This window comes from Actinomadura parmotrematis (assembly GCF_019458805.1).
Taxonomy (GTDB): Bacteria; Actinomycetota; Actinomycetes; order Streptosporangiales; family Streptosporangiaceae; genus Spirillospora; species Spirillospora parmotrematis.
Window position 1 is genome coordinate 104786 of the sequence record NZ_JAIBOA010000009.1, and the last position, 54609, is coordinate 159394.

Genomic DNA, 54609 nt, shown 5'->3' on the forward strand with positions numbered 1-54609 from the left:
CGCCCGGATGAACAGGATCGACAGGAGACGCGGCGTGGCCGACGAGACACCCCGGAACGAGCAGGCGACGCCCCCCGGCGACGGCGCGCGGCCCGTGCCCGACCCCGCGCCCGACCCCGCGCCCGATGTCGTCGAGGAGGGCCTGACCTCCGACGACGAGGCCGCGTCCGTCCCCGCGGGCGAGCCCGTGCCGGACGTGCCGGGCGCGGGCGGCGGCGCCCGCCCCGGCGACGTCGCCCCCGACGCCGTCGAGGACGCGGACGCCGCCGGGGACGCCGCCGTCCGCACCCGCGTGAAGGGCGCCAAGGGCGCCCGGGTGGCGCGGGCCCGCATCCCGAGCGCCCGCAACGCCCGCGCCCGCCTCGCGGACGCCAAGGCGGCGCGCAGCGAGGCCATCCGCGCCCGGCCGGGCGGGCCGGGCGCGCTCGTCCCCCGCCCCGCCGAGCCGGAGGAGCCCGCCGAGCCGGTGCCCGACCCCGCGCACGACGTGGAGCAGCGCAAGCTGGAGGCGGGCGCCGACCACCGCTTCCCGTTCGGCCGGCCCGGCCTGCCGCTCGGCCGCGCGCACCCGTTCGTGTTCGGCTTCACCGCCGCGCTCGGCGTCATCACCGCCTGGCTGCTGGTGAAGGCGGCGGTGAGCGCCAAGTCGGTGCTCATCATGATCGTGGTGGCGCTGTTCCTCGCGATCGGGCTGAACCCGGCGGTGGAGCGGCTGAAGCGGCTCGGCCTGTCGCGCGGCTGGGCGGTCGCCGCGGTGTTCTTCGGCGTGCTGCTGTTCCTCACCGGGTTCGTCGCGTCGCTGATCCCGCCGCTCGCCGAGCAGGTCGCCGACCTCAGCAAGAACCTGCCCGACTACATCAACCAGCTCCGCACCAACCCGCGGATCGCCCGCTGGGACCAGCACTACCACCTGCTCCAGCAGGCCCAGGACAAGATCAACGACTCGAAGTTCCAGCAGGACGCCGCCCGCTACGCCCTGGACGTCGGCAAGCAGGCCCTCACCGGCACCTTCCAGACGCTGACGGTGCTCATCCTGACGCTGTACTTCCTCGGCTCGCTGCCGCAGATCAAGACGTTCTTCTACCAGCTCGCGCCGCGCTCGCGGCGGGCCCGCGTCGCGCTGCTCGGCGACGAGATCCTGGAGCGCATCGGCGGCTACGTCGCCGGCCAGTTCACCATCGCGTTCATCGCCGGCGTCACCTCCTACATCTTCCTGGAAATCCTCGGCGTCCCCTACGCGCTGGCGCTCGCGCTCATCGTCGCGGTCACCGACCTCATCCCGCTGGTCGGCGCGACGATCGGCGCCGCCGTCGTCTGCCTGGTCGCCTTCCTCACCGGCACCGCCGAGGGCATCGCCGCGATCGTGTTCTACGTCGTCTACCAGCAGGTGGAGAACTACCTGGTCTACCCGCGCGTCATGAAGCGCACGGTGGACGTGCAGCCGGCGGTGACGGTCGTCGCGGCGCTGATCGGCGGCACCCTGCTCGGCGTGGTCGGCGCGCTGCTGGCCATCCCGACGGCCGCCGCGATCTCGCTGATCATCCGCGAGGTGCTGGTGCCCCGGCAGGAGTCGCTCTAGCGGCGCTCAGGCGGTCGGGCGGGAGACGGCGGCGGCGAACTCGGCCACCGCCTGGTTGAACAGGTCGGGCTGCTCGACCGCGCAGAGATGCCCGGCGCGCGGGATGACGAGCAGCTCGGCGTTCGGCAGCGCGTCGGTCATGGCGCGCGCGTCGTCCTCGCCCGCGAGCTCGTCCTCGGAGCCGACGACGACGAGCGCCGGCACCTTCAGCCCGCGCAGCGTGTCGAACGATTCCTCGCGCGCCGCCATCGCGCGCTGCGCCCACGCCGCCGCGCGCGCCGGGGTGGCCTGGACGAGGCCGCGCACGCGCCCGTAGACGAGGGCGCGCTGCCGGTAGGTGGTCGGGCCGACGAGGCCGGGCAGCACCTCGTCCACGAGGACGCGGACGGTGCCGTCGCGCTCCAGCCGGTCGGCCTGCGCGAGGCGCCGCTCCCGGACCTCGGCCGGGTCGGCGGCGGCCCTGGTGCCGGCGAGCACGAGGCCGCTGACGAGGTCGGGATGGCGGCGGCAGAGCGCCATCGCGACGTAGCCGCCCAGGGACAGGCCGCCGAGGACGGCGCGCGGCAGGCCGAGGCGGCGGAACAGCCGGGCGACGTCGTCGGCCATCGTCTCCACGGACGGCTCGCCCGCGCCGAGCACCGACCCGCCGAAGCCGCGCAGGTCCGGGGTGATCACGCGGAAGCGGCCGCCGAGGCCCTCCCGCTGGGCGAGCCACATCGCCGACGACAGCGGGAAGGCGTGCAGCAGCACGAGCGGCGTCCCGGCCCCGACGTCCCTGGCGTAGAGCTGCACGGTCATCGCGACACCGCCCTCCCCGATCCTCTTCCCGACGCCCGCCGGGAACCCGGCGGCTAGGTAATCGTCACCGGGAACGGGCGCGGCCAGTCGCGGATGGCCGTGATCGGACGAAGGTGTTTATTCGTCACCTTCGTCCCACTCGGTGGGCAGCGGCGCGGCGCCGGGCGCGACGCGGCGGACGATCGCGTCCAGCACGATCCGCACGTAGGGCTCCCCGACCCACAGGTGCTTGGCGCCCTCCACGGCGACGACCTCGGCCTGCGGGACGCGCCGGAACCGCTCGCGGGCCTCGGCGGGGCGCAGGTAGTCGTCGAACTCGGGGACGAGCGCGACGACGGGCCGCCCGTCGGCGCCCCAGGCGTCCAGGTCGGCGTCGGTGGCGCGGTGCAGCGGCGGGGACAGCAGGATCGCGCCCTCGACCAGCGGGTCCAGGCCCCACTTCAGGGCGAGCTCGGTGCCGAACGACCAGCCGAGCAGCCAGGGGTGCGGCAGGTCGTGGTACTCGGCGTACTCCAGGGCGGCGGCGACGTCGAGCTTCTCGTCCTCGCCGTGGCCGAACGCGCCGTCGCTCGTGCCGCGCGCCGAGGACGTGCCGCGGGTGTTGAACCGCAGCACCGCGACGTCGGCGAGGGCGGGCAGCCGGAACGACGCCTTGCGGAGCACGTGGCTGTCCATCATGCCCTCGGCGGTCGGCAGCGGGTGCAGGCAGAGGAGCGTCGCGACGGGCGGCCGCTCGGGCGGCAGCGCCAGCTCCCCGACGAGCTCCAGCCCGTCGGCGGTGGTCAGGGTGATGTCCTCGCGGCGGGCGGGCAGCACCGACGCCGCCCTGATCTCTGCCATCTGTGACCTCTCGCGTTCGTCAGTACCGGGGCGCGTTGCGGGACCGCTGGACGCGCGGCCCGCGCCGGCCGCGCGCGTTCCAGCACGGGCGGTGCCAGTGCCGCCGGTCCTCGCCGTCGCGGTCGTCGGCGCGCCAGGCGACGACGTGCGCGACGCCCGGCGGGATCTCCTGGTCGCAGCCGGGGCACCGGTAGGGCTTGGCCGCGTTGGCCCCCGCGACGGCCCGGACGATCCAGTCGCCGTCCGGCCCCGCCTCGGTCTCCTCGAACCGCGGGCCGCCGCCCCCGCCCGACGGGGGGCGGACGGTGCGGCGGTTCTTGCGGGGGCTCATGGCGACCAGACTATTGCGGCTCAGCGCAGGGTCCGCCCGGCGGTGCGGTGCTCCTCCAGCAGCGGCGCGGGCGCGTAGGCGGGCTCGCGCGTCTCGGCGTACAGGGCGTGCAGGGCGGCGACCGCGCGGTCGGCGCCGAGCCTGTCGAGGTCGGCGATCGGGCCGGTCGGGTAGCCACAGCCGAGCGTCATGGCGGCGTCGATGGAGTCGGCGTCCGCGTACCCGGCGTCCAGCATCGCCGCCGCGTCGTTCAGGTACGGGAAGCGCAGCGCGTCCACGATGTGCCCGGCGCGGTCGCGGCAGCGGACGGGGGTGAGGCCGAGGCCGGCGGCGAGCTCGGCCGCGCGGTCGGCGACGCCCTCGCCCGTCACGACGGACGCGGCGATCTCGACGAAGGCGCCGTCCGCCTCGGGCAGGTGGAACCCGACGACGTCGGCGGGACGGCCGGAGGCGACGGCGGCCGCGACGACCGGACCGGTCGTGGCGAGCACGGCGCCGGGCTTGGCCGCAGCGGCGGCGTCTGCGAGGGAGCCCTCGCCGAGCGCGATGATCAGGTCGGCGTCGCCGAGGCCGTCGCGGACGACCTCGCCGAGGGCGGCGGGCACCGCGCCCTCGCCGACCACCGCGACGACGGGGCGCGCGGGCGCGTCCCGCCCGGCGGCCTCGGCGGCGGGGGCGGCGTGGTCGTAGAAGCCGCGGCCGGTCTTGCGGCCGAGGAGCCCGGCGGTGACGAGCTCGCGCAGCACCGGCGCGGGGGCGTGGCGCCGGTCGCGGGTCTCGGCGTGGATCGCCTCCAGGACCTCCAGGCAGGTGTCCAGGCCGATCAGGTCCATCAGCGTGAACGGGCCCATCGGCAGGCCGCCGCCCGCCGTCATGGCGGTGTCGATGTCGTCGCGGGTGGCGTGCCCGGACTCCAGCATCCCGGCGGCCTGGTTGAGGTAGCCGAACAGCAGCCGGTTCGCGACGAACCCGGCCCGGTCGCCGATCACGACGGGCGTCTTGCCGAGGCCCTTCACCAGGGCGGCGACGCGGTCCACGGCGCCGTCCTCGGTGAGCACCGTGCCGATGACCTCGACGAGCTTCATCACGGGTGCGGGGTTGAAGAAGTGCACCCCGACGATCTTGGTGGGGCGGCCGGTGGCGACCGCGATGTCGGTCACCGACAGCGAGGAGGTGTTGGTGGCGAGCACCGCGTCGGCCCGGCAGACCCGGTCCAGCTCGGCGAACACGGCGCGCTTCAGGTCCAGCCGCTCGGGCACGGCCTCGATGACGAGGTCGCACTCGCCGAGCGCGGCGAAGTCGGTCGACAGCTCGACGCGGTCCAGGATCCCGCGCTGCGCGTCCGCGGTGAGCCGGCCGCGCTTCACCGCGCGCCCCGTCGACTTCTCCAGGTGCCCGCGGCCGCGCTCCAGCGCCGCCTCGTCGATCTCCACGCCGACCACGGGCAGCCCGCCGCGGGCCAGCACCTCGGCGATGCCCGCGCCCATGGTGCCGAGCCCGACGACGCCGACCTTGCTGAACGAATCGCCACTCATGCCCCGCAGTCTCCCAGGGGCGCGGGGCGGGTAGGACCCGGGGGTGCGCTTCGGAGTGTTCCTGCTCGCCGCCCGCTTCCCGGGCGAGGACGACGCCGCCGCCCTGCACCGGACCGTCGCCGCCGCGCTCGCCGCCGAGGAGGCCGGCTTCGACGACGTGTGGATCGCCGAGCACCACTTCATGACCTACGGCGTCGTGCCGTCGGCGGTGGCGCTCGCCGGGCACCTGCTCGGCCGCACGTCCCGGATCGCGGTCGGCACGGCCGTCAGCGTCCTGTCCACCCGGCACCCGGTCGCGCTCGCCGAGGAGGCGGCGCTGCTGGCGATCGTTTCGGGCGGCCGGTTCCGGCTCGGCGTGGGCCGCGGCGGCCCCTGGCGGGACCTGGAGGTGTTCGGGACCGGCCTGGACCGCTACGAGCACGGCTTCGCCGAGTCGCTGGACCTGCTGCTCGCCTGGCTGCGCTCCGAGCGGGTCGGCTGGGACGGCGGCCGGTTCGCCTTCCGGGAGGTCCCCGTCGTGCCGCGCGCCGCCGAGCCGCCGCCCGTCGTCGTCGCCTGCACCTCCCCCGCCACCGAGGAGATCGCGGCCGCGCGGGGCCTGCCGATGCTGCTCGGCATGCACGTCGGCGACGCGGCGAAGGCCGCCGCCGTCGCGCGCCACCGCGCCGCCTGCGGGCGCCCCGCGCCGCACGTCTCGGCGCACCTGGCGCAGGTCGGCGACAGCCGCGACGAGGCGGCCGCGCTGCTGCTGGAGGAGATGCCGCGCTGGCTCGGGCCGGGCCTCGACGGCTACGTCCCCGTGGACGGCCGCCCGCGCCCGGCGCGCGACCCGCGCGGCTACGTCCGCGAGCTCGTGGACCGGCACCCCGTCGGGTCGCCCGCCGACTGCGCGCGGACCCTCGCCGCCTCCGCCCGCCGCACCGGCGTCGGGCACGCCGTGCTGCTCGTCGAGGGGGCGGGGACGGCCGAGCGCACCCTCGCCAACATCCGGCGGCTCGGCGCCGAGGTGCTCCCCCGCCTGCGCGGCGGCCACCTCCCGCAATGACGGAAAGTAGTCACACGATCACGGGACGCGGCGTAGGGTCGGGGGCATGCGCGAAACCGATCTCGCATCCGCCGCACCCGACTTCACCGACCTGCTCGAATCGATCAAAGAGCTGATCGAGGAGTACGACCGGGCGATCCCCGCGGCGGGTGCCCCCTGCGAAACCGAGTCCTGAACCCGGCCGGCCCGGGGCCGCTCGTACAGGCGGACCCGGGCCGCGCCCTTCCCGGTCAGCAGTCGCGGACCGGTCAGCAGTCGCGCAGCTCGGGCGACTGGTTCAGGATCTGCTCGCGGGCGGTGACGAAGCGGCGGTAGTCCGCCGAGTCGCCGGACGGGAACACCGCCACCCGGTGGCAGTTCTGGAAGGCCAGCTTCACGCCGAAGTAGCGCTCCAGGCTGCCGCGCATCGCGTCGCTCGCCAGCACCCGCAGCAGCTGGCCGCGGGCCTGCTCGTCGGGCGGCGGGGTCAGGTTGTCGGCGAACGCGCCGCCGTCCACCTGCAACCGCGCCACCAGACCGCTGATCAGTTCCCAGGCGTACGGCAGCGAGGTGCGCACGCACTCCACGAACTCCGCGTCGCCGACCTCGCCCTTGCGGGCGCTTTCAAGAAGCTGGGGGGAGACGTCCAAGGACATGACTGGGCCCCTTTCACAGACAGTGATGAGTCACCCTCTCCCGTGACGCTAACCACCACCCGGTGGGATTTCCAGCCTTGACAGCGGGTTTGACGCCCCGGCTCCGGCGCTCGGCAGCACTAACCTGCGCCCCGGTGGGGAAGGGGACGTCCATGGCGGACGCAGTGGTGATCGGAAGCGGCCCGAACGGGCTGGTCGCGGCGAACGTGCTCGCGGACGCGGGCTGGGACGTGCAGGTGCTGGAGGCGCAGCCGGTGCCGGGCGGCGCCGTGCGCAGCGATCGGGGCGTCCACCCCGACTACGTCAGCGACGTGTGCAGCGCCTTCTATCCCCTGGGCGTGGCCTCGCCCGCGGTCCGCTCCCTCGGGCTGGAGGAGCACGGGCTGCGCTGGCGGCACGCCCCCGCCGTCATGGCCCACCCCCTGGACGACGGCCGCTGCGCGGTGCTGGAGCGCGACCCGGCCGCGACCGCGGCGGGCCTGGACGCGCTCGCCAAGGGCGACGGCGACGCCTGGCTGCGCCTCTACGGCCTCTGGAACGACCTCGGCGATGACCTGCTGGCCGCCCTGTTCTCCCCGTTCCCGCCCGCCCGCGCGGGCCTCTCCCTCGCCGCCAAGGCCCGCGCGGCGGGCCTGCTGCACTTCGCGCGCTTCGCGGTGCTGCCCGTGCGGCGCCTCGGCGAGGAGGAGTTCGCCGGCAAGGGCGCACCGCTGCTGTTCGCCGGATCGGCGCTGCACGCGGACTTCTTCCCTGAGTCAGCGGCCGGCGCGTTCTTCGGCTGGCTGCTGGCGATGCTGGGCCAGCAGTACGGCTGGCCCGTCCCCGAGGGCGGCGCCGGCGAGCTCGCGAACGCCCTCGTCCGGCGGCTGGAGAGCCGCGGCGGCACCGTCCGCTGCGACACCCCCGTCACCGAGGTCGTCGTCCGCGACGGCCGCGCCCTCGGCGTGCGCACCGCGTCCGGCGAGGCGATCCGCGCCACCCGCGCCGTCCTCGCCGACGTGTCCGCGCCCGCCCTGTACGGCGGCCTCGTCGGCTGGGAGCACCTGCCCGCCCGGCTCCGCGACGACCTGCGCCGCTTCCAGTGGGACTACGCCACCTTCAAGGTCGACTGGGCGCTGTCGGGTCCCATCCCCTGGGCGTCCCCGGGCGCCGCCCGCGCCGGCACCGTCCACCTCGCCGCCGACATGGACGCCCTCACCACCTTCAACGCCCAGATCGCCACCGGCCGCGTCCCGGGCGACCCGTTCTGCCTGCTCGGCCAGATGACCACCGCCGACCCGTCCCGCTCCCCCGCCGGCACCGAGTCGGTCTGGGCCTACACCCACGTCCCGCAGCGCGTCCGCGGCGACGCCGGGCCCGACGGCATCACCGGCGCCTGGGACGGGCGCGAGCGCGACGCGTTCGCCGCGCGCGTCGAGTCGGTCGTCGAGCGGTACGCGCCCGGCTTCCGCGACCGGATCGCCGCCCGCCGCATCCTCGCGCCCGGCGACCTCAACGGGCACGACGCCAACCTGCACAACGGCGCGCTGAACGGCGGCACCGCCGGGATCCACCAGCAGCTCGTGTTCCGGCCGGTGCCCGGCACCGGCCGCCCCGAGACGCCGGTCCGCGGCCTCTACCTGGCGTCGGCGTCGGCCCACCCGGGCGGCGGCGTGCACGGCGCGTGCGGCTCCAACGCCGCCCGCGCCGCGCTCCGCGCCGGCACCCCCCTCGGCCGCTACGTCCTCCGCCCCGGCCTCGCCGCCGCCCAGCGCTTCCTGCTGGGCGGCTAGGGGACGGGGATCTCCGCGCGGCGCTCGCCGGCCTTGTCCATGACGACCGAGCGCAGGTTCCGCAGCATCAGCCGGTTGCGGAGGTTCAGCAGCAGCTCGGCGTGCGGCCCGTGCAGGCCGGCGACGGCGCCGTACAGCGGGTGCTCGTCGACCACGACCACCGTCCCCTCACCCCACGGGATCAGCTGGAACGCCACCCGGACCTTGCCCAGGTAGCCCGCGCCGATCTCCAGCTCCAGCCGGTCGGGGCGCTCGTTGACGCGCACCACCGTCCGGTCGCTGTAGGACACCGGCCCGATCCCCGCGACGAAGCGGATCTCGCTGCCGACGGCGGGCCAGCCCGGGTCCTCATGGCGGATCTCCTTGGTGCCGACCACCCAGTCGGCGTAGCGCGCCCCGTCGGCGAGCGCCGCCCAGACGTCGTCGCGACCGGCGTCGATGTAGATGTGTCGTACGGCCATGGGGAGCGCCTACCCGCGGAACGGGCAGGTCAGTCGTCGCGCTCCGCCGACCGGGCCACGATCACCGCCGGGCGCCACTAGGCTCCTCCACCGTGCGTCTCGTTATCGCCCGGTGCAGCGTCGACTACGCCGGCAAGCTCACCGCCCACCTTCCGCTGGCGCCCCGCCTCATCCTGATCAAGTCGGACGGCAGCGTGAGCGTGCACGCCGACGACCGCGCCTACAAGCCGCTGAACTGGATGAACCCGCCGTGCACGCTCCGCGAGGAGCCGTTCGTCGAGCCCGACGAGGCCGGCGTCACCCAGCGCTGGACGGTCACCCACGGCAAGTCCGGCGAGCGCCTCATCCTCAACGTGCACGAGGTGCTGCACGACACCAGCCACGAGCTCGGCCTCGACCCCGGCCTCATCAAGGACGGCGTCGAGGCCCACCTCCAGGAGCTGCTCGCCGAGCACATCACCACCCTCGGCCCCGGCTACACGCTGGTCCGCCGCGAGTACCCGACCGCGATCGGCCCCGTCGACATCCTCTGCCGCGACGCCGGCGGCGCCACCGTCGCCGTCGAGATCAAGCGGCGCGGCGAGATCGACGGCGTCGAGCAGCTCACCCGCTACCTGGAGCTGCTGAACCGCGACTCCCTCATCGCCCCGGTCCGCGGCGTCTTCGCCGCCCAGGAGATCAGGCCCCAGGCCCGCGTTCTCGCCACCGACCGCGGCATCGACTGCGTCACCCTCGACTACGACGCCCTCCGCGGCATCGAGCACGAGGGAACGCTCTTCTGATCCGGTCCCCGCTCCCGGTCACCTGACGAGGTGCTGGGATCCCAGCCAGTCGCGGGCGGCGAAGGCGGGGGCCTCGCCGTCGACGTCGACCCGGGCGTTGGGGGCGAGGATGGCGCGGCGGCTGCGGAGATAGTCCCAGAAGTCCACGGTTCCTCCGGTGTCTCCGTACCACCGCGCCGCGCCCCCGCCGCACCTTCCGCACCGGGGTTTCGGCGCGCTCCGCGGGACGCCGGCGCAACGGCCCTGTTCGGGGCGGTGCGGGCCGGGAATGATGACGGCCATGACCTCTCGCGCGAGCGGCACCTTCGAGATCAAGTCCTGGGACGCCGGGACGCCCTTCCAGAACGAGGGCGGCGTCGAGCTGACCCGCGTCCAGGTGACCCGCGCCTTCCACGGCGACCTGGTCGGCAGCAGCACCGCCGAGCTGATCACCGTGCGCTCGCCGGCCGGGCCGGCGGCCTACGTCGGCGTGGAGACGGTGCGCGGCATCCTGCACGGCCGCGAGGGCACCTTCGTGCTCCAGCACAACGCCGGCAGCGACGACGGCGGCGACGACACCCAGTGGCTGGACCTGCTCGTCGTCCCCGCGACCGGCACCGGCGAGCTGGCCGGCGTCCGCGGCCGGTTCGAGCTCGGCACGGACGACGCCGGCGGGCACGCCTGGTCGCTGGAGTACACGCTCGGCTGACCGCCGGTCCCGACCGCGTAATCTGCTGCCATGGCCCCAGCCTCCCCCGCGCCCGCCGCCGGAACCGCCGCCGGGACCGGCACCCGCGAGCGCGTCATCGACGCCGCCGAGGAGTGCTTCGCCCGGTTCGGGGTCGCCAAGACGACGGTGGAGGACATCGCGGCGCGGGCGGGCCTGTCGCGCGCCACCGTCTACCGGGCCGTGACCGGCGGCCGCGACGAGCTGATCCTCGCCGTCGTGCTGCGCGACCTGCGCCGCTTCCTGGACCTGCTGGCGGCGCGCCTCGCGACCAGCCCGACGGTGCCGGACGCGATCGTGGAGGGCGTGGTCGACGCCGTCGCGTTCGTCCGCGAGGACCCGACGATCGCGCGGTTCCTCGTCCCCGAGGCCGCCGGGCACATGCAGGCGGCCGTGGCGGGCGCCGCCGAGCAGGTGCTCGGCCTCTGCGCCGACTACGTCCGGCCGCACTTCGCGATGGCGCAGCGGCACGGCCTGCTGCGCGCCGACATCGAGGTGGAGGGCGCGGTCGAGTTCCTGTTCCGGATGATCACCTCGCTGATCGCGCTGGAGCGCGACCGCCCCACCGACGATCTGCGCGCCTTCCTCCGCACCTACGTCGTGCCGGTGCTCGCGGCCGGCTGACGCGTTCCGCGCCGCCGAGACGGTAGCGTCAGGGTCGAGGCGGCACGCCGCGAGGCACGTCGGAGGGGTGGTCATGGGCACGGTGCACGACATGCGGGGGCGCTCGGCGGTCCGGCCGAGCCCGGTGTTCCTCGCGATCGTGGCCGTGACGGTGCTCACCGGCCTCATCGTCTGGCGCTACGGGACGATGGTGGGGACGCAATCGCGGATCGCGGTGTTCGCGTTCGTCATCGCGGGCTGGATCCTGACGCTCTGCCTGCACGAGTTCGGGCACGCCTACCTGGCCTACCGGTCGGGCGACCGGAGCGTCGCCACCCGCGGCTACCTCACGCTGAACCCGCTGAAGTACACCGACGGCATCCTGTCGTTCGCGATCCCGGTGCTGTTCATCCTGCTCGGCGGGATCGGCTTCCCGGGCGGCGCGGTGTGGATCGACCGGGGCGCGATCCACGGCCGGGTCCGGCACGCCCTGGTGTCGGCGGCGGGCCCGCTCGCGAACGTGCTGTTCGCCATCATGATCGCCGTCATCTTCAAGAACTTCGCCGACGAGCGGCACGGCATCTTCTGGGCCGCCGTCGCCTTCCTCGGCTTCCTCCAGGTGACCGCCGCGATCCTGAACCTGCTGCCGATCCCGGGTCTGGACGGCTTCGGCGTCGTGGAGCCGTTCCTGCCGCGCTCGACCGTGCGGACGCTCAACCAGTACGGCGGCTACGCCTTCCTGGTGCTGCTCGCCGCCCTCTGGCTGATCGAGCCGCTGAACCGGGCGTTCTTCGACCTGACCTACTGGGTCTGCGCCCGCCTCGGGCTCAGCGACCTGTGGATCCAGCTCGGCCGCGCCCTCTTTCTCTTCTGGCAGCGCTGACCGTTCCGCCCTCGCCCGCCAGGAGGGCGACGATGCGGTGGAGCTGGCCGGTGTAGTGCTCGCGGAACTCCGGTGACGCCGGGTCGAGGCCGAACAGCGACCGGACCGTCAGCGGCCGCGTCACCGGCGCCGACACCATCGCCATGAGCGCGAGCATCACCGCCGCCGGGTCCAGCCCGGCGGCGAGCTCGCCGGCCTCTTGGCGGCGGCGCAGGTCCGCGAGCCCCGTGTCCTCGTCGCCGGGGATCCCGGGCGGGGCGGCGGGCGCGGCCCCGGTCGGGACGGCGTCGAGGTTGCGGCGCAGTTCCAGGAGGGTGCCGCGCGGGTCGTCCAGCGACTGGTGGAGGTAGCGGACGGCGAGGTCGGGCAGCCGCACGTCCGGGGTGTTGAACTCGGCCTCGCGCTCGTACCAGCGGTCGAGGAGCGCCCGGTAGAGGCCCTCCTTGCCGCCGAAGTGGTAGCTGATGAGCTGCTTGTTCACTCCCGCGCGGTCGGCGATGTCCTGCACCCGGGCGCCGGCGAAGCCGCGGGCGGCGAACTCCTCCAGAGCGGCGTCGAGGAGCAGGCGGCAGGTGCGGTCGGAGTCCTGGCGGCGGGCGCGGGGCGTGCTCATGGCCCCACCCTAGCCGGAGTTCATCCATCCGGTTGACTTCATCCATCCGGATGGATGAACATGGGCGCATGTTCGTGATCACTGGAGCCACCGGCAACGTCGGCCGCCACCTCGTCGCCGAGCTGCTCACCCGCGGCCACCGGGTCCGCGCCGTCACCCGCGACCCCGCCGCCGCCCGCCTGCCGTCCGAGGCCGAGGCGGTCCCCTTCGACGCCCTGCCGCTGGACGGCGCGACGGCGCTGTTCGTCAACCCGGCCGCCTTCTGGGGCGGCCTCGGCGATCTGCTGGAGCGGGCGGTCGAGGAGCGCGTCCGGCGCGTCGTCCTGCTGTCGTCCTCGGCCGCCCTCGGCGGGGGCGGCCCGGGCAACCCGATCGGCGCCCACCACCTGGACCTGGAGGAGCGGGTCGCCGCGACCGGGCTGGAGTGGACGTTCGTCCGCCCCGGCGCGTTCGCGGCCAACACGCTCGGCTGGGCCGGGCAGATCCGCGCGGACGGCGTCGTGCGCGGCCCGTACGCCCGCGCCGCCATCGCCTCGATCCACGAGCGCGACATCGCGGCGGTCGCCGCGCGGGCGCTCGCGGACGACGACCTGGTCGGCGCGAAGCCGGTGCTGACGGGGCCGCGGGCGCTCACCCACGCCGAGCACGCGCGGCTGATCGGCGAGGCGATCGGGCGGCCGGTCCGCTACGAGGAGATCTCCCCGGGCGCGGCCCGCGCCGCGATGACGGCGGGACGCACGCCGCCCGCCATCGCCGACGCGCTGCTCCGCATGTTCGCCGCGCAGGTGGACGCGCCGGGCGAGACGTCCCCCGCCGTCGAGCAGATCGCCGGCCGCCCGGCCCGCCCGTTCGCCGCGTGGGCCGCCGACCACGCCGGCGACTTCCGCTGACCGCCGCGCGCCGCCCCGGCGCGCGCGCATCGCGAAGGCCCCGGACCGCCCGTCAGCGGTCCAGGGCCTTCATCTCTTCGGCCGCCCAGCGGAACCACTCGGCGCGCATGGCGTACATGCGGCGGCCGTACTCCATGACGAGGCGCCCGTAGACCGACAGGTCGTCGTCGCCCCAGTCGATGGCGCCCTCCAGGGCCGCCAGGTCGTCGCGCCGCCGGCCGAGCGCGGCGATCTGGGCCGCCATGAACTCCTGGGCCTTCGCCGGCTCGACGAGGCCGAGGAAGAAGACGCGCAGCAGGCTGTCGTCGCGGCGCACCGGCTTCACCGGCACGTCCACGATCCAGCGCAGCAGCTCGCCCCGCCCCTCCTCGGTGATCCCGTACGCCTTGCGGCCGCGCGGCCCCTCCTCGACGACCCGGATGAGGCCGGCCTCGGTCAGCTTGCCGAGCTCGCCGTAGAGCTGGCTCTGGGTGGCGGGCCACACGGTCGCGAGCGAGACCTCGAACAGCTTGAGCAGGTCGTATCCGCTGGCGCCGTCCTGTTCTGCGATCAGCCCCAGCAGGGCGTGGCGAAGGCTCATATCCCTGATCATACACGTCGGTGTTGACATGTCATTTGTGGAACGTATAACTTCAGACATGTCGAAACTGGAACGTCCCCCCGGACCGAGAGGCGGCCCCCATGGCCAAGCACTACGCACTGACCTTCCTGCCCTGGATCGCCCTCGCCGTCGTCTCCGGCGTCTCCGACGCGGCGGGCGCGCTCGCCGGGCTCGCCGCCGCGCTCGTCCTCCTCGCGGTCCGGCGGCGCGGCGGCCACCGTCCCGCCGCGCTGGTCCTGGAGTACTCCAGCGCCGTCTACATGGCGGTGCTGAGCGCCGTCGCGCTCGCCGCCCCGGACGCCGCCGCGCTCCGCTACGGCGCCTCGCTCGCGATCGGCTGGCTCGCCCTCACCGCCTGGGGCGGCCTCGCGATCGGCCGCCCGTTCACCGAGGGCATCGCGCGCCGGCGGGTCACCGCCGAGATCGCCGCGCGGCCGCTGTTCCGGCGCATCATGGTGACCGTGACGGCCGTCTGGGCGGCCGGGTTCACCGTCACCGCGCTCGCCCTCGCCGCCGTCCAGTACGCCGCGCCGCACCAGACCGCCCTGCTGATCGCCTGCAAGGTCGCCGGGTTCGCCCTCCCCGCCGCCTTCACCGCCCGCTACCCCGAGCACGCCCGCAAGCGGCACTTCGCCGCCAACGGCATTCCCGAGTCCGCCTACGCGCCCGCCCACTGACCTCCCGCCCCCGAGGAGCAGCGCCATGAGCACCGAGACCGCCGGCCCCTGGCTGACCGGCCACCACGCTCCCGTCCCCGACGAGATCGACGCCCACGGGCTGGACGTCACCGGCGCCCTCCCCGCCGAGCTGACCGGCCGCTACTTCCGCAACGGCCCGAACCCGCGCCCCGGCAGGCCGAGCGGCCACTGGTTCACCGGCCCCGGCATGCTGCACGGCCTGCGCCTCCGCGACGGGCGCGCCGAGTGGTACCGCAACCGCTGGGTGCGCACCGCCGAGCGGCCCTTCCTCCGCGGCGACCGCACCGTCGACCTCGCCGCCGTCCCCTCCAACACGCACGTGATCCCGCACGCCGGCCGCATCCTGTCGCTCGTCGAGGTCGGCCTGCCCTACGCGATCTCGCCGGAGCTGGAGACCCTCGGCCCCTGCGACTTCGGCGGCCGCCTGACCACGGCGATGACCGCGCACCCCAAGCGGGACCCGGTCACCGGCGAGCTGCTGTTCTTCGGCTGCGGCTTCACCGCCCCGTTCCTCACCTACCACCGGCTGTCGGCGGCCGGCGAGCTCGTGGAGAGCCGCGCGATCGACGTGCCGGGACCGACGATGACGCACGACTTCGCGATCACCGAGCACCACGTCGTCTGGCTGGACCTGCCGGTGGTGTTCGACCTGGACCTCGCCCTCGCCGGCCGCGGCATGCCCTACCGCTGGGACGACGGCCACGGCGCCCGGATCGGCGTGATGCCGCGCGCCGGCGGGCCCGTCCGCTGGTTCGACGTGGACCCCTGCTACGTCTTCCACACCGGCAACGCCTACGAGGACGCGGCCGGCCGCGTCGTCGTGGACGGCGCCCGCTACGGGCCCGCCGACTTCGCCGGCCAGTGGGCGCGGATCGGCGGCGCCGCCGGGGACGCCGCCACCGCCGCCGCGTCGACCGGCACCGCGCGCCTGCACCGCTGGACGCTCGATCCGGCCACCGGCCGCGCCGCCGAGGAGCCGCTGGACGACCGCGGCGTCGAGTTCCCCACCCACAACGACGACCGCACCGGCCGCCCGCACCGCTACCTCTACACCGTCACCGGGAGCGCCGTCGTCAAGTACGACCTCGCGGCGGGCACCTCGGACGCGCTCGACCTCGGCCCGGACCGCGCCCCCGGCGAGGCGGTGTTCGTCCCCGCCGCGACGGGCGGCGAGGACGCCGGCTGGCTGCTGTCGCTCGTGTCGGACCGGACCGGCGGGCCCGCGGAGCTGCTCGTGCTGGACGCCGGCGACCTGGCGCACCGGGCCACCGTGCACCTGCCGCGGCGCGTCCCGGCCGGATTTCACGGAAGCTGGATACCGGACGCCTAGCCGCAGGAGCGGATTAGAGTGATTTACTAGCCGGTAGCGCCCGCAAGTAGTCACTTACGCCCTTCCCGGAGGTCCTCATGACCGCGGTCACCGAAAGCCCCGCCATCTTCGAGTCGCTCAACCCGGCCACCGGTGAGGTGGTCGCCGAGCACCCCGTCCACGACGAGGCCGCGGTCGCCGAGGCCGTGGAGCGCGCCGCCGGGGCGGCCGCCTGGTGGCGCGCCCTCGGCTGGAAGGAGCGCCGCGTCCGGCTGCTCAACGTCAAGGGCTCGCTCACCCGGTCGCTCAACCGGATGGCCGAGCTCATCCACCAGGAGACCGGCAAGCCGCTGCAGGACGCCCAGCTCGAGACGATCATGGCGATCTCGCACCTGGACTGGGCCGCCCGCAACGCCGAGAAGGTGCTCGGCCCGCGCACCGTGTTCCCCGGCCTGATGTCGATCAACCAGAAGGCGGTGCTGGAGTACCAGCCGCTCGGCGTGGTCGGCGTCATCGGCCCGTGGAACTACCCGATCTTCACCCCGATGGGCTCGATCGCCTACGCCCTCGCGGCCGGCAACGCGGTCGTGTTCAAGCCCTCGGAGTTCACCCCCGGCGTCGGGCTGCTCATCGCCGAGATCGTCGCCGGCGTGGTGCCCGAGCAGCCGGTGCTGCAGGTCGTCACCGGCCTCGGCGAGACCGGCGCCGCGCTCGCGTCCTCCCCCGGCGTCGACAAGATCGCCTTCACCGGGTCGGCGCCGACCGCCCGCCGCGTCATGGCGGCCGCCGCGCGGAACCTCACCCCGATCGTCGCCGAGTGCGGCGGCAAGGACGTCTGCATCGTCGACGCGACCGCCGACCTCGACGCCGCCGCCGACGCCGCGCTCTGGGGCGCCATGTCCAACGCCGGCCAGACCTGCATCGGCGTCGAGCGCGTCTACGTCGTGGACTCGGCCTACGACGCCTTCCTCGGCAAGCTGACCGCCAAGGCCGGCGAGCTGCGGCCGGGCTTCGACCGGGAGGCCGCCTACGGCCCGATCACCATGCCGAAGCAGCTCGACATCATCGAGCGGCACATCAAGGACGCGCTCGACAAGGGCGGCAAGGCCGTCGTCGGCGGCCCCGAGTCGGTCCGCAAGCCCTACGTCGAGCCGGTCGTGCTGACCGACGTGCCCGAGGACTCGGCGGCCGTCCGCGAGGAGACCTTCGGCCCGACGATCACCGTGCACCGGGTCAGGGACCTGGACGAGGCCGTCGACAAGGCCAACCGGACGAGCTACGGCCTCGCCGGCACGATCTTCTCCAAGGACAAGGCCCGCGCGATGGACGCCGCCCGCCGCATCCGCTCGGGCATGACGTCCATCAACGCCTTCGCGGCGTTCGCGATGGTCGCCGCGCTGCCCTTCGGCGGCGTCGGCGAGTCCGGCTTCGGCCGCATCCACGGCGCCGACGGGCTGCGCGAGTTCGCCCGCCCGAAGGCCATCACGCGGCAGCGGTTCGCCTCGATGAACCTCACCTCCTTCGGCCGCAGCGAGAAGGAGATGGCGCGCGTCCTGCAGCTCGTCAACATGCTGCACGGCAAGCGTTACAAGCGCTGACGCCGCCGCGCCCCGGGCGCCCCCGGCCGCCCCGCGCGGCCGGGGGCGCCTTCATGATCACGATCGGGTAGGGTGCCGCGACGGCCGGGACGGACCCGGCCCCGCCGACCCTCCCGGAGCCCGCCCGCATGTCCCCCTACATCGACCGGCTCGCCGAGCGCCTGACCGCCGACGGCTGCGAGGTCGCCCACGAGACCGTGGGCGGCGTCCCCGCCACCGTCGGCTACCGCGCGAACTGGGTGGCGCTCTCCAGGATCCACCTGTTCGTGATGGCGACCCACCTCAACTTCGCCCTCGAAGAGGACATGGCGCGCTTCACCCACGCCGCCAAGGAGCTGGCGAAGCAGCGCAAGGGCGAGCTGCGGGGCCTGCAGTCCGGCGTGGCCGTCATCGCGGTGCTCGTCACCGAGGACGCCGAGGAGCGGGCCAAGGCGCTGGCCCGCCGCCCCTTCGCGCTGGAGCGCGCCGTGCTGGCGCAGCCCGCCCTGGTCAGCCTCGCCGAGCGGCGGGTGCACACCTTCCGCAAGCACCGCGCCCTCGGCGCCCTCCCGAACGCCTACCTGCGCCGCAAGAACCGCCTCTACCTCCCCGACCCCGAGTACCTGCCGGAACCGCGCTAGCCCCGGAGCCCCCCCGCCGGCCCTCCCGCCGTGCCCGCCGCCGTGCCCGCCGCCACGTCGCCCTACATCGACCGGCTCGCCGAGCGCATGTCCGCCGGCGGCTGCGAGGTCACCCGCGCGACGCTGGACGGCCTGCCCGTCACCCTGGGCCACCGGTCCGGCCTCATGCTCGCCGTCAAGATGCACATCCTGGTGGCGGCGGTCCGCCTCCCCCACGTCTACGAGCACGACGTGGCGCGCTTCACGTGGGCGGCCATGGAGGCGGCCAAGCGGCGCAAGGGCTCCCTCCTGGCCCCGACGGGGGTGGCCGTCCTCGCGGTCCTCGTCGTCGACGGCGCCGAGGAGGGTGCCAAGGCGCTCGCCCGGCGCACTCCCTCCGTCGACATCGCCGGAGACGCGCACCCCGTCGTCGTCAGCCAGGACGACCGGCAGGTGCACACCCCTCACCGCCGCCGCCTCGTCGGCGAGGCGACGAACGCCTACACGCGCCGCACGAAGCGCCGGTACCTGCCCGACCCCCGGGACTTTCCGGGACCGCTCTGACCCCGGCGGCCCGTCATGGCGGGGCCGGGGCGGGCGGGTCCGCGGGCAGCGGGCGCTTGGCCTGAGCGGGGATCGCCGGGATGTCGGGGTAGGGGCGCGGGTAGGGGGCGCCGAGGCCGAAGCGGGCCGCGAGGGCGTCGGCGAAGGCCGCGGCGATGCGGACCTCGCCGTTGGGGTTCGGGTGGGTGCCGTCCCAGGTGTGGTCGGCGGCGATGAACTCGGCGGCCGTCTCGGCGACGGTGACGGGCGTGTCCGGGCCGTCCAGCTCGGCGGCCACCCGCCGCAGGCGGGCGTTGCAGCCGGCCACGCGGGCCGCGAACTCCGGCTCCCGCCCCGCCTTGTGGGTGTCGAGGACGGTGCCGAGGACGATCCGCAGCGCGGGCGCGGCGCGGCGCGCGGCGGCGACGAAGGCGCGCAGGTTGGCCTCGAAGTCCGGCGGCTCGACGCCGTACCAGAACAGGTCGTTGATGCCGAGCAGGACGAGCAGGTAAGCGGGCCGGTGCGCGGCCACCTTCGCCTCGATGACGTCCTTCTCGGCCAGGTAGGGGCGGCCCCACTGGGCGTCGTGGTCGCGGTCGAACTCCGGATCGGCGTAGGTGGCGTCGTCGTCGCCGACCTCGGGCGTGCGGATGTCGTCCAGGGTGTCCTTGGGCCCGACCAGGTCGACGTCGGCGCCCTGCTGGCGCAGGTGCTTCCAGAACCGGTAGCGCCACGTCCAGTCGCCGCTGCTGCCGTGGCTGATCGAGTCTCCGACGATCATGATGGCGGTGGCGCCCTCGGGCGGCGTGCTCATGCGGTCGCTCCCCTCTCCAGGGTGTCGGTGGGCGGGCGCCCGGCGGGCCGGGGCCCGGGGCGGTGCCGGCCGGCGCCCGGCTCGTAGGCGCGCAGCACCCGCGCGGGCACCCCGCCGATCCGCACGATGACGTCCGGGCCGAGGTCCAGCCCGGGGACGAGCCCGGCCGCGAGCGTGACCTGCGCGCCGACGAGCGTGTGCGCGCCGATCGAGATCCACGGCTCCCCGTAGAGCGTCGCGGCCGGGAAGGCGATGCGGACCCCCTCGCCGAAGTGCGCGAAACGGTGCCGGCCGGGCGCCCGCGCGGTGACGGCGCCGTAGTCCTGGACACGCTCCCAGGCACCGTGGACGGCGCGCTGGACGGTCCGCCTGGCGGTCCGCCTGGCGGCCCGCTCGGCGCCCTGCCGGAACGCTGCGGAGAGCTGCATGTCAACCACGCTAGGTAGTCGAAGGGCGCTTCCGCATGGCCCGCCCCGCCAGTTCCTAATGCACCTCACGCCACCTAGGCCTCACCTAAGACGTCCTAGGCGGTCCTAAGCCGCCTCAGGCCGCGCGGATAAGGCTTCGTCCCGATGCGGCGACCGGGGCCTTAGGACGAATCTTGAGTCATCGGGTCGAACGGCCCGGACGAGATGAGGAGATTCAGATGATGCGCCCGGAGTTCAGCCAGCAGAGCATCGCCAAGGACCGCGCCCGCCGCCTCCGCGAAGAGGCCGAGCGCGCCCGCCGCGCCGCCAAGGCCCGCAAGCAGTGACCGCCCGCGGTCCACGCCCCGGCCACGACGCCCCCGCCGCCCGGCGGGGGCGTCTTCGTTTTCCCCACAACAGGCATATAAGACGCCATTAAAGGGACGCGGCCGGAAAGGCGCGGGCGATTTCGTGCACTGTCTGGGATGACGCGCGATCTGTCGGACCAGCGCTTATGCTTCTTGTGCCACTATCAGCGAGGAGGTCCGGTGCCCGAGTCCCTTTTGTCACTCGACATACCGCTCGGGCCTTTCCTGGGAAATACGGTGAAGGTGTATCCCGGGCAGGACGGCCGCGTCCACTCCGCCCGCACCTGCCCCGGCCTGCACGAGGACGACGCGCCGCCCGCGCTCGTCCCGCTGGACGCCGCGCTGATCGGCGCGATGTGCGAGAACTGCGCGAAATGGCACCACTGGGCGCGCCCCGACAGCGCCCTCGGGATCTTTCTCTGCGCGCTCACCGGAATGGGCCTGCTGTACGAGCTCGGCGCGCACCTGCCCGGTCCCTCCGACGCGGGCCCCGAGGCCGAGATCGCCGACTGCGAGACCGCCGACGCCGCCGCGCTCCTCGCCGAGGGCGACCGGCCCGCCGAGGACGACGAGAAGCGCTGGCAGTCCTTCAGCGACGCCCGCCGGCTGCGCGACGCCGCGTTCCGCGACTGGCTCCAGGCCGCGACCAGCCTGCACCGCGCGCTCGGCACCGTCGCCGCCTACCCGTGGCTGGAGCCGTGGGCCCGCGAGCGGCTCACGCTGAAGGCGGGCCACGTCGAGGCGCTGCGGACGCGCGCGGGCCGCCTCGTCCGGCCCGGCGCGCTGCTGGAGGCGGCCGCCGCGGGCCTGCTCGACGGCGACGGCTCGCCGCTCTGGGACCGCTGGCAGGACGCCGCGGCCGCCTCCTGGAGCGGCCTGGAGCGCCACGCCGGCCTCGGCCTGGAGGCGGGGGGCGCGCTGTTCCCCGACGCCGGCGTCACCGCCGAGTGGACCGAGCGCGTCCGGGCGCGGGTGGCCGCGCTGCGCACCCGGCCCGAGCGCCTGGTGCTCGCGGCGCTGCCCGCCGGGGACGGGCGCCGCAGCGACCTGCGCCGCACGCTGACCGAGGCCGAGCTGGGCGTGCTCGCCGCCTACACCGTGGAGGCCGACTGGGGCCGCCGCGTCATGCTGCTGCGCGTCCCGTACCTGGTCGCCGAGCACCTGCTCGGGCAGCGCTCGCACCTGGCCTGCACCCCCTACGCGGGCGACGACGCCGGCTTCGCGCCCGCGCTGCCGCCGCCCGGCGAGCGCGACGCGCCGCTGCCCGGCGTGTTCGACGACTCGCCCGTCGCGGCGCGGCGCCCCGTCACGAGCGCGCACCTGCGGGCGCTGCGCGAGGGCGCCGGGCACGACCAGCGCCGCGCCGACCAGCCGCAGGCCGACCAGCTGTACGTCGTGTTCTCCGCCGAGCACGGCGTGGAGGTCCTGCCGACCGCGGCGATCGAGGCGCGCTGCACCACCGGCTGGCAGGGCGTCCTCGTGGCGGGCGCCGCCGACCTCCCCGCCTCGCTGATCGCGCCCTGGGCCGAGCAGCCGCCGCAGCAGGACCTCGGCCCCGGCTGGCAGCTCGGCGCGGCGGCCGGCGAGCAGGAGCTGTTCGACGAGCGCAGCCTGCGCGCCCTCGCGCTCGCCCGCGGCGCCCGCGACCTGCGCGCCCTCGACGACGGCCGGGACGGCGCCGCGCGGGCCGTCCCGCCGCAGGTGTGGCGGGCGCTGCTCGCCCGCGACCGCATGGACCTGCGCCCGTTCGGCGGCGGCATCCCGCTCGGGCTGCTCGCCGACGTGCAGCTCTACACCTCCAACGCCGACCCGCAGGTCCCCGGCAAGGGCCACTCCCCCTACTGCGGGCACCAGCACGACCTGCGGCTCACCCGCGACGACCATCTGCTCACCGTGGCCGAGCTGCTGCGCCGCACCGACCTGGAGTGGTGCCGCAAGTGCGGCGGGTACGCCGTCCGGCGGCTCGCCGCCCCGCAGCTCGCCTACTACCGGGCGGCGCACCGCCTCTACACGATCGCCGAGGAGCTGCGCCGCGACCCGGGCCGCCGCCCGGCCGTCCTCGCCGCCGACCTCGCCTCGCTGGCGAGCTGGGAGCCGCACGCCCCCCACCGGTGGGAGGACCGCGACCGCCGCCAGTGGCTGGAGATCATCCGCGCGCTGGAGGCGCGCCTGGCGCAGCCCCGCCGCCGCTGACCGGCGCGGGCGCCCGCCTCAGCCGTCCGCCGCCGCGAGGGGCGTGTTCCCGCGGATGAGGTCGGCGGCGCGCTCGGCGATCGCGATGGTCGGCGCGTTGGTGTTGCCGCGCGGCACCGCCGGCATCACCGAGGCGTCCACCACCCGCAGCCCCTCGACGCCGCGGACCCGCAGGTCGGTGTCGCAGACCGCGCCGCCGCCGCCCATCGCGCACGTGCTCGTCGGGTGGAACAGCGTCGCGACCTGCGCGCGCACGTACGCGGTCAGCGCCTCGTCGTCGCCGGCCTGCTCGCCCGGCGCCCACTCGCCGCCGCTGAGCGCCGCGAGCGGCCCCGTCGCGGCGATCTCGCGGGCCTGCCGGACGCCGGCGAGCAGGATGTCCAGGTCGGCCTTGGCGGCCAGGTAGGCCGGGTCGATGAGCGGCTTGGCGTGCGGGCTCGCCGAGCGGAGCGTGAGCGCGCCCCGGCTCTCGATCGCGACGGCCGTCACGAACACCGACAGCAGCCGCTCGGACGGCTCGGTGAGGCCCTGGTCGTGGAACGCGGTCGGCAGCACGTGGTACTGCAGGTCGGGGGCGGGCAGCCCGTCGACGGTCCGCGCGAACCCGCCCGCCTCGGCCACGTTGGAGGCGAACGGGCCGCGCTGGAGCGCCTGGTAGAGGGCGAGGTTGCGGGCGCCCGCCAGCTCCCACAGGCTGCGATGGCGCGGCGTCGCGAACATGACGTTGACGTAGGGGTGGTCCTGGAGGCCCTGCCCGACGGGCGCGTCCACCAGCACGTCGAGGCCGTGCTCGCGCAGGTGGTCCGCGGGCCCGACGCCCGACAGCATCAGCAGCTGCGGGCTGTTGACCGAGCCGCCCGCGAGGATCACCTCGGCCCCGGCGCGCGCGACGAGCGGCTCGCCGCGCAGCTCGTAGCGGACGCCGGTCGCGCGGCCGTCCTCGATGAGGACGCCGGTGGCGAGGGCGTCGGTCACCACGGTGAGGTTCGGGCGGTCCAGCGCCGGCCGCAGGTAGCCGGCGGCGGTGGACCAGCGCCGCCCGCGCTTGTGGGTGACCTGGTAGAAGCCGACGCCGTCCTGCTCGGCGCCGTTGAAGTCGTTGTTGGCGGCGAGGCCGTAGGACTTCGCCGACTGCACCCAGGCGCGCGTCAGGGGGTGCTTGTAGCGGAGGTCCTCGACGCGGAGCGGGCCGCCCTCGCCGTGGAAGGGGGACGCGCCGCGCTGCTGGTCCTCGGCGCGGCGGAAGTAGGGCAGCAGGTCGGCGTAGCCCCAGCCGGCGCAGCCGTACGCGTCGCGCCAGGTGTCGTAGTCGTGCCGGTGCCCGCGAATGTAGATCATCGCGTTGGTGGACGAGCTGCCGCCGAGGGTGCGGCCGCGCGGCCAGTACACCCGGCGCCCGTCGGCGTGCTCCTGCGGCGTGGTGGTGTAGTCCCAGTCGAAGGGGCCCTTGATGAGCGAGGCGACCGCGGCCGGGATGTGGATCTCGGGGGCGTCGTCGGGCGGGCCGGCCTCCAGCAGCAGCACCCGCGTCGCGGGGTCCTCGCTCAGCCGGGCGGCGAGCACGCAGCCCGCGCTGCCCGCACCCACGATGATGTAGTCGTACACGGCCGCTCCCTAGGACGGGGCTGGTGGTGGACGGCACCCTACCGAACGAAGTTCTGAACGTGCCCGGCGCTAGGGTGGCGGGCATGGCGAAGGACAGGGACAACCCCGTCGTGCTGTCGCGGATCTACACGCGGACCGGCGACGACGGCACCACCGCGCTCGGCGACATGTCGCGCACCCGCAAGACCGACCCCCGGCTCGCGGCCTACGCCGACGTCGAGGAGGCCAACGCCGCCCTCGGCGCCGCGATCGCCCTCGGCGGCCTGGACGAGGCGGTCGCCGCCCCCCTCCGCCGCGTGCAGAACGAGCTGTTCGACGTCGGCGCCGACCTCTGCGCGCCCGTCGTGCCCGACCCCGAGTACCCGCCGCTCCGCGTCGAGCAGGGCTACATCGACCGGCTGGAGGCCGACTGCGACGCCTTCAACGCGACGCTGGCGCCGCTCCGCAGCTTCATCCTGCCCGGCGGGACGCCCGGCGCCGCGCTGCTGCACGTCGCGCGGACCGTCGTGCGCCGCGCCGAGCGGTCGGCCTGGGCCGCGATCGAGGAGCACGGCGACGCCGTCAACCCGCTGACGGCCGGCTACCTGAACCGGCTGTCGGACCTGGTCTTCATCCTCTGCCGCGTCGCCAACGCCGCGCACGGCGACGTCCTCTGGAAGCCCGGCGGCGACCGCTAGCGGCGCGGGGTGGGGCTAGCCCCACCCCGCGCGGCGGGGCCTCCTCCTGGCCCCGCACCGCCCGGCGCCGCCATCCTGGACCCATGACGGCATCACGGGCACTGGCCATCGGGACGCTCGCGGCGGCGGCCCTCGCGGCGGCGGGCTGCGCCGCCCAGTTCGGCACGCGGCACGGCACCGCCTCCTACACCGTCGCCGGCGCCGTCACCGCCGTCGTGCTGGACGGCGACCAGGACATCGAGATCACCGGCTCGGACGATCCCGGCGTGGCCGTCACCGAGCGGCTGTCCTGGTCCAACGGGCGCAACCGGCCGCGCCCCGAGCACCGGGTGAGCGGCGGGACGCTGCACCTGTCGGCGCGCTGCAAGGGCGCGGTGCTCGGCGGGTCCCGCTGCGGCGTCGCCTACCGCGTCCGGCTGCCGCGCGCGACGGCGCTCCGCGTCCAGGGCGGCGACGGCGACGTCACCGTCACCGGGATGGGCGGCGACCTGCGGCTGGCCTCGGGCAGCGGGGCGGTGCGCGCCCGCGACCTGCGCGCCCGCTCGCTCTACGCCACGGCCGGCGACGGCGACGTGCGCGTGTCGGGGCAGGCCACGGCCGCCGTGCTGCGCACCGGCAGCGGCTCGGTGGTGGCGAGCGCGCTGCGCGCCGGGACGGTCACCGCGCACGCGGGCGACGGCTCGCTGAACCTCTCCTTCGCCGCGCCGCCGGACGGCGTGGACGCCTCCACCGGCAGCGGCCAGGTGCGGATCGCGCTGCCGCAGGCCGCCTACCGGGTCGTCACGCACACCGGCAGCGGCCACGTCGACGTCGACCCGGCCGTCCACCGCGACACCGCGTCCGCCCGGACGATCGCCGTGCGCGCCGGGGACGGCTCGATCCGGATCGAGACCGCCTGACCCGCCCGCCCGTCCCCGGACGCGCGAGGGCCGCGCCCGCCGGAGCGGACGCGGCCCAGATGCCCGCACGGGTCAGCGCAGCAGGTGGCCGCCCTGGTAGGGCGACTGCCGCTTGGCGGCGCGGGCGGCCGCGGCGGCCCGCAGCGCCTCGCCGTTGACCGGCAGCGTCGACTTGGCGAACGTCTGCGTCGCGAACGCGATGCCGTCCACGTTGGTGTCCAGCAGCTTGTAGTCGACGTTCTTCACCGTGTCGCACGCCTGGTGGTAGCAGGGGTCGTAGGCGAGCCCCGCGGTGCCGCCGAAGAGCGCGGCCTCCTCGGCGGTCTTGATGCCCTCGGCGCCGGTGTCGATGCCGCCCGCCGGGATGCCGTTCTCGATGAACGGCCCGTAGTCGGAGCGGCCGTTGAACTCGCTCTCGGCCGTCGGCAGCTTGCGCGCGGCGTAGTAGTCCTTGAAGACCTTCTCGATCGCGCCCGAGCCCGCCGGCGGGTTCGTGCCGGCGCCGGAGGAGTCGTCACCGTCGTACACGCCGCGGATGCCGTTCGGCGAGCCGAGCATGTCGAAGTTCAGGTTCAGCGCGATCTTCGCCTTCTGCGCCGGGGTCAGCGAGGTGACGTAGTAGGTCGAGCCCACCAGGTCGATCTCCTCGGCGCCCCACCAGGCGAACCGGACCTTGTTCTTGATGTTCTTGGCGCCCAGCTTGCCGATCTTCTGGGCGATCGCCAGGATCGACGCCGAGCCGGTGCCGTTGTCGTTGATGCCGGGCCCGGCCGGGACGCTGTCCAGGTGGGCGCCGAGCAGCACGACGTTGTCGGCGCGGCCCGCCTTGGTCTCGGCGATGACGTTCTGGGTCTTGCGGCGCTCGTTGATCGTCTCGGTCTTGACGTGCAGGGTGAGCGTCCCGGCCTGCGAGGCGGCGACGAGCTGCCGGCCGAGCGCGTTCGGCGTGGAGATCGTCGGGACCTTGGTCGGCTTGCCGATGGTGGCGCCGGTGACCGGGCCCTCGACGTCGGGCCGGTTGTAGATGACGACGCCGACCGCGCCCGCGGCCTCGGCGTTGTCGGTCTTCACCGAGAAGTTGCAGTTGCCGCGCTGGACGAGGGCGATCGCGCCCTTCGGGAAGCCGGCGAAGTCCTCGGCCTCGCAGCCGGAGGTGCCGGTCTCGCCCGCCGCCGGCGGGTCGACCGCGACGGCGTTCGCGGTGACCTCGCCGCCCGCCGAGTACTCCATGGTGTTGTAGTCGGTGTCGACGGTGTAGGCCTTCTTCTCCGGCGCGACCTGGTCGAACGCGCCCGGCCCCTGCTGCCGGAAGAAGTCGAAGTCGAACGGCTGGACCGTCGGCTTGTAGCCGGCCTTCTTCAGCTGGCTGACGACGTACTTGGTGGAGATCTCGTAGCCGGGGGTGCCGGCGGCGCGGGTCCCGCCGTTGTAGGTGGCGATCTTCTGCAGGGCGTCCAGGTGGGTCCGGACGTCCTTCAGGGTGACCAGCTTGGCGAGGTCGGGCTTCGCCGCGGCCTGCGCCTGCGGGATCGTGCCGAGGGACGCGGTCAGCGCCACTGCGGCCCCGATGGCGAGCTTTCGCACGTTCGCTCCTGGGGGTGGAGGGAGGCGGATCGGTTGCTGATCATCACCCGGGCCGCAGACGTCCACAAGACCCCGTTACGTCCCGTCGCCGGATCGAGACCTGCGGTCACCCGGACCGCAACAGAACGCCCGGATCCGGTCGGGAGGTCTAGAGTGCAGCTGTCCCGACCGAGGAGCGTCATGAGCCAGCCCCCCGTGCCTCCGGGCCACTACGGGCCTCCCCCGCCGAATCCCTACCGCCCGCAGGGACACCCGCCGCAGCCGCCGCAGCACTACCCGCCGCAGCACCACCAGCCGCCGCCGCATTACGCACCTCAGCCGGGCCACCCGCCGCAGCAGTACTACCAGCAGCAGCCCCCGCCGCCGCCGGGCTACCCCCCGCAGCCCTATCCGCAGCAACAGCAGCCGTACCCGCAGCAACAGCCGTATCCGCCCCAGCAGCAGCAGGCCGCGGACCTGTACGCCGAGCCCGTCCTGGTCTACGACCAGCCGCAGCAGTTCTTCTCGGTCGAGGCCAACTACACGATCTGGTCACCCGACGGGCGGCCCGCCGCCTACGTCCGCGAGACGGGCGTGAGCGGCGCCCGCAAGGCGCTGCGCGTCATCGACCAGGGCAGCCAGAACCGCGCCGAGCGCAGGCTCACCATCATGCGGCCCGACGGCACGCCGCTGTTCCTGTTCTACAAGCCCTTCGGCATGGTCGGCACGCCCGTCATGCACGTCCTCACCCCGCAGAACCAGCCGATCGGCTACCTGCGCAAGCGCGCGCTGCGCGGGTGGGAGGTGCTGGACCCCTACCAGCGGCAGATGGGCTATTACGACATGTACGGCGGGCGCATCGCCGACGCCCAGCAGAACGTCCTCGCGTCGATGCGCCGCGCCGCGAACAGCGGCGGCGAGCTGCTGGCCCAGATGTTCACCGGCTCGGACCGCTACCTGCTCCAGCAGCACGCCCCGCTCGCCGAGCCCTGGCACACGCTCGTCCTGGCCTGCCCGCTCGCCTACGACACCGGCGTGTCCCAGAACCGCAGCCTCGGCGGCCTGTTCTTCTGACCCGTCCCTCAGCGGACGCGCTGACCGCCCAGGAACTCCGCCGGCGCCGGCGCGGCGGGGACGCGGCGGCGCTCCGCCGGGTCGTCGCCGTTCACCGGCAGCGTGGACTCCGCGAGCGTCCGGATCGCGTGGGCGACGCCGTCCACGTTGGTGTCCAGCAGCTCCGCGCGGACGTTCCCCACGGTGTCGCAGGCGCGGTGGTAGCAGGCGTCGTAGGGCTTCCCGGCCGTCCCGCCGAAGATCTGCGCCTCCTTGGCCGTCTTCAGCTTCTCGGCGCCGGTGTCCATGCCGCCCGCCGGGATGCCGGCCTCGATGAACGGCCCGTAGTCCGAGCGGCCGTCGAACTCCGACCGGGCGGTCGGCAGGCCCCGCGAGGCGAAGTAGTCGGTGAACACCTTCTGGATCGCGGCCGAGCCCGCGGGCGTCCCCTTCGCCGACCCGTCGTAGACGCCGCGGACGCCGTTCGGGGAGCCCAGCATGTCGAAGTTCAGGTCGAGCGCGATCCGCGCCTTCTGCTCGGGAGTCAGCGACTTCACGTAGTGGGACGAGCCGCGCAGGCCCTCCTCCTCGGCGTCCCACCAGGCGAACCGCACCTTGTTGCGGACCCCCAGCGGCCCGAGGCCGTCCAGGTCCTCGGCGATCGCGAGGAGCGCCGCCGCGCCGGTGCCGTTGTCGTTGATGCCCGGCCCCTCCGGGACGCTGTCCAGGTGCGCGCCCGCCACCACCACGTTGTCTTCCCGGCCGCCGGGGGTGTCGGCGATGACGTTGGCGCCGCGCCGCTTCGTGGTGGAGGTCGCCGTCCGGACGTGCAGGACGGCGCGCCCGCCGCGCGCCACCAGGCTCCGGCCGATCGCGAGGGTGGTGCCGACGACGGGCATCGCCACCGGCGTGACGAGCGAGCCCGCCACGAGCTTCTCGGGGGCGCCGGGCCGCTGGTAGATGACGGCCGCCGCGGCGCCCGCGGCGCGCGCGTTCGCGGCCTTCACCCCGAACGGGCAGGCGCCGCGCTGCATCACCGCGATCGTCCCCTTCGGGAACCGCGCGAAGTCGGACTTCTGGCAGCCGGACGTGCCGGCCGCGCCCTCGGCCGGGACGTCCACCGGCACCGCGCGCGCCGTCACGTTCCCCGAACCCGAGTAGAGGTAGGAGCTGAAATCTCTCCCGGCCTTGTAGGCCTTCTTCTTGCCGGGCGCCTTCCGCTCCAGGACGGGCTTGCGCTTCTGCTCCCAGAAGTCGAAGCCGAAGCGCTGGACGACGGGCTCGTACCCCGCCCGCCGCAGCCGCCCCACCACGTACTTGACGGACACCTCGCCGCCGGGGCTGCCCGACGCGCGGTTCCCGCCGTTGGCCCGGGCGATCGCCTCCAGGTTCTCCAGGTGCCGGCGGACGTCGCCGGGCGCCACCAGCCGGGCGCGGGCGGTCCGGGCGGACGCCGGGGCGGCGAGGACGAGCGCCGAGGCGGCCAGCACCGCGGCGCCGCCGAGCGCGGTCGCCCGCGAAACGGTCTTCGGCACAGAGAACTCCCAGGTCGGAGCGGGGGGACGTCCCGCATCCTCGCGCCCGGGAGAGATCGGCTCAAGGACCGTGGGCGCCGTGCCGCGCTCCCGCGCGGGAATCTTCCCGGCGCTCCGGGAGGGAACGGGCGGACCGCCGGGTCACTCGCCGTCCGGGGGGAGGTCCACCTCCACCGGGAACCCCGGCGGCGCGGCCTCCAGCCACGACAGGAACCCGGTGAGGGCCGCCGCGCTCATCGCCAGCTCCAGCCGGCGGTCGCCGTCGCGGACCTCCAGCACGGTGACGTCCGGGAGCAGCCCCTCGGCCTCGGCGGCCGCCGGCTCGCGGCGGCCGGACACGACGAGGCCCCGGCGGTGGATCACCTGCCGGGGCCTTCTGCGGAAGCCGAAGACGCGATGCCAGTTCAGCACGTCGCCCTTGTAGCGGCCGATGCCGAGCCGCCACGCGCCGGCCGCGCCGTCCGCGCCGAGCGGCCGCAGGCTGCACTCGACCGCGCCGCCGCCGCGCACGAACAGCCAGCGCCGGAGCGCCATCGCCGCGAACACCGCCGCGGCCAGCAGGACGACGGCGGCGAGCACCCCGCCCACGTCCAGTGCCAGGTGCTCGCCCACAGCGCGCCGGTCAGCCCTCGGCGCCCGCGGCGCGCAGCCGCGCCCGCGCCCGCCGCTCGGCGGTGCTGTCGTCGCCGGCCGACAGCGCGGCCTGCAGGGCCTCGCGGGCGTCCTCGACGTCCACCTCGGTGCCGAGCTCGGCCTGCTCGGCGAGCACCGACACCTCGTCGCCGGCGATCGAGAAGAACCCGCTGCCGACCGCCGCGGTGATCCAGTCGCCGCCGTCGGCGGGCTCGATCTTCACCACGCTGCCGTCGAGGAGGACGCCGAGCACGGGGGCGTGGCCCGGCAGGATGCCGAGCTGGCCCTCGATGGTCTGGGCGACCACCATCTTGGCCTCACCGGTCCAGATCTCGCGCTCCGGCGAGACCAGCCCGACCTTCAGGGTTGCCACGTTCACATCCTCCGATACTGGAGCGGACCGGCGGGCCGCCCCCGGGGAGGGGCCGGCCCGCCGGAGCGGGACTACTTCTCCAGCTCCTTGGCCTTCTTCTCGACGTCCTCGATGCCGCCGCACATGAAGAACGCCTGCTCGGGCAGGTGGTCGTACTTGCCCTCGGCGATGCCCTTGAACGAGGCGATCGTCTCGTCCAGCGGCACGGTGACACCGGGCTGGCCGGTGAACTGCTCGGCCACGTACATCGGGTGCGACAGGAAGCGCTCCACGCGCCGCGCCCGCTGGACGGTGACCTTGTCCTCCTCGGAGAGCTCGTCGATGCCGAGGATCGCGATGATGTCCTGCAGCTCCTTGTACTTCTGCAGGATGCGCTTCACCTCCTGCGCGACGCTGTAGTGCTCCTGGCCGAGGATCTGCGGGTCCATGATCTGGGAGGAGGAGTCCAGCGGGTCCACCGCCGGGAAGATGCCCTTCTCCGAGATCGCCCGCGACAGCACGGTCCGCGCGTCGAGGTGCGCGAACGTGGTGTGCGGCGCCGGGTCGGTGATGTCGTCCGCCGGGACGTAGATCGCCTGCATGGAGGTGATCGAGTGGCCGCGGGTCGAGGTGATGCGCTCCTGGAGGACGCCCATCTCGTCGGCCAGGGTGGGCTGGTAGCCCACCGCGGACGGCATGCGGCCGAGCAGCGTCGACACCTCGGAACCGGCCTGGGTGAAGCGGAAGATGTTGTCGATGAACAGCATCACGTCCTGCTTCTGGACGTCCCGGAAGTACTCCGCCATGGTCAGCGCCGACAGCGCGACCCGCAGGCGGGTGCCCGGCGGCTCGTCCATCTGGCCGAACACCAGGGCGGTGTCCTTGAGGACGTCCGCCTCGTCCATCTCCACCCAGAGGTCGTTGCCCTCGCGGGTGCGCTCGCCGACGCCGGCGAAGCAGGACGTGCCGCCGAAGTTGCGGGCGACGCGGCGGATCATCTCCTGGATGAGGACGGTCTTGCCCACGCCCGCGCCGCCGAACAGGCCGATCTTGCCGCCCTTGACGTACGGGGACAGCAGGTCGATGACCTTGATGCCGGTCTCCAGCATCTCGGTGCGCGACTCCAGCTGGTCGAACGGCGGCGCCGAGCGGTGGATGCCCCAGCGCTCGGTGACCTCCAGGGAGGCCGTCGGCACGTCCAGCGACTGGCCGAGGGCGTTCCACACGTGGCCCTTGGTGACGTCGCCGACCGGCACCGAGATCGGCGCGCCCGAGTCGGTCACCGCGGCGCCGCGGACCATGCCGTCCGTCGGCTGCATCGAGATGGCGCGGACCATGTTGTCGCCCAGGTGCTGGGCGACCTCCAGGGTCAGCGTCTTGGTCTCGTCGCCCAGCGTGACGTCCACGTTGAGCGCGTTGTAGATCTCCGGGATGCCCTCGGCGGGGAACTCCACGTCGACGACCGGGCCGATGACCCGGGCGACGCGCCCGGTGGCCGTCGCCGTCTCTACCTGAGCAGTCATACTCACTCCCCGCCAGAATCGGCGAGCGCGTCAGCGCCACCGACGATCTCGCTGATTTCCTGGGTGATCGCGGCCTGCCGCACCTGGTTCATCTGGCGCGTGTAGACCCCGATCAGGTCATTGGCATTGTCGGTCGCCGACTTCATCGCACGGCGCCGGGCGGCGTGCTCGGAGGCGGCCGACTGCAGCATCATGTGGAAGATGCGGCTCTCGATGTAGTTCGGCAGCAGCAGGTCGAGCGCCGCCTGCGCGGTCGGCTCGAACTCGTACGCCGGCAGGACGCCCTGGGCCTCCGACCGCTCCGCCTCGCTGATCTCCAGCGGGACGAGGCGGCGGACCTGGACGACCTGGCTCAGCATCGTCTGGAACTCGGTGTAGACCACGTGGATCTCACCGACGCCGCCCTGCTCGTCGGTCTTCAGGAAGTCCTCGGTCAGGCGGCGCCCGACCCGCTCCGCCGAGGCGAAGTCGGGGCGGTCGCTGAAGCCCTTCCACGAGTCGGCGAACTCGCGGTCGCGGAAGCTGTACCAGGTGACGGCCTTGTTGCCGACCAGGTACGGGACGGGCTCGCGGCCCTTCTCCCGCAGCCGCGCGATGAGCGCCTCGGCCTCGCGGATGACGTTGGCGTTGTAGCCGCCGCAGAACCCGCGGTCGCTGGTGATGACCAGGACCGCGGACCGCTTGTCCTCCGGCTGCTCGTTCAGCAGCGGGTGGTCGATGCCGACGTGGTGGCTGACCAGCGCGGTGAGGGCCGCGGTGATCTGGTCGGCGTACGGCTTGGACGCCGCGACCGCCTGCTGGGCCTTGACGATGCGCGAGGTCGCGATCATCTCCTGGGCGCGCGTGATCTTGGCGGTCGAGGCGACCGACCGGATCTGCTGCCGCAGTTGGCGGAGCTGGGCCATGGTCGTCAGTCCTTCTTGACGCGGGTGATCGTCTCCTGCTCGACCGCCTCGTCGTCGATCGCCTCGACCGACTCCTCACCCAGCAGGTTGCCCTCGGAGGTCTCGAAGCCCTTCTTGAACTCGGTGATCGAGTCCTTGAGGGTGGTGAGGCCGTCGTCGGACAGCTTGCCCGTCTCGCGGATGCCGGTGAGCACCGCCGAGTTGGTGCGGTCGAGGTGGTCGAGGAACTCGTTCTCGAAGCGGCGGATGTCCTCCACCGGGACGTCGTCGAGCTCGCCGGACGTGCCCGCCCAGACCGAGACGACCTCCTTCTCGACCGGGAACGGCGAGCCCTGCGGCTGCTTGAGCAGCTCGACGAGGCGGGCGCCGCGGTCCAGCTGGGCGCGCGAGGCGGCGTCCAGGTCGGAGGCGAAGGCCGCGAAGGCCTCCAGGTCGCGGTACTGCGACAGGGCGAGGCGGAGCGTGCCCGACACCGACTTCATGGCCTTGATCTGGGCCGAGCCGCCGACGCGGGACACCGAGATGCCGACGTTGATCGCCGGCCGGACGCCCTGGTTGAACAGGTCGGTCTCCAGGAAGCACTGGCCGTCGGTGATCGAGATGACGTTGGTCGGGATGAACGCCGACACGTCGTTGCCCTTGGTCTCGATGATCGGCAGGCCGGTCATCGAGCCCGCGCCGAGGTCGTCCGACAGCTTCGCGCAGCGCTCCAGCAGGCGCGAGTGCAGGTAGAACACGTCGCCGGGGTAGGCCTCGCGGCCCGGCGGGCGGCGCAGCAGCAGCGAGACCGCGCGGTAGGCGTCGGCCTGCTTCGACAGGTCGTCGAAGACGATCAGGACGTGCTTGCCCTGGTACATCCAGTGCTGGCCGATCGCCGACCCGGTGTAGGGGGCGATGTACTTGAAGCCGGCCGGCTCGGACGCCGGCGCCGCCACGATCGTGGTGTACTCCAGCGCGCCGGCCTCCTCGAGGCGGCGGCGCACGTTGGCGATCGTGGAGCCCTTCTGGCCGATCGCGACGTAGATGCAGCGGACCTGCTTCTTCTCGTCGCCCGACTCCCAGGCTTCCTTCTGGTTGATGATGGTGTCCAGGCAGACCGTGGACTTGCCGGTCTGCCGGTCACCGATGATCAGCTGCCGCTGGCCGCGGCCGATCGGCGTCATCGCGTCGATGGCCTTGATGCCGGTCTGCAGCGGCTCGCCGACCGACTGGCGCTGCACGACGGTCGGAGCCTGCAGCTCCAGCGCGCGGCGCTCGGTCGACTCGATCGGGCCCTTGCCGTCCAGGGGGTTGCCGAGGGCGTCGACCACGCGGCCGAGGAAGGCGTCGCCGACCGGCGCCGACAGGACCTCGCCGGTGCGGCGGACCTTCTGCCCTTCCTCGATCTTGCTGAAGTCCCCCAGGACAACGGCGCCGATCTCGCGGACGTCCAGGTTCAGAGCCAGGCCACGGGTGCCGTCCTCGAATTCGAGGAGTTCGTTGGCCATCGCGGAGGGCAGGCCCTCGATGTGCGCGATGCCGTCGCCGGAATCGACGACGGTGCCGACCTCTTCGCGCGCGGCGGCCTCGGGCTCGTACGACTGGACGAAGCGCTCCAGCGCGTTCCGGATCTCATCCGGACGGATCGTCAGCTCCGCCATGATTCCTCTCTTGCTCCCATTAGGGGTCCGCTCCGCAGCTTGGTTCAGCTTGCGAGCCGCCGGCGGACCTCGTCCAGCCGCCCGGCGATGGTGCCGTCGATGATCTCGTCCCCGATCTGGATGGACAGGCCGCCCACCGTCTCGGGGTCGATCTCGATGTTCAGGTGTACTTGGTGGCCGTAGGCGCGTTCGAGCACCGCCGCCAGGCGGGTGCGCTGCTCGGCCGACAGGTCGGCCGGCGTGCGCACCAGCGCCACGAGGCGCTGCCGGCGCTGCGCGACGAGCCTGCCGTATTCGGCGAGGCCGCCTTCCAGGCTACGTCCTCGCGGGCGCAGCACCAGTTCGCTCACGAGCGTCTTCGCCGCCGGCGTGACCCGGCCGTCCAGCAGGGCGTCCAGGACGCCCTGCTTGCGGTCGGCGGGCAGCGCGGGTCCGGCGAGGGCGCCGCGCAGCTCCGGGGAGCCGTCGACGACGCGGGAGAACCGGAACAGCTCGTCCTCCAGGTCGTCGAGGTTCCCGGCCGCCTCGGCGCGGGCGGACTCGGCGGAGACCGCGAGGGTCTCCACCCCGTCCGACAGCTCCGACGGCTTGGACCAGCGCAGCCGGACGACGTCGGCGACCAGCTCGAGAGCGGCCGGCGAGACCTTGCCGTCCAGCAGCGCCCGCATGAGCCGCGCCTTGTCGGCGCCGTCGCGGGACGGGTCGGCCAGGGCGCGGCGCAGGCCGTGCTCACGGTCGATCAGCTGCAGCACCGCGAACAGGTCGGCGCCGAGCGCGTCCAGGTCGGCCGACGGGAGGACCGCCTCCAGCCGCTCCTTGGACTCGGCCAGCGACGCCCTGCTCACCGCTCCGGTGACGGTCATGAGGTGATCTGCTCCTGGCTGCGGGCACGGCCCTCCAGCTCCTCCAGGAACCGGTCGACCACGCGGCTCTGCCGGGCGCTGTCGTCCAGGGACTCGCCGACGACGCGGCTCGCCAGGTCGACCGAGAGGGCGCCGATCTCGCCGCGCAGCGAGCTGACCGCCTGCTGGCGGTCGGCCTCGATCTGCGCGTGCGCCGCGTCGATGATGCGGCGGGCCTCGGCCTGCGCCTGCTCCTTCATCTCCGCGATGATCTGGGAACCCTGCTCGCGGGCCTCCTCGCGCATGCGGGACGCCTCGTGCCGGGCCTCGGCCAGCTTGGCCTGGTACTGCTCCAGGGTGGCCTTGGCCTCCTTCTGCGCCTCGGCCGCCCGCTCCAGGCCGCCCTCGATCTCGTTCGACCGCTCTTCCAGGGTCTGCTTGATCTTCGGGACGAAGAGCTTGCCGACCAGGAACAGCACGATGAAGAACGCGATCGAGCCGACGACCAGCTCGGCGTTGTCGGGAAGCAGCGGGTTGGAATCCTCTTCGGCCGCCAGGGTGGTGGCCAGGAGGTTGATCATGAGGGTTTCCGCCTTCCTGTCAGTGGTAGCAGGGGCGGTTTACTTGTGCACGAAGGGCACGACGAAACCGATGAGGGCGAGCGCCTCGGTGAGCGCGAAGCCCAGCAGCATGTTCTGGCGGATGACGTTGGTCAGCTCCGGCTGGCGGGCGATGGCCTGCACGCCCTGGCCGAAGATGATGCCCACGCCGATGCCCGGGCCGATGGCGGCCAGACCGTACGCGACGGCACCGAGGCTGCCGGAGACCGAGTCGGCGGCGGCGAGGACGTTGGCGGCTTCAGCGAGCATGTGCTCTTTCCTTTTCAGTCGACCGGCGGGGAGTTCCGCCCGCCGGCGGGCTTGGGTTGCGGGTGTTGGTACCGGTCAGTGGTCAGGGTGCAGGGCGCCGCCGATGTAGGAGGCGGCGAGCAGGGTGAAGATGAACGCCTGCAGGCTCTGCACGAAGATCTCGAACGCGGTCATGACGATCGTCATGAGGAAGCCGACGACGCCGACACCCGCTCCGAGGACGGTCAGCTTCTCCACCAGGAACCACCAGGCCACGGTGGAGAAGAAGGCGAGCAGGAGGTGCCCGGCGAACATGTTCGCGAACAGTCGCACGGCGTGCGTGAACGGTCGCAGGATGATGTTCGAGAGCAGCTCGATGGGGGCGAGGATGAGGTACAGGGGCTTGGGGAGGCCGGGGGGGAACATCATGTTCTTGAAGTAGCCGACCAGGCCCTGGTGCTTGACGCTGAGGAACAGCATGATCACGTACACCGTGATCGCCAGCACGATCGCGAAGGCGATGTGCGAGGGCGCCGGCAGCTGCAGCACCGGAATGACGCCGGACAGGTTCATGAACAGCACGAAGAAGAACGTGGCGAACAGGAAGCCCATCCACTTGTCGCCGTCCTTGCCGATCATCGGCCGGGCGATCTGGTCGCGCACGAACAGGTAGCCGACCTCGCCGATGTTCTGGATGCCCTTCGGCACCAGCTTCGGCGAGCGGAACGCGCGCCAGGCGAACAGGACGGTGACGAGGGCGGACAGCGCGACGATGAGGACCGGCTTGGTCAGCCAGTCCAGCCAGGACGGGCCGTCCGGGAACAGCGGTCCCCAGTCGAAGATGTGCAGGCCCGGTGCCTCGAACTCTTCTCCGCCCCCAGAGGCGAGGAGATGCGGCGCGCTCACGCGGCGGTCCCTTCGTCAGCGACTGTGCAGGCCAGTCGTCGGTACGTCGTGTGCGGGCCCGGGGGCCGCGGTTTATCGGAAAGGTCGGCGTAGGTCCGCCCCGCCGGCGCGCTCAGCGGCCGTAGCGGTGGTAGACCAGGAAGATCGCTAGAGCAAGGCCCACCAGGATCCCGATGGGGAACAGCGCCGAGGTGCCCAGCCAGTGGTCCAGGAGCCACCCGAGTCCGCCGTAGACCGCCATTCCGCTGAGAATGTAGCTGGGAATGGACCAGGCGGCGTTGGTGAATGCCTCGTGACTCGACGTCTCGTCGGCTCCGGGACCGGGCTCGGGCTCCTCCTCGCTCATCGCAGGACGGACCATAGCAGGCCACCTCCCCGATGGTCATATTGGAGTAGTCCAATTCCGCCATGCCTTTGCGGCCGCCGCGGCCGTCGCCTGATCCAGGCCCGACCCACGTGGGCCGGCCTGCTGGGGTCGGGCCCATCACGTGCTCCGGTCGGCTTCGGCCGTGGTGCCGGCGGCGGCGTCCGCCGTCCGGCCGTCCCGGTCCGTCCGCGCGGTGCGTTCCGGCTCGGCGGCGGGGTCGGCCGACACCTCGGCCGCGGGGGTGGCGGGTCGCTGCGGCTCGTCGATGTAGAGCTGCTTGGTCTTCACCGTGTGCCGGATCTCGGCGCCGATCCACACCAGGGTCAGCGCGATCACCGTGTAGGCGAAGGCGGCGGGGTTCCAGGCCGTGACGTCCTGGAAGGCGGCCACCAGCACCAGCATCACCAGCACCTTGGCGATGTAGCTGAACGCGGCGGCGGCGAACATCATCTGCGGCGAGATGCGGGAGGCGTAGCTCACCGCGACGACGCTGATGGAGAAGAACACGAGGACGACGACCGTGCCGATGGCGGCACCGAGCGCTCCCTTGGCCCCGCCGAGCAGCAGGGCGACCGCGATGGCGGCGATACCTGCGAGGCCCGAGGGGATCGCGGCGCCGCGGAGGATCCGGGCGTCGGAAGAGTGCATCAGGTGCTCCGGCTGGTCACGTTCAGTGGTCGGCTCTTGTTCGTGAAAGGTATCACAAGCGTCCGGAACGTCCGCAATTACCCTAGATGTAACGGGTTAACGCGGGTTTACCTCACGACCGTCACCTGTGTACCACGGACTGTAGCCCAGGTCAGGACTGCGTTTCGCGGAAAGGGCGGGGACGCGCGGTGTGTCCGGGACGCGCAGGACAAAGGTTACCGGCGAGTAGCCGTGCTCGGTACACCGGGGCCGGCCCGCGCCGGGCGGGGCGCCCGGACCTAGGCCGGCTGGTGCGGGCGCGGGGCTCCGCGCTCCTGCGCGGCCAGGGCGCGCCGGGCGGAGATCCGGGGCGCGGCGATCATCGCGAAGAGCCCGGCGACGGCCACCAGCCCGGTGACCGAGAGCACCAGCCATTGGTTCTTCACGCGCGCCAGGGAAACGACTCCGGCGGCCAGCAGGCCGACCCAGAAATACATGATGAGAACGGCCCGGCGCACCGAGTGGCCCAATTCCAGCAGCCGGTGGTGCAAATGCAGCTTGTCGGGCGCGAACGGCGACAGGCCCTGGTTGGTGCGCCGCCAGATGGCGAGCAGCATGTCGGTGAACGGCACCGCCGCGACCGCCGGTACCAGCAGCAACGGCAGCCAGAGCGGGAACAGCTTGTAGGTGCTGAGCGCGTTCGGGTCGAACTGGCCGGTGAGCATGATGGTGGACGCGCTCAGCAGCAGGCCGATGAGCATCGACCCGGTGTCGCCCATGAAGATGCGCGCCGGGTTGAAATTGTGCGGCAGGAATCCGGCGCACATTCCGACCAGGACCGCCGCGGCGAGCGTCGCGCCGCTCAGCGTCGTGAAACCGTAGGACTTCGACAGCAGATAGGCGTAGAAGAACAGCGCCGAGGCGGCGATGCCGACGACCCCGGCGGCGAGCCCGTCCAGCCCGTCGATGAAGTTCACCGCGTTGATGGTGGCGACCACGATCAGCACCGTCAGCGGGACGCCGTAGGTCGGCGGCAGCACCAGCGTCGTGCCGTCGAACAGCGGGACCTGGTAGAGCTGGATGCCCTGCATGATGAAGATGCCGGCCGCCGCGACCTGCCCCGCGAACTTGGTGAGCGGGTCGATCTCCCAGCGGTCGTCGGCGATGCCGACGAGCACGATCAGGCCGCCGGACAGCAGCAGCGCCTTGCCGACGCCGACGTCGCTCGTCGCGAGGACCTTCTTCATCTCCGGCAGGCCGGTGGCGACCACCAGCGCCGCGACCATCCCGCCGAACATCGCGAGGCCGCCGAGGCGCGGCGTCGGGATGGTGTGCACGTCGCGCTCGCGCGGCGCGGCCTGCGCGCCGAACCAGACCGCGAACGCCCGGACGGCCGGGGTGAGCAGGTAGGTGACGAGCGCGGCGACCAGGATCGTGAGCAGGTACTCGCGCACTCCCCGTGCCTCCCTCGCTGGATCCGCCCGCACCGCGGCCCCGGCGGGGACCTGTCCGAGATGGGACGCGGGACCGGGCCGAAATGTTCGCCCGGCGGTGTTGCGCCCAACTCTATTCCTCCCGCGGAGCGGCCGTCGCGCCATCGGCCCCCGGGGCGAGCGGGGACGCCGCCGCACACCGCGCGAGGACGGGCCGCGCCCGGCCTCCCCCGCGCACCGTATGGCCACCGTAACGAATCGACCACGCTGCGTATTTTCTCGGCGCGCGGCGTTTAGGCTACGCGGGTGTCCATCATCGGGCGCGGCCTGCTCGGGGGGACGCTGGTGGCCGCGCTGCTCACCGGCTGCGCGCGCGGCCCCGTCCTGTCGGAGTCGGTCTACCGGCTGCGCACCGACGCCACCCTGATGCTCACCGGCGGCGCCAGCCAGCTCGGCGAGCCCGGCGTCCGGCTCCCGCCCGTCACCGAGACCGTCAGCCGCTGCCCGAACGGCGAGGCGCGCCGCTCGCTGCGCGGCGAGGTCCCGCTCCGGCCGGCCGGCTCGCCCGCCCTGCTGGTCGTGCAGGCCACCGACGTCACCCTCGACATCATGAACGGGCGCGGCTACCGGCTGGCCGCGCCGCCCGAGGGCCAGGCCCGCCGCCGGGACTTCACCCTCACCCGCGACAGCCCCGCCCTCACCTTCGTCGTGCGGCTCCGCAGCGGCGGGCGGCACCCGATGCTGACCCTCGACGGCAGCACCCCGTGCCTCCCGGTGGACGGCTGAGCCGCCCGCGGTCCGTCACCGTACGTCGTCGAAGGGTCCACGGAGAGCACGAACGGTGACCGTTCTCGGACCCTTGGACGGAAATCACACCATCCGTGTCACCGGCCACTGCTACGTTGTCCGGGCAATTCGGGCACATAGCAATAAGGAGAACCTGTGCGGCGCATCGCCACCCTGGCCGTCACCACCGGCCTCGCCGTTTCCTGCATGGGCGTGCTCGCCACGTCCGCGGATGCCGCGACCGGTACCTGGAAGACCAAGAACGGCTACAGCTCGGTGTACGCGAGCGGCAAGTACAGCCGCTCCGCCTCCAAGGTCACCGTCACCGGCTCGATCTACGACCAGAAGAAGAACGGCTACGCCCCCGGCGTGCAGTTCATGGCCCGCGAGAAGGGCAAGAAGGACCACTACTCCTCGGTCATCGTGCTGGTGCAGTACGTGAACGGCGTCAAGCGCTACTACGACGCCAACTCCGGCGGCGGCTACGTCGGCACCCTGTTCACCTCCACCAACACCGACCGCCTGTACGTCCGCGAGTGCGGCTACAACATCAAGACCAAGAAGGCCGCCTGCGGCAGCAAGAGCGACTGGAAGCGCATCTACAAGGTCCGCTAGACCCCCCGCGCTCCCCAAAAGCGAAGAGGCCCCGCCGGTGCACCGGCGGGGCCTCTCCCCTTCTCCCGGGCCGCCCCGTCCTCCACCCGGGGGTGGAGGACGGCACCACCGGCGGGCGGGCCCCGGGTCCGTCCCCCGGCAGGACGCCCCCGGCGGAGCCGCACCGCTTCACTGGAGGCATGCCGAACGACGAGCCCGCTCCCGACGAGCCCGGTGACGCCTGGTGGCTGGCGCCCGCGCTCATCACCCTGGCCGCCAGGGGCGCGCACGCCGCCCTCGACGACGGCGGCTGGGGCGTCGCCGCCCGGTCCCTGCTGGTGCTGGCCGCGCTGTCGGTCCCGGTGGCCGCGGCGCTCGCCGTCCGCCGCCGCGCCTACGAGACGCTGGTGATGATGGGCCTCGGGCTCGTCCTCCTCGCCGCCCTGGCCTACGCCCGAGGCGACCTCCCCTGACCGGCGGTCAGCCGGGGCGGACCAGGCCGGTGTCGTAGGCGAGGATCGTCGCCTGCACGCGGTCGCGCAGGCCCAGCTTCGCGAACACGCTGTTGACGTGCGTCTTCACCGTCGCGGCGCCGATGCCGAGGGCGGCCGCCGCCTCCCCGTTGGTCAGCCCGCGCGCCACCAGGACCAGCACCTCGCGCTCGCGCGCGGTGAGCGGGGCGAGTCGCTCGTCGTCGGCTGGCGGAGGCAGCACGTCGCCGCGGGCGAACGCCTCCACCAGGCGGCGCGTCACCTCCGGCGCGAGCAGCGCCTCCCCCGCCGCCACCGTCCGGATGGCCTGGACGAGCTCCTCGGGGTCGCAGTCCTTCAGCAGGAACCCCGACGCCCCCGCGCGCAGCGCACCGTAGACGTACTCGTCGCGGTGGAAGGTGGTGAGCACCAGCACCCGCCCGGCGAAGCCGCCGGCGGTGAGGCGGCGGGTCGCCGCGAGGCCGTCCGCGCCGGGCATCCGGATGTCCATCACCACCACGTCGGGCGCCGTCTCGCCGGCCAGGCGCACCGCCTCCGCGCCGTCGCCGGCCGCGCCGACCACCGCCATGTCGGGCTCGGCCGCGATGATCGCGGTGAAGCCCGCCCGCACGACGCGCTGGTCGTCGGCCACCAGGACCCGGATCGTCATCGCCGCTCCTCCGCTGCGGTCTCCAGCGCGTCCAGCACCGTGCGGACGTCCGCGAGCGCGGCGCGCGCGTCCGCGCGGATCCGCTCCAGCGCCGCGCCCGCTCCGGCGGCGGGTCCGGCGAGCGCGGCCTCGGCGTCCCCGACGAGCCTCGCGGTGCGCTCCAGGACGCCGCCGCGCACCGCCACCGCCACGCGCCGCCGTTCGGCCAGCACCGCCTCCCCCGCGCGGACCGCCACCGTCTCCAGCGCGTCGCGCTCCCAACCCGCGCCGCGCTGTGCCGCTACCCGCCCCGCCGCCCAGCAGGCGAGCAGCGGCGGCACCGCGAACGCGCCGCCGATGGCGAAGCCGTACAGCAGCAGGCCCGCGAGTTCCGCAGGACCGCGCGCGGCCGTCGCGGGATCGGCCTGCAGCGCGGCGGCGAGCAGCGCCCCGGCCGGTGAAGCAGCGACGATCGCGCCCGGCGGGCGGGCGAGCGGGCCGCGCCCGTAGGCGGCGGCGGAGTAGACGGCGACCATCGTCACCGGGAACGCGGCCGCGTACAGCAGGAGCGCGGCGTCCGTGCTGCCTGCGGCGATCGCCGCGGGCACGTCCAGGACGGTCAGCAGGACGAGAACGGCCACGGGTGCCCGGCGGCGCCACCACAGCAGCGCGGCGCGCGGTACCGCCACGGCGGCGGCCGGCGGCAGCGCGCAGAGCACGACCGGCGCGGCGGCGAGCAGGTGCCCACGGTCCGGGACGCGGCGCCGCGCGGTCGGCAGCACCGCCGTGACGCGCCAGCCGTCCGGCGGCACCGGGCCCGCCTCCAGCGTCCCGCCGAGGGCCGCCGCGCGCTCGCGCATCCCGGCGATCCCGCGCCCGGCGCCGAGCGCGGGCACGGCGGTGCCGCCGGAAGCCGCCGGGCTGGTGACGCGGGCGCCCACCTCGCCCGGCCGGTAGTCGATCCCGATGCGCACCTCTCCGGCGCATCCGTAGCGCATCGCGTTGGTGAGGGCCTCCTGGACGATGCGGAACATCGCGGCGGTCGCCTCCGGCGGCAACCGCCGGACGCGTCCCGCCACCCGCAGCGTCACCGGGACGCCGAGCCGCGCCAGCCCGTCGCCGAGCGCCTCCAGCAGAGCCGGCAGGTCGCCGCCGGGCGGGGGCTCGCCGGCCTGGCGTTCCAAGGCGCGCAACGCTTCGCGTCCGGTGTCGGCGGCCGTGCGCAGCGCCTCGCGGGCGAGGTCGGGATCCCCCAGGCGGACGGCGGCCGAGGCGTGTACGACGACGGCGCTGAGATGGTGCCCGGCCACGTCGTGCAGGTCGCGGGCGAGGCGCTCGCGCTCGGCCGCGGCGGCGGCGCGGCGCTCGCGGGCGGCGTCCGCCAGCCGTCCGGCGAGCGCCCGGCGCGCCGCCCGGCGCCGCTGCCGCGCCGCGCCGAGGGCGACCGCCGACGCGTTCAGCAGGAAGGACGCCGCCTCTTCCAGCAGGTCGACCGGCCCGCCGGAGGACAGGGCGCGGGCCGCCGCGCCCGCCGCCGTCACCGCCAGCAGCCCGGTGACGGCGCACCTCGGGCCGCGCCAGGCCGCCAGCGAGTACAGGGCCACCGGGACGGGCGCCCCGCCGGCCGGCGTGTCCGCCGCGAGCCGGGGCGCGGCCAGCGCCAGACCCGCGTCACTGATGAGCGCGACCGCCGCCAGCACGGGGACGGGCGCGATACGGCGTCCCACCAGCGCCAGCGCCGACAGCGCGACGGCGGCCACCGCGACGGCCCAGCCGGCCCGGCCGAGCGGACGCCCCGCCGCGTCGGCGACCGCCCAGGTGCCGGCGAGCTGCGCGGCCGCCAGGCACACCGGCACGGCCGCGTCCGGCACGGCGGGCCACCGCCCGACAGCCTCCCCGGAGCACACGGTCGGATCGTACCGACCCGCGCCGGAACCGTCAGGCGGGAGACGCCGAGCGTCTCCCCGGCGGCGGTGCGCGCCCCCGTCCCCGTACTAGGCGCCCGGACAGGACGCCGGGCGCGCCGAGGTGGTGAGGCATGGCCCGGCGGGGTCGAGCACCGGCCGCAGCCGCTGCCAGACACGCTCCTGGCAGCCGTCGGTCCGCGCTACCCGCAGCGCCACCCGCCGTCCCCGCCAGGTCCCGGTGACGGTGGCCCGCTGCGGTCCGGCGACCACCTGGGTGCAGGCGGTACCGCGTCCCGGCCCGGCGAAGGGCGCGGGCAGCGCGCGCAGGCTGCTGCAGGCGGCCGCCGGGTCGGTGTGGAACCCGGTGTCTCGCCGACCGCAGTCCAGGGTCCAGCGGACTCGCGGCAGGCCGGGGCGGAGGTGATCGACGGTGATGTCCAGGCGGCCGGCGGCGCGCGGGGCCGCCGCGAGGACGGGCGCGGCCGCGGCGGCTCGGCCGGCGGCGGTGGCGGGGGCCGGGTCGGGGACGGCGACCGACCCGGCGGCGACGAGCAGCGGGACCAGGGCCAGGCGGCGGGCGGTGGACATGCGATCAGCTCTCCTCGTTCCGTGAGCGCCGGTAGGCGCGCAGCAGGCTGCCCAGCGCGGACATCTCGGCCTGGAGGGCGTCCCGGCCGGACCGCGTGATGTTGACCCAGGTACGCGGGCGGCGGCCCGCGTACCCCTTGCTGATCTCGACGAGCCCGCCCTCGGCGAGCACCGCCAGGTGCCGCGACAGGTTCCCGGCGGTGAGGCCGAGTGCCTCGCGCAGGAAGGAGAACTCCACGTCCCGCGCCTCGGCGGTGATGGTGAGGATGCCGAGCCGGTGCCGCTGGTGGACCGCGTCGTCCAGGGCGCCGATCGCGGTGCCGACGCGCGCCGGCTCGTCCCCACCGGGCCGCTCGCTCACCACCGCGCACCGCGCCGCTCCCGCACCAGCGCGGCCGCGCCGCCGGCCAGCAGCGCGAGCGACGGCGGCGCCACCGTGGCGGCCACTCCGAGCAGCCACGGATCGGAGGTCGCGGGCAGCCCGGCGTCGTACAGCAGGTTCTCCGGATGTGCGAGCAGCGCCACCGCCGACAGCAGCGCGAACGCCGCGACGGACGCGCCGAGCAGCCGGCTCCGCTCGGCGCGGGCGAGCACGGCGAGGCCGACCGTGAGCGCGGGCAGCACCAGCGAGGCGCGCGGCCAGTCCCACACTCGCTGCATCGTCACCGACCAGTGCGCGGCGACCGCGAGTGCCAGGACGGCGGCGAGCGCGGTGAGGCCGACGGCGATGAAGGCCCGGGTCGGCGTCGCCGCCCCGGCCCGGCGGGCGTGCCACCGGTACCACAGCGCGCTCGCGAGGTATCCGACGACCGGTACCACCGCCCAGTACCGGCCGAGCGCGGCGCCGCCGTCCGGGCCGCCGCCGGCGAGTCCCGACAGGACGTCCCCGCCGCCCGCGGCGCCCGCGGGGCCGCCGCCGTGCCGGGCGGCCACCGCGGCCACCGGCAGCACGCCGGCCACCAAGGCGGCGAACACCAGGAGCGGGACGCCGAACGCCCGCCGCCGGGCGCGCGTCCGGCGGCGCAGCTCCCCGAGCTCCTCCAGCATCGCGGCGGCCTCGGCGCCGCGCTCGTCCTCGTTCATCGGATGCTCCCGTCCTCGCCCTGCCTTAAGGTTTGCATCACAAACTCGTTTGCACAAGAGAGAAGTCAGGATTCCCCGCCGAAGGACCCCAAGAACGGAAAAGGACCCTGGCCCGAGGGCCAGGGTCCTTTCACTCGTCCGCTACTCCTGCGGGCTGGTGTCCTTGCCGAGGTCCACCTTGGCGCCGGATGCCCCTGCGGCGGGGGGCTCGGGCCGCTCGGCGTCCGGGACCGCGTCCGGGACGGGGTCGCCGGCCGGGTCGTCCTCGTCGGTGAGGAGGACGCCGACGACGGCGCGGAGCTTGTCCTCGGGGACGGCGCCCGCGCGCAGCAGGCGCGGGATCGGACCGGTCAGGTCGATGATCGTGGAGGCGTCGCCGTGGCCGGCGGGGCCGCCGTCCAGGTACACCTGCACGGAGTCGCCGAGCATCTCCTCGGCCTCGGCCGCGGTGCGCGCCGCCGGCCGGCCCGACAGGTTCGCGCTGCTGACGGCGAGCGGGCCGGTCTCCTTCAGCAGCTCCACGGCGAGCTCGTGCATCGGCATCCGGACCGCGACGGTGCCCTTGGTCTCCCCGAGGTCCCACAGCAGGTTCTGGTTGGCCCTGCAGACGATCGTGAGCGCCCCCGGCCAGAACTCGTCGATGAGGTCCTGCCCGTAGGTCCCGAGGTCCTCCACGAGCGCCGTGGCGGCGCGCACGGACCCCACGAGGACGGGCGGCGGCATGTCCCGGCCGCGCCCCTTGGCGTCCAGGAGCGCCGCCACCGCGGGCGGGGTGAAGGCGTCGGCGCCGACCCCGTACACGGTGTCGGTCGGCAGCACGATCAGCTCGCCGCGGCGCACCGCCGAGGCGGCCTCGGCGATGCCGCGGCTCCGCTCCATCGGGTCCGAGCAGTCGTAGCGTCGGCTCACGGGAACGTCCTCCAGAGGGTCAGTCGGTGCCGAGGCGCGCGGTGACGAAGCGGTCCCGGTCGGTCAGGTCGCGGCGGTTGCGCACGTCCCGCCAGCCGTTCTCCTCGGCGAAGATCCAGTACACGCCGTTGCCCTGCAGATCGCTGTGCTCGACCGCGACGTACCCGCCGGGCCGCAGCAGCCGCCGGGCGGTGCGCTCGACCGCGCGGACGGCGTCCAGCCCGTCGTCGCCGCCGCCCCACAGCGCCGCCGCCGGGTCGTGGTCGCGGACGTCGCGCGGGACGTGCTCCCACTCGCTCATCGGGATGTAGGGCGGGTTGGACACCACCAGGTCGACCTGGCCGTCCAGCTCGGGCAGCGCGGACGCGAGGTCGGCCAGGTGCAGCCGCACCTGGCCGCGCTCGTCGAGGTCCTCGATGTTGCGGGCGGCGCGGGCGTGCGCGCCGGGGTCCTTCTCGACGGCGTGCACGCGCGCGCTCGGCGCCTCCTGCGCGATCGACAGCGCGATCGCGGCGGAGCCGGTGCCGAGGTCGGCGACGAGCGGCTCGCGCACGTCCATGCCGTGCAGCGTCTCCAGCGCCCAGCCGACCATCACCTCGGTCTCGGGCCGGGGCACGAACACCCCGGGCCCGACCTTCAGCTCCAGGTAGCGGAAGAACGCGCGGCCGGTGATGTGCTGCAGCGGCTCGCCCGCCTCGCGGCGCGCCACGTACTCCCAGAAGCGGGCGTCGAACGCGGCGTCGGGCACCTTGTGCAGCTCGGAGCGGCTCACGCCGTGCACGGCCGCGGCGAGCTCCTCGGCGTCGGCGCGGGGGGAGGGGGCACCGGCCTCGGCGAACCGCGCGGTGGCCCTGGCGACCTCGTCCAGCAGCAGGTTCATGATCCTTGGGCTTCGGCCAGTCGGCGTTGCAGGTCGGCGTCCACCAGGGCCTGGGTGACGTTGTGCAGGTCACCGTCCAGGACGTGGTCCAGGTTGTAGGCCTTGTAGCCCACCCGGTGGTCGCTGATCCGGTTCTCCGGATAGTTGTAGGTGCGCACCCGCTCGGACCGGTCGACGGTCCGGACCTGGCTCTTGCGCTCGGCGGACGCGGCCGCGTCCGCCTCCTCCTGCGCGATCGCCAGCAGCCGGGAGCGCAGGATGCGGAGGGCCTGCTCCTTGTTCTGGAGCTGGCTCTTCTCGTTCTGGCAGGACACCACCACGCCGGTCGGGACGTGGGTGATGCGCACCGCCGAGTCGGTCGTGTTGACGCTCTGCCCGCCCGGCCCCGACGACCGGTACACGTCGATGCGCAGGTCGTTCGGATCGATCTGGACGTCGACGTCCTCGGCCTCGGGGGTGACCAGGACGCCGACCGCGCTCGTGTGGATGCGGCCCTGCGACTCGGTCGCCGGCACCCGCTGCACGCGGTGCACGCCGCCCTCGAACTTCAGCCGCGTCCAGACGCCCTCCTCCTGGCCGCCCTTGGCCTTCACCGCGACGGTGACGTCCTTGTAGCCGCCGAGGTCGCTCGGGTGCGAGTCGATGATCTCGGTCTTCCAGCCCTCGCGCTCGGCGTAGCGCAGGTACATCCGGAGCAGGTCCCCGGCGAACAGGGCGGACTCCTCGCCGCCCTCGCCCGCCTTGATCTCCAGGATGGTGTCCTTGTCGTCGCTCGGGTCGCGGGGCACCAGCAGGTGTCTCAGCCGCTCCTCGAGCTCGCCCTTGCGCTTCTCCAGGTCGGCGGCCTCGGCGGCGAACGCCTCGTCCTCGCCGGCGAGCTCGCGGGCGGCGGCCAGGTCGTCCTCGGTGGCGCCGAGCTCGCGGTAGGCCTCGACGATCGGCCGCAGCTGCGCGTAGCGCCTGCCGAGCCGGCGGGCGAGCGCCTGGTCGGCGTGCACGGCGGGGTCGCCGAGGCGCCCCTCGATGTCGGCGTATTCGCTGATGAGCTCGTCGAGATTCACGGTGTGCGTCCTGGCCCGTCGTGGCCTAGCGGCCTACCTCTGAACGGCCCGGGGACCGAACGCCCCGGGCCGTCCCTGTCGCTGCGTGGGTGCGGCGGGCTACTTCTTCTTGCCGAAGCGCTGCTCGAAGCGCGCGACGCGGCCGCCGGTGTCCAGGATCTTCTGCTTGCCCGTGTAGAACGGGTGGCAGTTGGAGCAGACGTCGGCGTGGATCACGCCGTTCTCGGCGGTGCTGCGGGTCTCGAAGGTGCTGCCGCAGGTGCAGGTCACCGTGGTGACCTCGTACTTCGGGTGGATGTCGGCCTTCATGGGTGTTTCTCCTCGCTCGGGGCGGTCGCCGGGCGCTCCCGCTCGCACGGCGGCGCCGTGGAGGATGGGGGAGGCGTGAACCGGTACCGCAGCGGTTGCACACCAAGTGTGCCAGATACCCGAACGTGCCGAGGTCATCGGGCATTCCCGGGCGGCCTCAGCGGTGGCCCAGATACGCCAGGACGGCCATGACCCGGCGGTGCGCGCCCTCGCCGGGCTGCAGCCCGAGCTTGAGGAAGATGCCGGAGATGTGCTTCTCCACCGCCCCGTCGGTGACGACGAGCCGCTCGGCGATCGCGCCGTTCGTGAGGCCCTGCGCCATCAGCCCGAGCACCTCGCGCTCGCGCGGGGTGAGCTCGCCGAGCGGGTCGCCGCCGCGGCGCCGGCCGAGCAGCTGCCCGATCACCTCGGCGTCGATGACGGTGCCGCCGGCGGCGATGCGGCGGACCGCGTCGATGAACTCGGCGACGTCGGCGACGCGCTCCTTCAGCAGGTAGCCGACGCCCTCGGCGCCGCCGCCGATGAGGTCGGTGGCGTACCGCTCCTCCACGTACTGCGACAGCACCAGGATCGGCATGCCGGGGTTCTCCTCGCGGACCCGCAGCGCCGCGCGCAGCCCCTCGTCGGTGAACGACGGCGGCATCCGCACGTCCACGATGGCGAGGTCGGGCCGGTGCTCGGCGACGGCGCCGGGCAGCGCGGGGCCGTCCCCGACGGTGGCGGCGGTCTCGATGCCGGCGTCGGCGAGCAGCCGGACGAGGCCCTCGCGCAGCAGCACCGAGTCCTCGGCGATCACGACCCGCATGATCCCAGTATGGCGGTTCCGGACGGTCCCGCTATCACCAGCTGCACGGGAGGTCGGCGCGGACGATCGTCGGGCCGCCGGGCGGGCTGTCCACGATGACGATCCCGTCGATGGTGGCGGCCCGGTCGGCGAGGCCGGCGAGGCCGCCGCCGGGGCTCGCGGCGGCGCCGCCCACCCCGTTGTCGACGATCTCCACAACGATCCAGGGGCCGTCCTGGAACGCCCGCACGGACGCGCTGGTGGCGCGCGCGTACTTGGCGACGTTGGCGAGGGCCTCGGCGACGATGAAGTAGGCGATGCTCTCGACGGCGGCGGGCGGCCGGTCGGGCAGGTCCACGGCCACCTCGACGGGCACCGGCGCGCGGGCGGCGAGGCCCGACAGCGCCGGGTCCAGGCCGCGGTCGGTGAGGATCGCCGGGTAGATGCCGCGGGCCAGGTCGCGCAGCTCGGTGATCGCCTCCTTGGTGCCGGCGTGCGCCTGCTCGATCAGCGCGCGGGCGCCCTCGGGGTCGTCGTCGAGCTTGGCGCGGGCCCGCCCGATGTCCATGGCGACCGCGAGGAGCCGCTGCTGCGCGCCGTCGTGCAGGTCGCGCTCGATGCGGCGCCGCTCGAACTCGACGGCGTCCACGCCGCGGGCCCGGCTCGCCTGGAGGTGCGCCGTCCGCTCGCGCAGCTCGCGGTTCTCGGCCTGCGCCCGGCTCGTCCCGAGCAGCAGCCGCGCGTACAGGGCGTGCGCGGCGGCGAGCGACCGCGTCAGGTACAGCGCCCCGAGCAGCAGGAACAGCCCGACGACCGTCCCCGGCAGCGCGGTCAGCGGGTCGGCGGCCCACACCGACCCGAACCAGAAGTCGACCTCGACGCCGCCCCGCACGCCCGCGATCAGCGGCAGCCCGAGGAACGTCCCGGTGACGCCCCACGCCGCCACCATCGCGACGAGCTCGGCCATCGCGAGCGGGAGGAGCAGCAGCAGGTACAGCAGGTCCTTCCAGGTGGCGGGGTCGGCGCCCATCACCCGCAGCTTACGGAACGGGTTCCGGCCCGGCGGCAGCGCCCGGTAGGGGCTCGGGACGTCCACCCCGAACGCCAGCCCGATCATGCGGCGCTCCAGGACGGCGGCGAGCCGCCAGCCGACCATCATCAGCGCGAGCAGCGGGATGCCGATCCACACGATGACGGTCGCGGCCGAGAACGCCACGCCGACGACGAGGGCGACGAAGCACGCGAACCCGTAGGGCGCGTGCACGGCCATGAACAGCGCCGACCGCCACGTCGCCGCCGACCGCACCATCGGCAGCGGCCGCCACGACCCCCGCAGCACCGACCCCCGCAGGGACCGGCCCCGCCGCCCGACCACCTCGCCCACGCCTGCCTCCCGGACCGTCTCAGCCTACGTCCCCACCCTGCCGCCCCCGGCGCCCGCCCGCCATGCGGCCCCCCGCCCGCCCCCAGGTGGGGCTAGCCCCACCGTCCCCGCCGCAGGTGACCCCCCAGTCACCTCCCGTTGAGATGCGGCGTGTTGGCCTGCGGGAGCGCTCCCACAGGCCAACACGCCGCATCTCGACTTGCTGTGACCGGGGGGTCACCTGCCGGCGGGAGGACGCGGCGGGGCGGAAACGGCGCGGCCCCCGGCCCGGACGGAGGTCCGGGCCGGGGGCCGCGCCGCGTGCGGGCGCCTGCGCTCTAGCGGTCGTCGGAGACCGTGGTCTTCTGGACCTGCATCAGGAACTCGGCGTTGGACTTGGTCTCCTTCATCTTCTCGATGAGGAGCTCCAGCGCCTGCTGGGTGTCCAGGGCGTGCAGGACGCGGCGGAGCTGCCAGACGACGCGCAGCTCCTCGGGCGCCATGAGGATCTCCTCCTTGCGGGTGGAGGACTGGTCGACGTCCACCGCCGGGAAGATCCGCTTATCGGCCAGGGAGCGGTTCAGCTTGAGCTCCATGTTGCCGGTGCCCTTGAACTCCTCGAAGATGACCTCGTCCATGCGGGACCCGGTCTCCACCAGCGCGGTGGCGAGGATGGTCAGCGAGCCGCCGTTCTCGATGTTGCGGGCGGCGCCGAAGAACCGCTTCGGCGGGTACAGCGCCGTCGAGTCGACACCGCCGGACAGGATGCGCCCGGACGCCGGCGCCGCCAGGTTGTAGGCGCGGCCGAGGCGGGTGATCGAGTCGAGCAGCACGACGACGTCGTGGCCGAGCTCCACCAGCCGCTTGGCGCGCTCGATGGCGAGCTCGGCGACGGTGGTGTGGTCCTCGGCGGGCCGGTCAAAGGTCGAGTGGATGACCTCGCCCTTCACCGTCCGCTGCATGTCGGTGACCTCTTCCGGACGCTCGTCCACCAGGACGACCATCAGGTGGCACTCCGGGTTGTTCTTGGTGATCGCGTTGGCGATCGACTGGAGCACCATCGTCTTACCGGCCTTCGGCGGCGACACGATGAGGCCGCGCTGGCCCTTGCCGATCGGCGACACCAGGTCGATGATCCGCGTGGTCAGCACGGTCGCGTCGGTCTCCAGCCGCAGCCGCTCCTGCGGGTACAGCGGGGTGAGCTTGGAGAAGTCGACGCGGCCCTTGGCCTGCTCGGGCTCCATGCCGTTGACGGTGTCGAGCCGCACGAGGGCGTTGAACTTCTCGCGGCGCTCGCCGTCGCGGGCCTGGCGGACCGCGCCGGTGATGACGTCGCCCTTGCGCAGGCCGTTCTTGCGGACCTGGGCGAGCGAGACGTACACGTCGTTCGGGCCGGGCAGGTAGCCGGTGGTCCGCACGAACGCGTAGTTGTCCAGGATGTCCAGGATGCCGGCGACCGGGATGAGGACGTCGTCCTCGCTGATCACGGGCTCCTCGTAGCGCTCGCGGCCGCCGCGCCCGCGGTTGCGCTCGCGGAACCGGCGCCCGCGCCGGCCGCCGCGGCCCTCGTCGTCGTCGGGGCCGCCCTGGTTGCCGCCGCCGCCCTGGCCGCCGCCGGAGTTGTTCTGGCCGCGCTGGCGGTCGCCGCGGTCGTTGCGGTCGCTGTTGCGGCCGCCGCCGTCGCGGTCGCTGTTGCGGCCGCCCTCGCCGCTGTTGCGGTCGTTGCCGCCGCGCTCGCTGTTGTTGCGGTCGCGGCCGCCGCGGCTGCGCTGGCGCCCGCCCTCGCGGCCGCCCTCGCCGCGCTCGCGCCCGCCCTGGCCCTCGCCGTCGCCCTCGGAGCGGCCGCCCTTCTCGGACTGGCGGCGGCCCTCACCACGGGCCTCACCCTTGTCCGAGCGCTCGGAACGGTCGGAACGGTCGGCGCGGTCCTGGCGCTCGCCGCGCTCCGGACGCTCCGCGCGCTCGGCCTTGGCCTCGTTCCTGGTCTCGGCCTTGGCCTCGTTCTTGGCGCCTTCGTCCGCGAGCGTGGTCTGGCCCTCCGCGTTGTCGCGCTTGGCGGCGGCGCGCGCGCGCCGCGGACGCTCGGTCTTGCCCGCCTCAGCGGCTCCCTGCTCGGCCCCCGCGGACGCCGCCGGGGCGGCCTGCCCCTGGCCGCCGCCCTGCTTCTCCTGGATGGCGGCGATGAGCTGGCTCTTGCGCATCCCGGTCGTGCCGGTGATGCCGAGGTTGGAGGCGAGCGCCTTCAGCTCGGGGAGCAGCATGGCCGACAGGCCCGTGCCGGCGCGGCGGCGGCGGGGGGCGGCCTCGGCGCCGGCGCCCGGCTCGGCCGACGAGGCGTCCGTAAGGAGTTCGCTGGATTCGCTCACTAAGGGTCCTTCCCAGGGAGCGGGCGTTGGCCGGCGATCGGCCAGTCAACCCGGTAGTGCGGCCCGGCGGGGGCGCCGAGTCGGGCTGCGCGGACCGCGACGGGTCCGCGATGTGCTGTTGCTGGGTGCAGCCGGAGAGCTGCTGGGCGCAGCCAGATGACGGTCGGAGCGCGCGGCCCGCTCGTACCCCAAGAACCGCCACGTCCGAAGTTTCGGTGGAATACCGGACATCGGGATGTCTCGGTCTCGGGAAGCCTGGTACGCGGGACCGCCACGGCCGAAGGGCCGGACAGGTGACGCGCGGCTGACGAGCACTCGGCCCCGATCGGGGCATCTGGTGCGGCATTCAGCCTAACATCACCAGGGCGCACTGCTATTCCCCAGAGGTCGATGTGTTCGCTTTTTACTGGCCGGCCGATCGCACCGGCCAGCGGTGGGGCACCGCCGTCCGGCCTGCGGGGTCATCCCCCGGCCGGCGCGCCCGGGCGGACGCGGGCGCCGTGGGGGGCGACCTCCAACGGGTGCTCGTGCCATCCGGTACCCACTTCCGCGCCGATCGAATCGAGCCGTGACGCGGTTGTGAACGCGAGGACAGTGGGTCCGGCGCCGGAGATCACGGCGGGCACGCCCGCGGCGCGGAGCCGCGCGACGAGGTCCGCGGACGCCGGCATGGCGGGCGCCCGGTAGTCCTGGTGCAGGCGGTCTTCGGTGGCGTCGAGCAGCACGTCGGCGGGCAGTCCCCCGGTGAGCGCGGCGACGAGCAGCGCGGCGCGGGCGGCGTTGGCGGCGGCGTCGCGGTGCGGGACGGCGTCGGGCAGCAGCCCGCGGGCCTGCTCGGTGGCGAGCCGC

At 74.1% G+C, this 54609-nt stretch carries 60 protein-coding genes (1 of these 60 running past the window's edge); 21 read left to right on the plus strand and 39 right to left on the minus strand.

Annotated elements, in window-relative coordinates; genetic code table 11:
• Window positions 1-34: 34 nt before the first annotated feature.
• Window positions 35-1579: an AI-2E family transporter gene (locus K1Y72_RS15880; protein ID WP_308287103.1), complete on the plus strand. Its 1545-nt coding sequence runs from the start codon at window positions 35-37 to the stop codon at window positions 1577-1579.
• Between the two features lie 6 nt (window positions 1580-1585).
• Here K1Y72_RS15880 and K1Y72_RS15885 read toward each other — a convergent pair whose 3' ends face one another.
• The 4 genes from K1Y72_RS15885 to K1Y72_RS15900 form a co-directional block, all read right to left on the minus strand.
• Complete coding sequence (locus tag K1Y72_RS15885; RefSeq protein ID WP_220167098.1) at window positions 1586-2377, minus strand: alpha/beta fold hydrolase; 792 nt, start codon at window positions 2375-2377, stop codon at window positions 1586-1588.
• A gap of 117 nt (window positions 2378-2494) precedes the next feature.
• Window positions 2495-3217, minus strand: coding sequence for an alpha/beta hydrolase (locus K1Y72_RS15890; protein ID WP_220167099.1), 723 nt, complete (start codon window positions 3215-3217; stop codon window positions 2495-2497).
• 19 nt (window positions 3218-3236) lie between these two features.
• Window positions 3237-3548, minus strand: a complete 312-nt coding sequence (locus tag K1Y72_RS15895; RefSeq protein ID WP_220167100.1) for an Rv1322 family protein — start codon at window positions 3546-3548, stop codon at window positions 3237-3239.
• A 20-nt stretch (window positions 3549-3568) separates the two neighbouring features.
• A complete protein-coding gene (locus K1Y72_RS15900; RefSeq protein WP_220167101.1) occupies window positions 3569-5083 on the minus strand; it encodes a 3-hydroxyacyl-CoA dehydrogenase family protein in 1515 nt (504 codons plus the stop codon).
• 43 nt (window positions 5084-5126) lie between these two features.
• Between K1Y72_RS15900 and K1Y72_RS15905 the strand changes: the two genes are divergently transcribed.
• Window positions 5127-6128: an LLM class flavin-dependent oxidoreductase gene (locus tag K1Y72_RS15905; protein WP_220167102.1), complete on the plus strand. Its 1002-nt coding sequence runs from the start codon at window positions 5127-5129 to the stop codon at window positions 6126-6128.
• Between the two features lie 46 nt (window positions 6129-6174).
• Window positions 6175-6303: a hypothetical protein gene (locus tag K1Y72_RS36285; protein WP_258572506.1), complete on the plus strand. Its 129-nt coding sequence runs from the start codon at window positions 6175-6177 to the stop codon at window positions 6301-6303.
• Window positions 6304-6376: 73 nt separating this feature from the next.
• On the opposite strand, the gene K1Y72_RS15910 is transcribed toward K1Y72_RS36285, so the two are convergent.
• A complete protein-coding gene (locus K1Y72_RS15910) occupies window positions 6377-6763 on the minus strand; it encodes an SCO5389 family protein (protein WP_220167103.1) in 387 nt (128 codons plus the stop codon).
• A 152-nt stretch (window positions 6764-6915) separates the two neighbouring features.
• Here K1Y72_RS15910 and K1Y72_RS15915 point away from each other — a divergent pair, with 152 nt between their 5' ends.
• Window positions 6916-8535 (plus strand): phytoene desaturase family protein, encoded by a 1620-nt coding sequence (locus K1Y72_RS15915; protein ID WP_220167104.1) that lies wholly within the window; start codon window positions 6916-6918, stop codon window positions 8533-8535.
• Here K1Y72_RS15915 and K1Y72_RS15920 read toward each other — a convergent pair.
• On the minus strand, window positions 8532-8996 hold the full coding sequence (locus K1Y72_RS15920; RefSeq protein ID WP_220167105.1) for an SRPBCC family protein: 465 nt from the start codon (window positions 8994-8996) through the stop codon (window positions 8532-8534). The genes K1Y72_RS15915 and K1Y72_RS15920 overlap by 4 nt on opposite strands.
• A 92-nt stretch (window positions 8997-9088) precedes the next feature.
• On the opposite strand from K1Y72_RS15920, the gene nucS reads away from it, so the two are divergent.
• The gene (nucS, locus tag K1Y72_RS15925; protein WP_220167106.1) at window positions 9089-9778 is read left to right on the plus strand and encodes an endonuclease NucS; all 690 of its coding nucleotides are present in this window, start codon (window positions 9089-9091) and stop codon (window positions 9776-9778) included.
• An 18-nt stretch (window positions 9779-9796) separates the two neighbouring features.
• Here the strand turns inward: nucS and K1Y72_RS36290 are convergent, their stop codons facing one another.
• Window positions 9797-9925 carry a hypothetical protein gene (locus K1Y72_RS36290; protein WP_258572507.1) on the minus strand — a complete coding sequence of 43 codons (129 nt, stop codon included), beginning with the start codon at window positions 9923-9925 and terminating at the stop codon, window positions 9797-9799.
• Between the two features lie 133 nt (window positions 9926-10058).
• On the opposite strand from K1Y72_RS36290, the gene K1Y72_RS15930 reads away from it, so the two are divergent.
• The 3 genes from K1Y72_RS15930 to K1Y72_RS15940 all read left to right on the plus strand — a co-directional run bounded on the left by K1Y72_RS15930 (window position 10059) and on the right by K1Y72_RS15940 (window position 11970).
• Window positions 10059-10466 carry a DUF3224 domain-containing protein gene (locus tag K1Y72_RS15930; RefSeq protein WP_220167107.1) on the plus strand — a complete coding sequence of 136 codons (408 nt, stop codon included), beginning with the start codon at window positions 10059-10061 and terminating at the stop codon, window positions 10464-10466.
• A 30-nt stretch (window positions 10467-10496) separates the two neighbouring features.
• Window positions 10497-11108, plus strand: coding sequence for a TetR/AcrR family transcriptional regulator (locus K1Y72_RS15935; protein ID WP_220167108.1), 612 nt, complete (start codon window positions 10497-10499; stop codon window positions 11106-11108).
• Window positions 11109-11181: 73 nt separating this feature from the next.
• Window positions 11182-11970 carry a site-2 protease family protein gene (locus K1Y72_RS15940; RefSeq protein ID WP_220167109.1) on the plus strand — a complete coding sequence of 263 codons (789 nt, stop codon included), beginning with the start codon at window positions 11182-11184 and terminating at the stop codon, window positions 11968-11970.
• Here K1Y72_RS15940 and K1Y72_RS15945 read toward each other — a convergent pair.
• The gene (locus tag K1Y72_RS15945) at window positions 11915-12583 is read right to left on the minus strand and encodes a TetR/AcrR family transcriptional regulator (protein ID WP_220167110.1); all 669 of its coding nucleotides are present in this window, start codon (window positions 12581-12583) and stop codon (window positions 11915-11917) included. The genes K1Y72_RS15940 and K1Y72_RS15945 overlap by 56 nt on opposite strands.
• A 68-nt stretch (window positions 12584-12651) precedes the next feature.
• On the opposite strand from K1Y72_RS15945, the gene K1Y72_RS15950 reads away from it, so the two are divergent.
• Window positions 12652-13473: an NAD(P)H-binding protein gene (locus K1Y72_RS15950; protein ID WP_220167111.1), complete on the plus strand. Its 822-nt coding sequence runs from the start codon at window positions 12652-12654 to the stop codon at window positions 13471-13473.
• 52 nt (window positions 13474-13525) lie between these two features.
• Here the strand turns inward: K1Y72_RS15950 and K1Y72_RS15955 are convergent, their stop codons facing one another.
• Window positions 13526-14053, minus strand: a complete 528-nt coding sequence (locus K1Y72_RS15955) for a PadR family transcriptional regulator (protein ID WP_220167112.1) — start codon at window positions 14051-14053, stop codon at window positions 13526-13528.
• 101 nt (window positions 14054-14154) lie between these two features.
• Here K1Y72_RS15955 and K1Y72_RS15960 point away from each other — a divergent pair, with 101 nt between their 5' ends.
• From K1Y72_RS15960 to K1Y72_RS15980, 5 genes are all read left to right on the plus strand, one after another.
• The gene (locus K1Y72_RS15960) at window positions 14155-14751 is read left to right on the plus strand and encodes a hypothetical protein (RefSeq protein ID WP_220167113.1); all 597 of its coding nucleotides are present in this window, start codon (window positions 14155-14157) and stop codon (window positions 14749-14751) included.
• 25 nt (window positions 14752-14776) lie between these two features.
• A complete protein-coding gene (locus K1Y72_RS15965) occupies window positions 14777-16102 on the plus strand; it encodes a carotenoid oxygenase family protein (protein ID WP_220167114.1) in 1326 nt (441 codons plus the stop codon).
• A 77-nt stretch (window positions 16103-16179) separates the two neighbouring features.
• Window positions 16180-17679, plus strand: a complete 1500-nt coding sequence (locus K1Y72_RS15970) for an aldehyde dehydrogenase family protein (RefSeq protein ID WP_220167115.1) — start codon at window positions 16180-16182, stop codon at window positions 17677-17679.
• Window positions 17680-17807: 128 nt separating this feature from the next.
• Window positions 17808-18299 (plus strand): hypothetical protein, encoded by a 492-nt coding sequence (locus tag K1Y72_RS15975; protein WP_220167116.1) that lies wholly within the window; start codon window positions 17808-17810, stop codon window positions 18297-18299.
• A 30-nt stretch (window positions 18300-18329) separates the two neighbouring features.
• Window positions 18330-18842 carry a hypothetical protein gene (locus K1Y72_RS15980; protein WP_220167117.1) on the plus strand — a complete coding sequence of 171 codons (513 nt, stop codon included), beginning with the start codon at window positions 18330-18332 and terminating at the stop codon, window positions 18840-18842.
• A 13-nt stretch (window positions 18843-18855) separates the two neighbouring features.
• Here K1Y72_RS15980 and K1Y72_RS15985 read toward each other — a convergent pair whose 3' ends face one another.
• Both K1Y72_RS15985 and K1Y72_RS15990 read right to left on the minus strand, forming a co-directional pair.
• On the minus strand, window positions 18856-19635 hold the full coding sequence (locus tag K1Y72_RS15985; RefSeq protein WP_220167118.1) for an SGNH/GDSL hydrolase family protein: 780 nt from the start codon (window positions 19633-19635) through the stop codon (window positions 18856-18858).
• The gene (locus tag K1Y72_RS15990; protein WP_220167119.1) at window positions 19632-20063 is read right to left on the minus strand and encodes a hypothetical protein; all 432 of its coding nucleotides are present in this window, start codon (window positions 20061-20063) and stop codon (window positions 19632-19634) included. The genes K1Y72_RS15985 and K1Y72_RS15990 overlap by 4 nt, the downstream gene beginning before the upstream one ends.
• 584 nt (window positions 20064-20647) lie before the next feature.
• Here K1Y72_RS15990 and K1Y72_RS15995 point away from each other — a divergent pair.
• Window positions 20648-22603, plus strand: a complete 1956-nt coding sequence (locus K1Y72_RS15995) for a hypothetical protein (RefSeq protein WP_220167120.1) — start codon at window positions 20648-20650, stop codon at window positions 22601-22603.
• 18 nt (window positions 22604-22621) lie between these two features.
• On the opposite strand, the gene K1Y72_RS37165 is transcribed toward K1Y72_RS15995, so the two are convergent.
• Entirely contained in the window at window positions 22622-24208 is a 1587-nt protein-coding gene (locus K1Y72_RS37165; RefSeq protein WP_220167121.1) for a GMC family oxidoreductase, read from the minus strand.
• An 83-nt stretch (window positions 24209-24291) separates the two neighbouring features.
• On the opposite strand from K1Y72_RS37165, the gene K1Y72_RS16005 reads away from it, so the two are divergent.
• Together K1Y72_RS16005 and K1Y72_RS16010 are read left to right on the plus strand one after the other, a co-directional pair.
• Window positions 24292-24885, plus strand: coding sequence for a cob(I)yrinic acid a,c-diamide adenosyltransferase (locus K1Y72_RS16005; RefSeq protein ID WP_220167122.1), 594 nt, complete (start codon window positions 24292-24294; stop codon window positions 24883-24885).
• Window positions 24886-24968: 83 nt separating this feature from the next.
• Window positions 24969-25784, plus strand: coding sequence for a DUF4097 family beta strand repeat-containing protein (locus K1Y72_RS16010; protein ID WP_220167123.1), 816 nt, complete (start codon window positions 24969-24971; stop codon window positions 25782-25784).
• Window positions 25785-25856: 72 nt separating this feature from the next.
• Here K1Y72_RS16010 and K1Y72_RS16015 read toward each other — a convergent pair whose 3' ends face one another.
• Window positions 25857-27368: a M28 family peptidase gene (locus tag K1Y72_RS16015; RefSeq protein ID WP_220167124.1), complete on the minus strand. Its 1512-nt coding sequence runs from the start codon at window positions 27366-27368 to the stop codon at window positions 25857-25859.
• 180 nt (window positions 27369-27548) lie between these two features.
• On the opposite strand from K1Y72_RS16015, the gene K1Y72_RS16020 reads away from it, so the two are divergent.
• Window positions 27549-28421: a hypothetical protein gene (locus K1Y72_RS16020; protein ID WP_220167125.1), complete on the plus strand. Its 873-nt coding sequence runs from the start codon at window positions 27549-27551 to the stop codon at window positions 28419-28421.
• 8 nt (window positions 28422-28429) lie between these two features.
• Here the strand turns inward: K1Y72_RS16020 and K1Y72_RS16025 are convergent, their stop codons facing one another.
• The 13 genes from K1Y72_RS16025 to K1Y72_RS16085 all read right to left on the minus strand — a co-directional run bounded on the left by K1Y72_RS16025 (window position 28430) and on the right by K1Y72_RS16085 (window position 40032).
• Window positions 28430-29935 carry a M28 family peptidase gene (locus K1Y72_RS16025; protein ID WP_220167126.1) on the minus strand — a complete coding sequence of 502 codons (1506 nt, stop codon included), beginning with the start codon at window positions 29933-29935 and terminating at the stop codon, window positions 28430-28432.
• A gap of 141 nt (window positions 29936-30076) precedes the next feature.
• A complete protein-coding gene (locus K1Y72_RS16030) occupies window positions 30077-30547 on the minus strand; it encodes a DUF2550 domain-containing protein (protein ID WP_220167127.1) in 471 nt (156 codons plus the stop codon).
• A gap of 10 nt (window positions 30548-30557) precedes the next feature.
• Entirely contained in the window at window positions 30558-30941 is a 384-nt protein-coding gene (locus tag K1Y72_RS16035) for a F0F1 ATP synthase subunit epsilon (protein WP_220167128.1), read from the minus strand.
• A 71-nt stretch (window positions 30942-31012) separates the two neighbouring features.
• Window positions 31013-32443, minus strand: coding sequence for a F0F1 ATP synthase subunit beta (gene atpD, locus K1Y72_RS16040; RefSeq protein WP_220167129.1), 1431 nt, complete (start codon window positions 32441-32443; stop codon window positions 31013-31015).
• Between the two features lie 2 nt (window positions 32444-32445).
• Window positions 32446-33348 (minus strand): F0F1 ATP synthase subunit gamma, encoded by a 903-nt coding sequence (locus K1Y72_RS16045; RefSeq protein ID WP_220167130.1) that lies wholly within the window; start codon window positions 33346-33348, stop codon window positions 32446-32448.
• Window positions 33349-33353: 5 nt separating this feature from the next.
• Window positions 33354-34988, minus strand: a complete 1635-nt coding sequence (gene atpA, locus K1Y72_RS16050) for a F0F1 ATP synthase subunit alpha (protein ID WP_220167131.1) — start codon at window positions 34986-34988, stop codon at window positions 33354-33356.
• A gap of 44 nt (window positions 34989-35032) precedes the next feature.
• A complete protein-coding gene (locus K1Y72_RS16055; protein WP_220167132.1) occupies window positions 35033-35851 on the minus strand; it encodes a F0F1 ATP synthase subunit delta in 819 nt (272 codons plus the stop codon).
• On the minus strand, window positions 35848-36411 hold the full coding sequence (locus tag K1Y72_RS16060) for a F0F1 ATP synthase subunit B (RefSeq protein WP_220167133.1): 564 nt from the start codon (window positions 36409-36411) through the stop codon (window positions 35848-35850). Before K1Y72_RS16060 ends, K1Y72_RS16055 begins: the two co-directional genes overlap by 4 nt.
• A 39-nt stretch (window positions 36412-36450) precedes the next feature.
• Complete coding sequence (gene atpE, locus K1Y72_RS16065; RefSeq protein WP_220167134.1) at window positions 36451-36699, minus strand: ATP synthase F0 subunit C; 249 nt, start codon at window positions 36697-36699, stop codon at window positions 36451-36453.
• A 75-nt stretch (window positions 36700-36774) separates the two neighbouring features.
• Window positions 36775-37584, minus strand: coding sequence for a F0F1 ATP synthase subunit A (gene atpB, locus K1Y72_RS16070; protein ID WP_220167135.1), 810 nt, complete (start codon window positions 37582-37584; stop codon window positions 36775-36777).
• A 112-nt stretch (window positions 37585-37696) separates the two neighbouring features.
• Window positions 37697-37930 (minus strand): AtpZ/AtpI family protein, encoded by a 234-nt coding sequence (locus tag K1Y72_RS16075; protein ID WP_220167136.1) that lies wholly within the window; start codon window positions 37928-37930, stop codon window positions 37697-37699.
• Window positions 37931-38068: 138 nt separating this feature from the next.
• Window positions 38069-38599 (minus strand): Cg1360 family ATP-synthase-associated protein, encoded by a 531-nt coding sequence (locus tag K1Y72_RS16080; RefSeq protein ID WP_258572508.1) that lies wholly within the window; start codon window positions 38597-38599, stop codon window positions 38069-38071.
• Window positions 38600-38877: 278 nt separating this feature from the next.
• Complete coding sequence (locus K1Y72_RS16085) at window positions 38878-40032, minus strand: MraY family glycosyltransferase (protein ID WP_220167137.1); 1155 nt, start codon at window positions 40030-40032, stop codon at window positions 38878-38880.
• A 285-nt stretch (window positions 40033-40317) separates the two neighbouring features.
• On the opposite strand from K1Y72_RS16085, the gene K1Y72_RS16090 reads away from it, so the two are divergent.
• The 3 genes from K1Y72_RS16090 (at window position 40318) to K1Y72_RS16100 (ending at window position 41864) form a co-directional block, all read left to right on the plus strand.
• Window positions 40318-40797 carry a hypothetical protein gene (locus K1Y72_RS16090; protein ID WP_220167138.1) on the plus strand — a complete coding sequence of 160 codons (480 nt, stop codon included), beginning with the start codon at window positions 40318-40320 and terminating at the stop codon, window positions 40795-40797.
• A 156-nt stretch (window positions 40798-40953) separates the two neighbouring features.
• Window positions 40954-41412 carry a hypothetical protein gene (locus K1Y72_RS16095; RefSeq protein ID WP_220167139.1) on the plus strand — a complete coding sequence of 153 codons (459 nt, stop codon included), beginning with the start codon at window positions 40954-40956 and terminating at the stop codon, window positions 41410-41412.
• A gap of 179 nt (window positions 41413-41591) precedes the next feature.
• The gene (locus K1Y72_RS16100) at window positions 41592-41864 is read left to right on the plus strand and encodes a hypothetical protein (protein WP_220167140.1); all 273 of its coding nucleotides are present in this window, start codon (window positions 41592-41594) and stop codon (window positions 41862-41864) included.
• Between the two features lie 7 nt (window positions 41865-41871).
• Here the strand turns inward: K1Y72_RS16100 and K1Y72_RS16105 are convergent, their stop codons facing one another.
• The 13 genes from K1Y72_RS16105 to thrB all read right to left on the minus strand — a co-directional run.
• Window positions 41872-42531, minus strand: a complete 660-nt coding sequence (locus K1Y72_RS16105; RefSeq protein WP_220167141.1) for a response regulator — start codon at window positions 42529-42531, stop codon at window positions 41872-41874.
• Entirely contained in the window at window positions 42528-44417 is a 1890-nt protein-coding gene (locus tag K1Y72_RS16110; RefSeq protein WP_220167142.1) for a sensor histidine kinase, read from the minus strand. Before K1Y72_RS16110 ends, K1Y72_RS16105 begins: the two co-directional genes overlap by 4 nt.
• Before the next feature lie 87 nt (window positions 44418-44504).
• Entirely contained in the window at window positions 44505-45005 is a 501-nt protein-coding gene (locus K1Y72_RS16115) for an SSI family serine proteinase inhibitor (RefSeq protein ID WP_220167143.1), read from the minus strand.
• 4 nt (window positions 45006-45009) lie between these two features.
• Complete coding sequence (locus tag K1Y72_RS16120; RefSeq protein WP_220167144.1) at window positions 45010-45366, minus strand: winged helix-turn-helix domain-containing protein; 357 nt, start codon at window positions 45364-45366, stop codon at window positions 45010-45012.
• The gene (locus tag K1Y72_RS16125) at window positions 45363-46088 is read right to left on the minus strand and encodes a hypothetical protein (protein WP_220167145.1); all 726 of its coding nucleotides are present in this window, start codon (window positions 46086-46088) and stop codon (window positions 45363-45365) included. Before K1Y72_RS16125 ends, K1Y72_RS16120 begins: the two co-directional genes overlap by 4 nt.
• Window positions 46089-46229: 141 nt before the next feature.
• The gene (locus tag K1Y72_RS16130) at window positions 46230-46997 is read right to left on the minus strand and encodes an L-threonylcarbamoyladenylate synthase (RefSeq protein ID WP_220167146.1); all 768 of its coding nucleotides are present in this window, start codon (window positions 46995-46997) and stop codon (window positions 46230-46232) included.
• A 19-nt stretch (window positions 46998-47016) separates the two neighbouring features.
• Window positions 47017-47877 carry a peptide chain release factor N(5)-glutamine methyltransferase gene (gene prmC / locus K1Y72_RS16135; RefSeq protein WP_220167147.1) on the minus strand — a complete coding sequence of 287 codons (861 nt, stop codon included), beginning with the start codon at window positions 47875-47877 and terminating at the stop codon, window positions 47017-47019.
• Complete coding sequence (gene prfA / locus K1Y72_RS16140; RefSeq protein ID WP_220167148.1) at window positions 47874-48938, minus strand: peptide chain release factor 1; 1065 nt, start codon at window positions 48936-48938, stop codon at window positions 47874-47876. Before prfA ends, prmC begins: the two co-directional genes overlap by 4 nt.
• A gap of 99 nt (window positions 48939-49037) precedes the next feature.
• The gene (gene rpmE / locus K1Y72_RS16145) at window positions 49038-49247 is read right to left on the minus strand and encodes a 50S ribosomal protein L31 (RefSeq protein WP_220167149.1); all 210 of its coding nucleotides are present in this window, start codon (window positions 49245-49247) and stop codon (window positions 49038-49040) included.
• 157 nt (window positions 49248-49404) lie between these two features.
• Entirely contained in the window at window positions 49405-50052 is a 648-nt protein-coding gene (locus tag K1Y72_RS16150; RefSeq protein WP_220167150.1) for a response regulator transcription factor, read from the minus strand.
• Window positions 50053-50086: 34 nt separating this feature from the next.
• Complete coding sequence (locus K1Y72_RS16155; protein ID WP_308287104.1) at window positions 50087-51415, minus strand: sensor histidine kinase; 1329 nt, start codon at window positions 51413-51415, stop codon at window positions 50087-50089.
• Between the two features lie 317 nt (window positions 51416-51732).
• Window positions 51733-53760: a transcription termination factor Rho gene (gene rho / locus K1Y72_RS16160; protein WP_220167151.1), complete on the minus strand. Its 2028-nt coding sequence runs from the start codon at window positions 53758-53760 to the stop codon at window positions 51733-51735.
• A 461-nt stretch (window positions 53761-54221) separates the two neighbouring features.
• Window positions 54222-54609: the 3' portion of a homoserine kinase gene (thrB, locus tag K1Y72_RS16165; RefSeq protein WP_220167152.1), read on the minus strand. It continues 563 nt past the right edge of the window; only the last 388 of its 951 coding nucleotides appear in the window; its start codon lies off the right edge, out of view; its stop codon occupies window positions 54222-54224.

Excerpts from the sequence above, each read along its gene's own strand:
- K1Y72_RS15885 (WP_220167098.1), bottom strand. The coding sequence starts at position 2,377 with ATGACCGTGCAGCTCTACGCCAGGGACGTCGGGGCCGGGACGCCGCTC.
- K1Y72_RS15890 (WP_220167099.1), bottom strand. The coding sequence starts at position 3,217 with ATGGCAGAGATCAGGGCGGCGTCGGTGCTGCCCGCCCGCCGCGAGGAC.
- K1Y72_RS15895 (WP_220167100.1), bottom strand. The coding sequence starts at position 3,548 with ATGAGCCCCCGCAAGAACCGCCGCACCGTCCGCCCCCCGTCGGGCGGG.
- K1Y72_RS15900 (WP_220167101.1), bottom strand. The coding sequence starts at position 5,083 with ATGAGTGGCGATTCGTTCAGCAAGGTCGGCGTCGTCGGGCTCGGCACC.
- K1Y72_RS36285 (WP_258572506.1), top strand. The coding sequence starts at position 6,175 with ATGCGCGAAACCGATCTCGCATCCGCCGCACCCGACTTCACCGACCTG.
- K1Y72_RS15910 (WP_220167103.1), bottom strand. The coding sequence starts at position 6,763 with ATGTCCTTGGACGTCTCCCCCCAGCTTCTTGAAAGCGCCCGCAAGGGC.
- K1Y72_RS15915 (WP_220167104.1), top strand. The coding sequence starts at position 6,916 with ATGGCGGACGCAGTGGTGATCGGAAGCGGCCCGAACGGGCTGGTCGCG.
- K1Y72_RS15920 (WP_220167105.1), bottom strand. The coding sequence starts at position 8,996 with ATGGCCGTACGACACATCTACATCGACGCCGGTCGCGACGACGTCTGG.
- K1Y72_RS15930 (WP_220167107.1), top strand. The coding sequence starts at position 10,059 with ATGACCTCTCGCGCGAGCGGCACCTTCGAGATCAAGTCCTGGGACGCC.
- K1Y72_RS15935 (WP_220167108.1), top strand. The coding sequence starts at position 10,497 with ATGGCCCCAGCCTCCCCCGCGCCCGCCGCCGGAACCGCCGCCGGGACC.
- K1Y72_RS15940 (WP_220167109.1), top strand. The coding sequence starts at position 11,182 with ATGGGCACGGTGCACGACATGCGGGGGCGCTCGGCGGTCCGGCCGAGC.
- K1Y72_RS15945 (WP_220167110.1), bottom strand. The coding sequence starts at position 12,583 with ATGAGCACGCCCCGCGCCCGCCGCCAGGACTCCGACCGCACCTGCCGC.
- K1Y72_RS15950 (WP_220167111.1), top strand. The coding sequence starts at position 12,652 with ATGTTCGTGATCACTGGAGCCACCGGCAACGTCGGCCGCCACCTCGTC.
- K1Y72_RS15955 (WP_220167112.1), bottom strand. The coding sequence starts at position 14,053 with ATGAGCCTTCGCCACGCCCTGCTGGGGCTGATCGCAGAACAGGACGGC.
- K1Y72_RS15960 (WP_220167113.1), top strand. The coding sequence starts at position 14,155 with ATGGCCAAGCACTACGCACTGACCTTCCTGCCCTGGATCGCCCTCGCC.
- K1Y72_RS15965 (WP_220167114.1), top strand. The coding sequence starts at position 14,777 with ATGAGCACCGAGACCGCCGGCCCCTGGCTGACCGGCCACCACGCTCCC.
- K1Y72_RS15970 (WP_220167115.1), top strand. The coding sequence starts at position 16,180 with ATGACCGCGGTCACCGAAAGCCCCGCCATCTTCGAGTCGCTCAACCCG.
- K1Y72_RS15975 (WP_220167116.1), top strand. The coding sequence starts at position 17,808 with ATGTCCCCCTACATCGACCGGCTCGCCGAGCGCCTGACCGCCGACGGC.
- K1Y72_RS15985 (WP_220167118.1), bottom strand. The coding sequence starts at position 19,635 with ATGAGCACGCCGCCCGAGGGCGCCACCGCCATCATGATCGTCGGAGAC.
- K1Y72_RS15990 (WP_220167119.1), bottom strand. The coding sequence starts at position 20,063 with ATGCAGCTCTCCGCAGCGTTCCGGCAGGGCGCCGAGCGGGCCGCCAGG.
- K1Y72_RS16005 (WP_220167122.1), top strand. The coding sequence starts at position 24,292 with ATGGCGAAGGACAGGGACAACCCCGTCGTGCTGTCGCGGATCTACACG.
- K1Y72_RS16010 (WP_220167123.1), top strand. The coding sequence starts at position 24,969 with ATGACGGCATCACGGGCACTGGCCATCGGGACGCTCGCGGCGGCGGCC.
- K1Y72_RS16020 (WP_220167125.1), top strand. The coding sequence starts at position 27,549 with ATGAGCCAGCCCCCCGTGCCTCCGGGCCACTACGGGCCTCCCCCGCCG.
- atpD (WP_220167129.1), bottom strand. The coding sequence starts at position 32,443 with ATGACTGCTCAGGTAGAGACGGCGACGGCCACCGGGCGCGTCGCCCGG.
- K1Y72_RS16045 (WP_220167130.1), bottom strand. The coding sequence starts at position 33,348 with ATGGCCCAGCTCCGCCAACTGCGGCAGCAGATCCGGTCGGTCGCCTCG.
- atpA (WP_220167131.1), bottom strand. The coding sequence starts at position 34,988 with ATGGCGGAGCTGACGATCCGTCCGGATGAGATCCGGAACGCGCTGGAG.
- K1Y72_RS16055 (WP_220167132.1), bottom strand. The coding sequence starts at position 35,851 with ATGACCGTCACCGGAGCGGTGAGCAGGGCGTCGCTGGCCGAGTCCAAG.
- K1Y72_RS16060 (WP_220167133.1), bottom strand. The coding sequence starts at position 36,411 with ATGATCAACCTCCTGGCCACCACCCTGGCGGCCGAAGAGGATTCCAAC.
- atpE (WP_220167134.1), bottom strand. The coding sequence starts at position 36,699 with ATGCTCGCTGAAGCCGCCAACGTCCTCGCCGCCGCCGACTCGGTCTCC.
- K1Y72_RS16075 (WP_220167136.1), bottom strand. The coding sequence starts at position 37,930 with ATGAGCGAGGAGGAGCCCGAGCCCGGTCCCGGAGCCGACGAGACGTCG.
- K1Y72_RS16080 (WP_258572508.1), bottom strand. The coding sequence starts at position 38,599 with ATGCACTCTTCCGACGCCCGGATCCTCCGCGGCGCCGCGATCCCCTCG.
- K1Y72_RS16100 (WP_220167140.1), top strand. The coding sequence starts at position 41,592 with ATGCCGAACGACGAGCCCGCTCCCGACGAGCCCGGTGACGCCTGGTGG.
- K1Y72_RS16105 (WP_220167141.1), bottom strand. The coding sequence starts at position 42,531 with ATGACGATCCGGGTCCTGGTGGCCGACGACCAGCGCGTCGTGCGGGCG.
- K1Y72_RS16115 (WP_220167143.1), bottom strand. The coding sequence starts at position 45,005 with ATGTCCACCGCCCGCCGCCTGGCCCTGGTCCCGCTGCTCGTCGCCGCC.
- K1Y72_RS16125 (WP_220167145.1), bottom strand. The coding sequence starts at position 46,088 with ATGAACGAGGACGAGCGCGGCGCCGAGGCCGCCGCGATGCTGGAGGAG.
- prmC (WP_220167147.1), bottom strand. The coding sequence starts at position 47,877 with ATGAACCTGCTGCTGGACGAGGTCGCCAGGGCCACCGCGCGGTTCGCC.
- rpmE (WP_220167149.1), bottom strand. The coding sequence starts at position 49,247 with ATGAAGGCCGACATCCACCCGAAGTACGAGGTCACCACGGTGACCTGC.
- K1Y72_RS16150 (WP_220167150.1), bottom strand. The coding sequence starts at position 50,052 with ATGCGGGTCGTGATCGCCGAGGACTCGGTGCTGCTGCGCGAGGGCCTC.